This is a genomic window from Varibaculum sp. C0165D1 (genome assembly GCF_056590355.1).
In genome coordinates, this window is the sequence record NZ_JBWPVY010000002.1 from 461,372 (window position 1) to 519,042 (window position 57,671).

General features: G+C 53.8%; 50 protein-coding genes and 5 tRNA genes (1 of these 55 cut by a window edge). 25 read left to right on the top strand and 30 right to left on the bottom strand.

The genetic code is table 11. The annotated features are described in order from the left end of the window. The 8 genes from AC1EKS_RS04540 to AC1EKS_RS04575 form a co-directional block, all read left to right on the top strand. Positions 1 to 316, top strand: the 3' portion of a protein-coding gene (locus AC1EKS_RS04540; protein WP_481009454.1) for a sensor histidine kinase. It extends 773 nt beyond the left edge of the window; only the last 316 of its 1,089 coding nucleotides appear in the window; the start codon falls outside the window, past its left edge; the stop codon is at positions 314 to 316. Then, on the top strand, positions 313 to 996 hold the full coding sequence (locus tag AC1EKS_RS04545) for a response regulator (RefSeq protein ID WP_481009453.1): 684 nt from the start codon (positions 313 to 315) through the stop codon (positions 994 to 996). The genes AC1EKS_RS04540 and AC1EKS_RS04545 overlap by 4 nt, the downstream gene beginning before the upstream one ends. A gap of 383 nt (positions 997 to 1,379) precedes the next feature. Beyond that, a complete protein-coding gene (gene gyrB, locus AC1EKS_RS04550; RefSeq protein ID WP_481009452.1) occupies positions 1,380 to 3,404 on the top strand; it encodes a DNA topoisomerase (ATP-hydrolyzing) subunit B in 2,025 nt (674 codons plus the stop codon). A gap of 12 nt (positions 3,405 to 3,416) precedes the next feature. Next, a complete protein-coding gene (gyrA, locus tag AC1EKS_RS04555) occupies positions 3,417 to 6,089 on the top strand; it encodes a DNA gyrase subunit A (protein WP_481009451.1) in 2,673 nt (890 codons plus the stop codon). Between the two features lie 14 nt (positions 6,090 to 6,103). Next, complete coding sequence (locus AC1EKS_RS04560; RefSeq protein WP_481009450.1) at positions 6,104 to 6,820, top strand: DUF3566 domain-containing protein; 717 nt, start codon at positions 6,104 to 6,106, stop codon at positions 6,818 to 6,820. Between the two features lie 124 nt (positions 6,821 to 6,944). Continuing rightward, positions 6,945 to 7,018, top strand: a tRNA-Ile gene (locus AC1EKS_RS04565). A gap of 168 nt (positions 7,019 to 7,186) precedes the next feature. After that, positions 7,187 to 7,259: transfer RNA gene (locus AC1EKS_RS04570), tRNA-Ala, on the top strand. 350 nt (positions 7,260 to 7,609) lie between these two features. Next, positions 7,610 to 8,275: a nucleoside/nucleotide kinase family protein gene (locus AC1EKS_RS04575; RefSeq protein WP_481009449.1), complete on the top strand. Its 666-nt coding sequence runs from the start codon at positions 7,610 to 7,612 to the stop codon at positions 8,273 to 8,275. On the opposite strand, the gene AC1EKS_RS04580 is transcribed toward AC1EKS_RS04575, so the two are convergent. The 7 genes from AC1EKS_RS04580 to hemB all read right to left on the bottom strand — a co-directional run bounded on the left by AC1EKS_RS04580 (position 8,272) and on the right by hemB (position 16,072). Next, positions 8,272 to 9,168, bottom strand: coding sequence for a PfkB family carbohydrate kinase (locus AC1EKS_RS04580; protein WP_481009448.1), 897 nt, complete (start codon positions 9,166 to 9,168; stop codon positions 8,272 to 8,274). The genes AC1EKS_RS04575 and AC1EKS_RS04580 overlap by 4 nt on opposite strands. A 227-nt stretch (positions 9,169 to 9,395) precedes the next feature. After that, on the bottom strand, positions 9,396 to 10,028 hold the full coding sequence (locus tag AC1EKS_RS04585; protein ID WP_481009447.1) for an ABC transporter ATP-binding protein: 633 nt from the start codon (positions 10,026 to 10,028) through the stop codon (positions 9,396 to 9,398). Positions 10,029 to 10,036: 8 nt separating this feature from the next. After that, positions 10,037 to 11,251 carry an ABC transporter permease gene (locus AC1EKS_RS04590; RefSeq protein ID WP_481009446.1) on the bottom strand — a complete coding sequence of 405 codons (1,215 nt, stop codon included), beginning with the start codon at positions 11,249 to 11,251 and terminating at the stop codon, positions 10,037 to 10,039. Beyond that, positions 11,248 to 12,546 (bottom strand): ABC transporter permease, encoded by a 1,299-nt coding sequence (locus tag AC1EKS_RS04595; protein WP_481010267.1) that lies wholly within the window; start codon positions 12,544 to 12,546, stop codon positions 11,248 to 11,250. Before AC1EKS_RS04595 ends, AC1EKS_RS04590 begins: the two co-directional genes overlap by 4 nt. 276 nt (positions 12,547 to 12,822) lie before the next feature. After that, on the bottom strand, positions 12,823 to 13,347 hold the full coding sequence (locus tag AC1EKS_RS04600; RefSeq protein WP_481009445.1) for a DUF4870 domain-containing protein: 525 nt from the start codon (positions 13,345 to 13,347) through the stop codon (positions 12,823 to 12,825). A gap of 107 nt (positions 13,348 to 13,454) precedes the next feature. Beyond that, positions 13,455 to 15,068 (bottom strand): ribonuclease H-like domain-containing protein, encoded by a 1,614-nt coding sequence (locus AC1EKS_RS04605; RefSeq protein ID WP_481009444.1) that lies wholly within the window; start codon positions 15,066 to 15,068, stop codon positions 13,455 to 13,457. An 8-nt stretch (positions 15,069 to 15,076) separates the two neighbouring features. Continuing rightward, positions 15,077 to 16,072 carry a porphobilinogen synthase gene (gene hemB, locus AC1EKS_RS04610; RefSeq protein ID WP_481009443.1) on the bottom strand — a complete coding sequence of 332 codons (996 nt, stop codon included), beginning with the start codon at positions 16,070 to 16,072 and terminating at the stop codon, positions 15,077 to 15,079. A gap of 191 nt (positions 16,073 to 16,263) precedes the next feature. Between hemB and AC1EKS_RS04615 the strand changes: the two genes are divergently transcribed. Next, positions 16,264 to 17,403, top strand: a complete 1,140-nt coding sequence (locus AC1EKS_RS04615) for a sensor histidine kinase (RefSeq protein ID WP_481009442.1) — start codon at positions 16,264 to 16,266, stop codon at positions 17,401 to 17,403. 39 nt (positions 17,404 to 17,442) lie between these two features. On the opposite strand, the gene AC1EKS_RS04620 is transcribed toward AC1EKS_RS04615, so the two are convergent. After that, entirely contained in the window at positions 17,443 to 18,093 is a 651-nt protein-coding gene (locus tag AC1EKS_RS04620; RefSeq protein ID WP_481009441.1) for a response regulator transcription factor, read from the bottom strand. A gap of 233 nt (positions 18,094 to 18,326) precedes the next feature. Between AC1EKS_RS04620 and AC1EKS_RS04625 the strand changes: the two genes are divergently transcribed. From AC1EKS_RS04625 to AC1EKS_RS04635, 3 genes are read left to right on the top strand one after another with little or no spacing between them, the layout of a single operon-like run. Further along, positions 18,327 to 19,580: an amidase domain-containing protein gene (locus AC1EKS_RS04625; protein WP_481009440.1), complete on the top strand. Its 1,254-nt coding sequence runs from the start codon at positions 18,327 to 18,329 to the stop codon at positions 19,578 to 19,580. Then, a complete protein-coding gene (locus AC1EKS_RS04630; RefSeq protein ID WP_481010269.1) occupies positions 19,547 to 20,371 on the top strand; it encodes a hypothetical protein in 825 nt (274 codons plus the stop codon). The genes AC1EKS_RS04625 and AC1EKS_RS04630 overlap by 34 nt, the downstream gene beginning before the upstream one ends. Positions 20,372 to 20,410: 39 nt before the next feature. Further along, positions 20,411 to 20,614, top strand: coding sequence for a hypothetical protein (locus tag AC1EKS_RS04635; RefSeq protein WP_481009438.1), 204 nt, complete (start codon positions 20,411 to 20,413; stop codon positions 20,612 to 20,614). A gap of 102 nt (positions 20,615 to 20,716) precedes the next feature. Here the strand turns inward: AC1EKS_RS04635 and glnA are convergent, their stop codons facing one another. From glnA to hemE, 5 genes are all read right to left on the bottom strand, one after another. Next, positions 20,717 to 22,138, bottom strand: a complete 1,422-nt coding sequence (glnA, locus tag AC1EKS_RS04640; protein WP_481009437.1) for a type I glutamate--ammonia ligase — start codon at positions 22,136 to 22,138, stop codon at positions 20,717 to 20,719. 302 nt (positions 22,139 to 22,440) lie between these two features. Continuing rightward, positions 22,441 to 23,337, bottom strand: a complete 897-nt coding sequence (locus AC1EKS_RS04645; RefSeq protein ID WP_481009436.1) for a hypothetical protein — start codon at positions 23,335 to 23,337, stop codon at positions 22,441 to 22,443. Positions 23,338 to 23,469: 132 nt separating this feature from the next. After that, positions 23,470 to 24,222 (bottom strand): uroporphyrinogen-III synthase, encoded by a 753-nt coding sequence (locus tag AC1EKS_RS04650; RefSeq protein WP_481009435.1) that lies wholly within the window; start codon positions 24,220 to 24,222, stop codon positions 23,470 to 23,472. 36 nt (positions 24,223 to 24,258) lie between these two features. Next, the gene (gene hemC / locus AC1EKS_RS04655; protein ID WP_481009434.1) at positions 24,259 to 26,817 is read right to left on the bottom strand and encodes a hydroxymethylbilane synthase; all 2,559 of its coding nucleotides are present in this window, start codon (positions 26,815 to 26,817) and stop codon (positions 24,259 to 24,261) included. A gap of 71 nt (positions 26,818 to 26,888) precedes the next feature. Next, complete coding sequence (gene hemE / locus AC1EKS_RS04660) at positions 26,889 to 27,923, bottom strand: uroporphyrinogen decarboxylase (protein ID WP_481009433.1); 1,035 nt, start codon at positions 27,921 to 27,923, stop codon at positions 26,889 to 26,891. Between the two features lie 275 nt (positions 27,924 to 28,198). Between hemE and AC1EKS_RS04665 the strand changes: the two genes are divergently transcribed. The 4 genes from AC1EKS_RS04665 (at position 28,199) to AC1EKS_RS04680 (ending at position 32,263) form a co-directional block, all read left to right on the top strand. Next, positions 28,199 to 29,518, top strand: coding sequence for a glutamyl-tRNA reductase (locus AC1EKS_RS04665; RefSeq protein ID WP_481009432.1), 1,320 nt, complete (start codon positions 28,199 to 28,201; stop codon positions 29,516 to 29,518). Continuing rightward, positions 29,515 to 30,624 (top strand): ferrochelatase, encoded by a 1,110-nt coding sequence (locus tag AC1EKS_RS04670; protein WP_481009431.1) that lies wholly within the window; start codon positions 29,515 to 29,517, stop codon positions 30,622 to 30,624. The genes AC1EKS_RS04665 and AC1EKS_RS04670 overlap by 4 nt, the downstream gene beginning before the upstream one ends. A 25-nt stretch (positions 30,625 to 30,649) precedes the next feature. Then, entirely contained in the window at positions 30,650 to 31,390 is a 741-nt protein-coding gene (hemQ, locus tag AC1EKS_RS04675; RefSeq protein WP_481009430.1) for a hydrogen peroxide-dependent heme synthase, read from the top strand. A 255-nt stretch (positions 31,391 to 31,645) separates the two neighbouring features. Then, positions 31,646 to 32,263: a Crp/Fnr family transcriptional regulator gene (locus AC1EKS_RS04680; RefSeq protein WP_481009472.1), complete on the top strand. Its 618-nt coding sequence runs from the start codon at positions 31,646 to 31,648 to the stop codon at positions 32,261 to 32,263. A 212-nt stretch (positions 32,264 to 32,475) separates the two neighbouring features. Here the strand turns inward: AC1EKS_RS04680 and AC1EKS_RS04685 are convergent, their stop codons facing one another. Together AC1EKS_RS04685 and AC1EKS_RS04690 are read right to left on the bottom strand one after the other, a co-directional pair. After that, the gene (locus AC1EKS_RS04685) at positions 32,476 to 33,642 is read right to left on the bottom strand and encodes a hypothetical protein (RefSeq protein ID WP_481009429.1); all 1,167 of its coding nucleotides are present in this window, start codon (positions 33,640 to 33,642) and stop codon (positions 32,476 to 32,478) included. Between the two features lie 131 nt (positions 33,643 to 33,773). Further along, positions 33,774 to 35,060 carry an adenylosuccinate synthase gene (locus AC1EKS_RS04690; RefSeq protein WP_481009428.1) on the bottom strand — a complete coding sequence of 429 codons (1,287 nt, stop codon included), beginning with the start codon at positions 35,058 to 35,060 and terminating at the stop codon, positions 33,774 to 33,776. 215 nt (positions 35,061 to 35,275) lie between these two features. On the opposite strand from AC1EKS_RS04690, the gene cysS reads away from it, so the two are divergent. Together cysS and rlmB are read left to right on the top strand one after the other, a co-directional pair. Next, positions 35,276 to 36,721: a cysteine--tRNA ligase gene (gene cysS, locus AC1EKS_RS04695; protein WP_481009427.1), complete on the top strand. Its 1,446-nt coding sequence runs from the start codon at positions 35,276 to 35,278 to the stop codon at positions 36,719 to 36,721. 8 nt (positions 36,722 to 36,729) lie between these two features. Beyond that, positions 36,730 to 37,719, top strand: coding sequence for a 23S rRNA (guanosine(2251)-2'-O)-methyltransferase RlmB (gene rlmB / locus AC1EKS_RS04700; protein WP_481009426.1), 990 nt, complete (start codon positions 36,730 to 36,732; stop codon positions 37,717 to 37,719). 130 nt (positions 37,720 to 37,849) lie between these two features. Here the strand turns inward: rlmB and AC1EKS_RS04705 are convergent, their stop codons facing one another. Beyond that, on the bottom strand, positions 37,850 to 38,551 hold the full coding sequence (locus AC1EKS_RS04705) for a hypothetical protein (protein ID WP_481009425.1): 702 nt from the start codon (positions 38,549 to 38,551) through the stop codon (positions 37,850 to 37,852). 158 nt (positions 38,552 to 38,709) lie between these two features. Here AC1EKS_RS04705 and brnQ point away from each other — a divergent pair, with 158 nt between their 5' ends. Continuing rightward, positions 38,710 to 40,152: a branched-chain amino acid transport system II carrier protein gene (gene brnQ / locus AC1EKS_RS04710; protein WP_481009424.1), complete on the top strand. Its 1,443-nt coding sequence runs from the start codon at positions 38,710 to 38,712 to the stop codon at positions 40,150 to 40,152. Here brnQ and AC1EKS_RS04715 read toward each other — a convergent pair. The 3 genes from AC1EKS_RS04715 to AC1EKS_RS04725 are packed head-to-tail and all read right to left on the bottom strand — an operon-like array spanning position 40,149 to position 42,573. Further along, positions 40,149 to 40,676 (bottom strand): hypothetical protein, encoded by a 528-nt coding sequence (locus tag AC1EKS_RS04715; protein WP_481009423.1) that lies wholly within the window; start codon positions 40,674 to 40,676, stop codon positions 40,149 to 40,151. The two genes, brnQ and AC1EKS_RS04715, sit on opposite strands and share 4 nt — an antisense overlap. A 2-nt stretch (positions 40,677 to 40,678) precedes the next feature. Continuing rightward, the gene (locus AC1EKS_RS04720; protein ID WP_481009422.1) at positions 40,679 to 41,353 is read right to left on the bottom strand and encodes a type II secretion system F family protein; all 675 of its coding nucleotides are present in this window, start codon (positions 41,351 to 41,353) and stop codon (positions 40,679 to 40,681) included. Next, the gene (locus AC1EKS_RS04725) at positions 41,350 to 42,573 is read right to left on the bottom strand and encodes a TadA family conjugal transfer-associated ATPase (RefSeq protein WP_481009421.1); all 1,224 of its coding nucleotides are present in this window, start codon (positions 42,571 to 42,573) and stop codon (positions 41,350 to 41,352) included. The genes AC1EKS_RS04720 and AC1EKS_RS04725 overlap by 4 nt, the downstream gene beginning before the upstream one ends. Before the next feature lie 717 nt (positions 42,574 to 43,290). On the opposite strand from AC1EKS_RS04725, the gene AC1EKS_RS04730 reads away from it, so the two are divergent. Continuing rightward, positions 43,291 to 43,464, top strand: a complete 174-nt coding sequence (locus tag AC1EKS_RS04730; protein WP_481009420.1) for a hypothetical protein — start codon at positions 43,291 to 43,293, stop codon at positions 43,462 to 43,464. A gap of 412 nt (positions 43,465 to 43,876) precedes the next feature. On the opposite strand, the gene AC1EKS_RS04735 is transcribed toward AC1EKS_RS04730, so the two are convergent. Continuing rightward, entirely contained in the window at positions 43,877 to 44,641 is a 765-nt protein-coding gene (locus AC1EKS_RS04735; RefSeq protein ID WP_481009419.1) for an LppM family (lipo)protein, read from the bottom strand. A 291-nt stretch (positions 44,642 to 44,932) separates the two neighbouring features. Between AC1EKS_RS04735 and AC1EKS_RS04740 the strand changes: the two genes are divergently transcribed. After that, positions 44,933 to 46,762, top strand: coding sequence for a phosphoenolpyruvate carboxykinase (GTP) (locus AC1EKS_RS04740; protein ID WP_481009418.1), 1,830 nt, complete (start codon positions 44,933 to 44,935; stop codon positions 46,760 to 46,762). A 140-nt stretch (positions 46,763 to 46,902) separates the two neighbouring features. Here the strand turns inward: AC1EKS_RS04740 and AC1EKS_RS04745 are convergent, their stop codons facing one another. After that, on the bottom strand, positions 46,903 to 47,808 hold the full coding sequence (locus tag AC1EKS_RS04745; protein WP_481009417.1) for a cation diffusion facilitator family transporter: 906 nt from the start codon (positions 47,806 to 47,808) through the stop codon (positions 46,903 to 46,905). 127 nt (positions 47,809 to 47,935) lie between these two features. On the opposite strand from AC1EKS_RS04745, the gene AC1EKS_RS04750 reads away from it, so the two are divergent. Further along, complete coding sequence (locus AC1EKS_RS04750; protein WP_481009416.1) at positions 47,936 to 48,847, top strand: phosphoribosylaminoimidazolesuccinocarboxamide synthase; 912 nt, start codon at positions 47,936 to 47,938, stop codon at positions 48,845 to 48,847. Positions 48,848 to 49,408: 561 nt separating this feature from the next. Here AC1EKS_RS04750 and AC1EKS_RS04755 read toward each other — a convergent pair. Genes AC1EKS_RS04755 through AC1EKS_RS04775 form a run of 5 tightly spaced genes read right to left on the bottom strand, consistent with a single transcriptional unit; the run spans position 49,409 to position 53,013 of the window. Further along, positions 49,409 to 49,654: a GlsB/YeaQ/YmgE family stress response membrane protein gene (locus AC1EKS_RS04755; protein ID WP_481009415.1), complete on the bottom strand. Its 246-nt coding sequence runs from the start codon at positions 49,652 to 49,654 to the stop codon at positions 49,409 to 49,411. A gap of 23 nt (positions 49,655 to 49,677) precedes the next feature. Continuing rightward, positions 49,678 to 50,574: an EamA family transporter gene (locus AC1EKS_RS04760; protein ID WP_481009414.1), complete on the bottom strand. Its 897-nt coding sequence runs from the start codon at positions 50,572 to 50,574 to the stop codon at positions 49,678 to 49,680. A gap of 14 nt (positions 50,575 to 50,588) precedes the next feature. Continuing rightward, positions 50,589 to 51,422, bottom strand: coding sequence for an endonuclease/exonuclease/phosphatase family protein (locus tag AC1EKS_RS04765; RefSeq protein ID WP_481009413.1), 834 nt, complete (start codon positions 51,420 to 51,422; stop codon positions 50,589 to 50,591). A gap of 1 nt (position 51,423) precedes the next feature. Then, positions 51,424 to 51,825 carry a peptide-methionine (R)-S-oxide reductase MsrB gene (gene msrB, locus AC1EKS_RS04770; RefSeq protein ID WP_481009412.1) on the bottom strand — a complete coding sequence of 134 codons (402 nt, stop codon included), beginning with the start codon at positions 51,823 to 51,825 and terminating at the stop codon, positions 51,424 to 51,426. 3 nt (positions 51,826 to 51,828) lie between these two features. After that, complete coding sequence (locus AC1EKS_RS04775; protein ID WP_481009411.1) at positions 51,829 to 53,013, bottom strand: mechanosensitive ion channel family protein; 1,185 nt, start codon at positions 53,011 to 53,013, stop codon at positions 51,829 to 51,831. A 166-nt stretch (positions 53,014 to 53,179) separates the two neighbouring features. Here AC1EKS_RS04775 and AC1EKS_RS04780 point away from each other — a divergent pair. The 3 genes from AC1EKS_RS04780 to AC1EKS_RS04790 all read left to right on the top strand — a co-directional run bounded on the left by AC1EKS_RS04780 (position 53,180) and on the right by AC1EKS_RS04790 (position 53,456). Next, positions 53,180 to 53,252 (top strand) — tRNA-Glu (locus AC1EKS_RS04780). Between the two features lie 33 nt (positions 53,253 to 53,285). After that, positions 53,286 to 53,359: transfer RNA gene (locus AC1EKS_RS04785), tRNA-Asp, on the top strand. A gap of 21 nt (positions 53,360 to 53,380) precedes the next feature. Then, a tRNA-Phe gene (locus tag AC1EKS_RS04790) sits at positions 53,381 to 53,456 on the top strand. Positions 53,457 to 53,470: 14 nt separating this feature from the next. Here the strand turns inward: AC1EKS_RS04790 and thiL are convergent. The 4 genes from thiL to AC1EKS_RS04810 form a co-directional block, all read right to left on the bottom strand. After that, positions 53,471 to 54,640, bottom strand: a complete 1,170-nt coding sequence (gene thiL, locus AC1EKS_RS04795) for a thiamine-phosphate kinase (RefSeq protein WP_481009410.1) — start codon at positions 54,638 to 54,640, stop codon at positions 53,471 to 53,473. Positions 54,641 to 54,736: 96 nt separating this feature from the next. Continuing rightward, positions 54,737 to 56,326, bottom strand: a complete 1,590-nt coding sequence (locus AC1EKS_RS04800; RefSeq protein WP_481009409.1) for an ABC transporter permease — start codon at positions 56,324 to 56,326, stop codon at positions 54,737 to 54,739. A gap of 8 nt (positions 56,327 to 56,334) precedes the next feature. After that, a complete protein-coding gene (gene modA / locus AC1EKS_RS04805; protein WP_481010271.1) occupies positions 56,335 to 57,132 on the bottom strand; it encodes a molybdate ABC transporter substrate-binding protein in 798 nt (265 codons plus the stop codon). Further along, on the bottom strand, positions 57,129 to 57,533 hold the full coding sequence (locus AC1EKS_RS04810) for a TOBE domain-containing protein (protein WP_481009771.1): 405 nt from the start codon (positions 57,531 to 57,533) through the stop codon (positions 57,129 to 57,131). The genes modA and AC1EKS_RS04810 overlap by 4 nt, the downstream gene beginning before the upstream one ends. Between the last annotated feature and the right edge of the window lie 138 nt (positions 57,534 to 57,671).

Here is a 57,671-nt window from a genome sequence, read left to right on the forward strand (position 1 = left end):
AGGTCACGTGGATGTCACCTTGCGGGAAGACGATAACGTGGTGATTGAAGTTGCCGATGATGGCATCGGAATCTCCGAGGAAGACCAAGGCAGAATTTTTGAACGCTTTTACCGCGTAGACCCGGCGCGTTCCCGCTCCACTGGCGGAACCGGTTTGGGGCTCTCAATCGTCAAACATGTGGTTTCGGATCTTAACGGTTCTATCCACGTGAACTCTAAACCGGGGGAGGGTGCAACTTTCACTATCACTTTGCCCCGCCACAGCCCCCAAGATACGCAAGCTAAGAGAATAGAGCTGAAAAAGGAACCGGAATGACCACCATATTAGTAGTTGAGGACGAGGAAGCTTACCGTAAACCTCTGGAGTATTCCCTCAAACGTGAAGGTTACGAAGTCATCGGAGTAGCCGACGGTGACCAGGCGCTGTCCGTGGTTAAAACCAACCACATCGACCTGATTTTGCTGGATTTGATGCTTCCGGGTATTCCCGGCACCGAGGTTTGCCGCCAGGTGCGCGAAAGCTGCGACACCCCCATCATTATGGTGACGGCTAAAGATGACGTGGTTGACGTGGTAATCGGTTTAGAGCTGGGCGCGGATGACTACGTGACCAAGCCCTATCGTTTCCGCGAACTCTTGGCGCGGATTACCGCAGTCTTACGCCGCACCCAGGATCTTCCCGAAGTAGGAAACCTATTGGCGGTCGGACCAGTCACTATGGATGTCGACCGCCACGAAGTGCGAGTACACGGGGAACTTAAAGAGTTGCCGCTGCGCGAGTTTGAACTATTGGAATATTTTTTGCGTAACCCCGAGCGAGTGCTTACTCGCGGACAGGTCATGGATCGGGTATGGGGCGAAAACTGGTTCGGAGACCCCAAGACCTTGGACGTGCACGTCAAACGGCTGCGCTCCAAGATTGAGGACGACCCGCACTCTCCGAAGATTATCGTGACTGTGCGGGGACTGGGCTACCGGATCATGGATCCGAAATAGCGTTTGTATCTCCGAGAAGCTCCGCTGGCGTCTTTTTCTAAGAACTGCCGGTATCTTCCCGAGAATGCCGCTGGCGTCTTTCCAAAAGCCCTGCCCTCGTATTACCCCCAGGCGTTGCCTAGGTATTTTCGAGAATAGCCGCGCCTTTCCGCGCCCTATGCACGTCCTCCGAAAAAATTTGCGTCTAAGGCGCCGGAAGTAAAAAAGTGACTTTCCCCCGAAAAGCGGGGTGAAGCCGTAAAATGTGGGTTTTTGAGGCTTTCACGGTAGAATAGAGCTAGTGAGCGCCGGATTTTCGGCGTGAATGCCCCGGGGCAGATGGTGCCCAGCGGTCGGGAATATCCGGCTCGGGGCCGACGAACTAGACCAAGGAGATCCAGCAGGTGGCTGATCTGGGTGACCAACAAGTCCAGCACGAATACGGCGCGGACGACATCACAGTTTTAGAGGGACTTGAGGCAGTACGCAAACGTCCCGGCATGTATATCGGTTCTACCGGGGAGCGCGGTCTGCACCACCTGGTATACGAGGTAGTCGACAACTCCGTCGACGAGGCCCTGGCCGGCTATTGCGACCATATCGAGGTAGCTCTGCAAGCAGATGGAGGGGTGCGAGTCAGCGATAACGGCCGCGGGATCCCGGTGGATATGCACCCCACCGAAAAACGCCCCACGGTTGAAGTGGTGATGACCATCTTGCATGCGGGCGGCAAATTCGGTTCCGGAGGTTACGCGGTTTCCGGCGGTCTGCACGGGGTAGGTGTTTCGGTAGTAAACGCCCTCTCGGCTCGCATGGATACCGTGGTCAAACGGCAAGGCTACGTCTGGCGGCAGTCCTTCGGTAACGGCGGGCATCCCCTCAGCGAACTAGAACGCGGGGAAAAAACCGAAGAAACCGGTACCCAACAGACTTTTTACCCAGATCCCGAAATCTTCGAGACCACGACTTTTAGTTTCGAGATTTTGCGCCAGCGTTTCCAACAGATGGCCTTCCTAAATAAAGGGCTGCGGATCACCCTAACTGATGAACGCCCCGAGGCAACCGATGCTGGCGATTTAGTGACTGGTGATGCGCAAGGTACCGCCGACGATCCGATTCCCGGTTTCCGACAAGTGTCGTTTATGTACGAAAACGGTCTGCGTGACTATGTGGAGTTTATTAACCGCTCCAAGAAATCCGAGGTCATCAACCCGGAGATAATCGATTTTGACGCGGTTAACGAGGACGCGTCCATCAGCTTAGAAATCGCGTTGCAGTGGACCACCGCCTATTCGGAATCGGTTCATACCTACGCGAACACGATTAACACCACCGAAGGCGGCACCCACGAGGAAGGTTTCCGCTCGGCCTTGACCAGCTTGATGAATAAATATGCCCGCGATAAAGGGATCCTCAAAGACAAGGATCATAACCTGACCGGTGACGATATTCGCGAAGGGTTAACCGCCGTTATCTCGGTTAAACTCACCGAGCCGCAATTCGAGGGGCAAACCAAGACCAAACTGGGTAACACCGAGGCGCGTACCTTTGTGCAGCAGCAGGTTTATTCCAAACTGGGTGACTGGTTAGATGCTCACCCCATGGACGCGAAAGCGATCCTGTTAAAGGCACAGCAGGCAGCGAGTGCGCGGGTAGCGGCGCGTAAAGCCCGGGAAGCTACCCGGCGTAAATCCGCCCTGGAATCCGTGTCTATGCCCGGGAAGTTGCGGGATTGTTCCTCTCGCGATGCCTCCCAATGCGAAATCTATATTGTTGAGGGCGACTCGGCAGGTGGCTCGGCTGTGCAAGGGCGCGACCCGGCTCACCAGGCAATCTTGCCGATTCGTGGCAAAATCCTGAACGTAGAAAAAGCGCGCCTAGACCGCGCCCTCTCCAGTCAAGAAATCCAGTCTTTGATTACCGCATTCGGTACTGGCATTGGCGAAGACTTCGATATCTCCAAGCTGCGTTATAACGCCATTGTGATTATGGCGGACGCCGATGTAGACGGCCAGCATATCGCCACTTTGCTGCTGACTTTGCTGTTCCGCTATATGCGTCCGTTGATTGAAAAAGGGCACGTATTTATTGCCTGCCCGCCGCTTTACCGGCTGAAATGGTCGAATTCTCCGCACCAGTTCGTGTTCTCGGATCGTCAACGTGACGAATATTTAGAGGAGGGCAAAACCGATGGCAAGCGCCTGCCGAAAGAGGGCGGGGTACAGCGCTACAAAGGCCTCGGGGAAATGAATCCCCAGGAACTTTGGGAAACCACTATGAACCCGGAAGAGCGGATGCTCAAACAGGTGACCTTATCCGAGGCGGCCAGCGCGGATGAAGTTTTTTCGATGCTAATGGGCGAGGACGTGGAGTCACGACGCGCTTTCATTCAGCGCAATGCCACTGACGTGCGATTCTTGGATATTTAAGGGACGGAAAAAATGAGCGATATAGACAACCAAGATCAAAATCAGCAAGCAGACTCCCCGGAAACCCCCCAGCATTCCGGTGCGGCTTTCGGGGCAGGGGCAGGGGCTACTTCCACGCCAGACGCCCTCGAAAATAATTCCGGTCTTTTCCAGGCAAAAGGGCATATTAACCAGGTTGACCTAGAAACCGAGATGCAGCGCTCCTACTTGGATTACGCGATGAGCGTGATTGTAGGGCGCGCCCTCCCGGAGGTACGGGACGGTCTCAAGCCGGTACATCGGCGGATTCTGTATGCCATGTATGACGGCGGTTACCGCCCCAACGCTGGTTTTTCCAAATGTATGCGCGTAGTTGGCGACGTGATGGGGCATTTTCACCCCCACGGTGACGCCGCGGTTTATGATGCCTTAGCGCGCCTAGTACAGCCCTGGTCAATGCGCTACCCGATGGTGGCTGGTCAAGGTAACTTTGGTTCCCCGGGGAACTTGGGGCCGGCAGCTCCGCGTTACACGGAATGTAAAATGGCGCCTTTGTCGATGGAAATGGTGCGCGACATCGATGAAGACACTGTCGATTTCATGGACAACTATGATGGGCGCACTCAAGAACCCACAGTCTTGCCTGCGCGGCTTCCCTACCTGCTGCTTAACGGCTCGGAGGGGATCGCGGTGGGGATGGCTACCCGGATTCCTCCTCATAATATGCGGGAAGTTGCCGATGGGGTGCAGTGGGCACTTGACCACCCCGAGGCTTCGCGGGAAGAGCTAATGGAAGCTTTGATCGAGCGGATTAAGGGACCGGATTTCCCCACGGGCGCCACCATTTTGGGGCGTAAAGGGATTGAAAGTGCCTATCGCACCGGTCGCGGCTCGATTGTGCAGCGGGCAATAGTCAACGTGGAAGAAATTAACTCCCGGGTTTGTCTGGTGGTTACCGAACTTCCCTACCAGGTCAATCCGGATAATCTGGCGACAAAGATTGCCGGACTAGTTAAAGACGGACAGATCGAGGGGATTGCGGATATCCGCGATGAATCCTCGGACCGCTCGGGGCAGCGCCTGGTGATTGTGCTGAAACGAGACGCGGTTCCCAAGGTGGTTCTAAATAATCTCTATAAGCGCACCCAGTTGCAGGATTCCTTCCCTGCCAATATGTTGGCGCTGGTAGATGGGGTTCCGCGGACGCTTTCTATCGATGGATTTATCTCTAACTGGATCACTCACCAGCTGGAAGTGATTGTGCGCCGCACTAACTTCCGCCTGAAGCGAGCGCAGGATCGCCTACATATTTTGCAAGGCTACCTGATGGCGCTGGACGCCTTGGACGCGGTGATTGCGACCATCCGTAAATCACCCACGGTTGATGAAGCGCGTAGCGCCCTGATGGAACTGCTCGGGGTGGATGAAGTCCAGGCGGATGCGATTTTAGCTTTGCAGTTGCGCCGCCTCGCCGCCCTCGAGAGGCAAAAGATTCTGGATGAACACACCGAGCTCGAAGCGCGGGTGAAGGATCTACAAGATATTTTGGCTCGTCCCGAGCGGCAGCGGGGAATTATTTCCACCGAACTGGGCGAGATTGTCGATAAATACGGCGATGAGCGGCGCACCAAGATTATGCCGTTCGCCGGGGAAATGTCGATGGAAGACCTGATTGAAGAACAGGACGTGGTAGTCACCATCACCCATTCGGGTTATGTGAAACGCACCCGCCTGGATCAATACCGCAGCCAAAAGCGCGGCGGCAAGGGGATCAAGGGTGCGCAGCTGCGCGAAGATGACGTGGTGGATCACTTCTTTACCACCACCACCCATCACTGGTTGGCGTTCTTCACCAATAAAGGTCGGGTTTATCGGGCGAAAGCCTATGAACTGCCCGAGGGAGGACGCGACTCTAAGGGGCAGCATGTAGCGAACCTGTTGGCGTTCCAACCAGAGGAAAAAATTGCCCAGGTGCTGGCGTTTAGTTCCTACGATGATGCCGAATATTTGGCGCTGGCCACCCGTTCGGGTTTGGTGAAAAAGACCCGTTTTACCGAATATGATTCCAATCGTACCGGCGGTTTGATCGCGATTAACCTGCGAGAAATGCCTGATGGTAGCGCTGATGAAGTGGTATCTGCGGAACTGGTCAATAGTGATGATGAGTTGCTGTTGGTTTCCCATAAGGGACAGTCGCTGCGCTTCTTAGCTTCTGACGAGGCTTTGCGCCCTACTGGCCGTGCCACCTCCGGGGTGCGGGGAATGAAGTTCCGCGACGGGGATCATCTGTTGGCGATGACGGTTATCCGTCCCGACAGTGACCTTTTGGTGGTGACCGAGGGCGGATACGCGAAACGGACTTCGGTAGAGGAATACCGGGTACAAGGGCGCGGCGGCCTCGGAATCAAGGTTGCGAACCTGGTGGCTGAGCGCGGCGGCCTGGTAGGAGCCTTGATTGTAGACCCCGATGATGAAGTCATGGTGATTATGCATTCTGGGAAAGTGCAGCGTTCTCGGGTGGACGAAGTGCCCCGTACGGGACGCAACACGCAGGGAGTGATTTTCACTCGCCCGGCTAAGGGGGATGCGGTTTTGGCCGTGGCGTTAAATAATGAAAAGGCAGAGGATAGTGAAATCGATGAGGCTACGGACGAGGAACTCGATCAAGAAGTGGCCGCATTAGAAACCGAAACAACCGAGCTCTAGTGAGAGGCTAACCAATGACAACTGATGGTAAAGATCAAGATAAGGCTCGCTCAGAGCAAGTAGCTGATGATCTCCCCCCGGAGGGTAAATCTCACGATCTGGGCGGAGAAAAAGAAAACGGTTCCCGCCAGTCTCCGCAGGATAAGGCAGCTAAAGGTGATGACGGTAAAGGTAAGGATGGCGACAGCCTAGTGAACAAGGACGATAAATCATCCCCGGTGGCGGGAAAGAAAACCGCGCGTAAGTCGGATTCGAAGGGTGGCAGTAACTCTGCGATTCCCCAGGTGCCGGAAAAATCCGACACTGTTAAGAAGGCGGGGGAGGCAGAAACCTCCAGTGCATCCTCGACAAAGAAGATTGCCGAATATCAGCCCCGCCAAATCTCGTTGGTGGTTTCCCGGATCGATCCCTGGTCGGTTATGAAGGTCTCCTTCCTGCTCTCTGTGGCGCTCGGGATCGCGATGGTGCTGGCTGGTTTGCTGGTGTGGTTGCTTTTGAACTCGATGAACGTGTTTAGTTCAGTGGAGAATTTTATTAACGATATTGATCCCACCGGTTCGATTGCTTCAATGATTGATTATTTGCGCTTGCCGCGGGTAATGGCGATGAGCACTATCATCGCGGTTTCGAACGTAATTTTAATGACTGCGTTTTCTACGGTGGGGGCGTTTATCTATAACTTAGTAACTTCCCTAGTAGGCGGAATAAAACTGGCACTTACCGACGAGTAGGATTACCACATTCTGTACTCGGTGAGAGTGCTGGCAGAGGGCGTGACAAAACGCACCTAGGCAGGGTTTGAAAGCCGGGTTAGGAATGTTGTAGTCTGCAATGGTGTTCATCGATGGACACGATGGGCCTATAGCTCAGTTGGTTAGAGCGCAGTCCTGATAAGACTGAGGTCGCTGGTTCGAGCCCAGCTAGGCCCACTGCGAGGGAAGTTTGTTTCAGCAATCAACCAGGTAGGTAGATTTGAAAAAGATCTTAAAACTGCTGTTTATCGGGGTGATTATTGCCTGGGCGCTGAATGCGGCAAATGACTTACGCAATGATCCCGGAGTTTGGAAGTACCTGTAAATAGGCTTCTTGGCTCTTAAGGGGCTATGGCGCAGCTGGTAGCGCATCTGCTTTGCAAGCAGAGGGTCGCGGGTTCGAGTCCCGCTAGCTCCACTAAAATGGTGAAGCCCCAGGTTTATCCTGGGGTTTCACCATTTTATAAGCTGAGGGACGAGAACCCGTGAGGGCTGGCGCGGGGAGGTAGCGAACGCGGGTTGAGCGTTCGCCCGCGCCAGTGGTTTAAAAGTGCGTTGCGGGTCTGGCTCGGTAAAAGCACTCCGGGGACCCCGTGACCTGCGATGCAAAGGTTTAGGAAAGGGGGCTTTGCAGTATTTACCAAAAGGGAACGTAACCGATTCTCAAAGTAATGTTCAATAGCGTGTGCCTCTCGTATCTCATACCGGCCGTGACCCTTACGACGCCAGTAATATCAAAGAAGTAAAATTCTTTGAGGGGGATTTCGAGTGAAGATTTATGAATTTGAATGCCTGGAATATCTCGCGCGAGATCTATACCGCCAGTTGCGCCCCGGTCGCAACATTGTCGGTATTGCCGGAGCTCCTGGCGCTGGAAAATCTACGTTGGCGCAGAAACTTGTTGATTATTTAACGGAAGTGTTAAACATTCCTAGTGCATATTTGCCTATGGATGGATTTCATTTTTCAAATGAGATATTGCGGCAAAAGCAACTACTAGATCGTAAAGGCGCTCCGGAAACATTTGATGTAAATGGATATCTCAATGTGCTGCAACGGTTGCGGGAAATAGTAGACTATTCTCTTTTCGTCCCTACCTATTCGCGCACGCTGCACGAGCCGATTGCGGCTGCTATAGAAATTAAGCCAGATGTTCAGGTCGTTGTCACTGAAGGAAACTATCTGGCCGCCAATAATGGTGGTTGGGAAAATGTTCGGGAAATGCTGGATATCCTCTGGTATTTGGATACTGATGTTTCATTACTTCGAGATCGGCTCATTGCTCGGCAAATGGCTGGGGGACGCTCTGAAGAGCTCGCGGTTAAATGGGTCAATGAAGTTGATTCCCCCAATAAAAATATCGTTGAAAGAACCAAGCCCCAGGCCGATGCCCTAATCAGATTACTTTTCGAGATTAGGGCAGAGAAAAGCTAGTTTTCGGCCAGCCATTTACGAGTTCCGAAGGATTGAATCGATAAAGCTGCGATCCGGCTCGCTTTGGAAAGCGCAGCTAAGAAAGTATCAGCAGAAAGTTCTTGCCTGCCCAGAGCTTTAACGAAACCTCCATGAAAGAAGTCCCCGGCCCCGAGAGTATCGATGACCGGTGCTTGGCAGGTTTTTATGGTTCCGGTAACTCCATCCGCCGAATAGATGATCTCTTTGCTACCTCGAGTAATCGCTGAATATTTGATCCCAAATTTTGCTAGATAAGCGAAAAGTTCTACGGATCTGCTACCTGCGGCAAATGGCTCCGAAACAATGGCAACATCGATAAAAGGTAACAGTTCCTCGGTGTAGCTCTTTACGCTCCCTCCATCTAAAACGGTAGTTATTCCCGCACTTCGAGCGCGTTTGAGCACCTCAAGGGTGAGATCGGTTTCGTAACCATCGGTTTCCACAATGTCGAAATCCGCGACCTCGATAGCAAGCTCGCTAGAATCAGGGGCAATTTTTCGCTGGTCAGTAGCAGAAACTACCGCCCTATCGCCGGTCGATTGAGTTACCAAAATAGTGGCCGCGGTCGAGGGCGTGTTTCCAGGTAGCGTAGATGCCTTAACGTAGACATGATGTTTTTCGAGGTCTTCGCGAATTAGACCACCGATTCCGTCATTTGATATCCGGGTTACTAGAACCGCATCGTCGCTATTTTCTAAGCCTTGTCCTAACTTTGAATATCCGTGCACGAAGGCCACCGCGGCATTAGTGGCAGGTCCCCCCGCGGCAAACGCGAAATCGAGGGCTCTGATTTTTTCATTTTCTGCAGGGAGCTTTTCCACTAACTGGATAACATCTAAGGTTGCGAGACCTACAAATAACCCCTTCGTCACCTTTGATCACTTCCTCAAGTGCAGCGCGTTTCTTTTCGCAGTTTATCGCCCTTAATCCAACAATAAAGTCTTGCCCTTTCGTAACTTTAACAGCAATGTTTTCCCGGTTTCACTACACAGTGAGGCATCGAAACACGCGCGTCAGTGGGATTACGGGATGTAAACGCGGGTACGCGCAGTCATGGGAAAGCGAGGCTCCGGCAGGCAAACGCCCGACCATTGGCGGACTACGCCGCGACTAGCTTGCGGCGATTTAGGCGTAAAGTAACGTCGGCGCTGCGGGCGAGTTGGCGCGAATGAGTTACCACGATCACGCATTTGTCCTGTTCATGGGCGGCTCGCTGCAGAATCTCGATTACTTCGCGGGCGGTATCCTCATCTAGGTTTCCGGTAGGTTCATCCGCCAAAATAATCGGAGCCCCCGAAACCAGCGCCCTCCCGATAGCTACTCGCTGCTGCTGACCTCCCGAAAGCGCCATGACGCTGCGCCGCGCCTCCTTCTCAGACAGTCCCAACTGACTCAAAGTATCAATCCCGGCTTTCCCGTTCACCAGCCGCAGATTCTCCAGCGGAGTCAAATAATCAATCAGGTTATAGTTTTGGAAAACCAGAGAAATCTGCTTTTTGCGGTGCTGAGCCCAGCCAGTTTCCGCAATATCGGTACCATCAAAGCGCACCGCCCCGGACGTGGGCTTATCTAATCCTGCCAGCAGGTTCAACAACGTGGATTTGCCAGCTCCGGAGGCGCCAACAATCGCATAAAACTTCCCGATCTCGAAGTCGGTGCACACATCCGACAGAATCTGGGTGCTGGTTCCCGGATACACATATTCAAGGTGATCTAACTGCAAAATACTCATAATCTTTCCTAACTAATTTTTGCGAGAATAGCTCGCGGGGTTTGACGAAGCAGGGGAGCGGTCGCTAGAAGTAGCGCCGCGAAAGTAATCACATATCCGAGGACGAGGGCGGCCAGGATACTCCCGGCGCTCCCGCTCGCAGACAGGGCGGTTAAAGACGGACTGGCGGACTTGGCAAAGACCAAGGCAGATACCTTGCCTGATAGCAAGTACCCCAAAGCGGTACCGATAACGCTACCGACTAGTGCCAACAAAGCGCTCTCCAAGGCGAGTTGCCCCAAAATATTCGCCTTGGTTTTCCCTACCGCCAGTAGCACTCCGATTTCGCGGGTGCGTCCGCGAATCCAAAAGATCATTATCAGGGCGAGGGCGGCTAGCCCGGCTCCTCCCACTCCCACGGCTAGCGCAGTGAGCAGCTTATTTACCCCCGAAAGGGTAGCCAGCACTCCCGCGAATTGGGCGGCATTAGAATCGAAACTCAGTTGCGGATCTGCCTGTTTAGCCCCGCGCAAGGCCGCCGGTAGCGCGGTGGCGTCCCCGGTAAAGTACCTAGCGGTGGTCAGTTCTTTTCCTCCCAAGAGCTGACTGCTTTTTAGGTCCGTAAAAATCTGATTCTCGGAAGCCCCGGCAGGTAGCCCTCCCGGATTCTCGGTTTTTCCGCTGAAAATCCCCACTACCGGCACGGTTAGTGCGCTTCCGTCAGCGTTCAAGCGCAGTTGACTACCAACACGCAAACCATTGCGCTGGGCAAACTCTCGGTGAATCAGGGCGCCGCGCCTGTCGGCAGCTAAATGTTTGCCACTTTCTAACCGGTACAGCCTACCCATAAAGGACGGATGCAACTGACTATTAGTAGTCCCGATAATCCCGGCATCACCCGCGAACTCGCCGTCAAGTTGCACCCCGGAAGCGGTGGCCACCAGCTGCGCTCCCTCGGGCTTAGCCAAAGTTTCTTTTTCGAAAGCCGAGCGTTTCACCTGTGGCAAGCGGCCTAGCTTTTCTGCTTGCGCTAAAGAGATAGTGCCGCTATTGCTGTGAGCAGTGAATCCCGCGTTCACCCCGGAGTTAATCGCCCCCGAAATCCCGGCCACCTGCGCGCGTACTCCTGACTGCGAAATCAGGGCGGTGAACACCACCGTCATAATTAGCGTGAGCAGCAAGGCGCGGCGCGGGCGGCGGCTGAGCGAATACCAGGCTCGCCGCCAAATACTAAGCGATTTCATTTGATATCGACCAAGAGGGCGCGCGGCGGGCGACGCAGCATCGGGAAAGATGCTGCCAATACGCAAAGTACCCCTACCAGCAAAGTTAGTAAAGCGGCAGTAACCACCGAGGGCGTAGATAGCGAAACTGCCAACGCATTCAGGGTCTTGGTGGCAGCTGAAGATTCCATATCGGCGCCTGCCTGTCCGGCCTGAGCAAGTTCTTGCAACACCGAATTATTTACCGATTTCAATACGGAATCGCCTAGCCATTGTGCGATTGACCCAGAGATGAAGAACGCCAACACAAACGCAGGGATCGCGCTCATCACCAGTTCGCACAGGTACTGCGCGAAAATACTGGCCTTGGAGGTGCCCACTGATAGCAGCACCCCGGTTTCCTGCTTGCGTTCATTCATCCACAGGAACAGCACCAGTGTCAAAATCAAGAGCGAAAAACCGAACGCCGCGATCTTAGTGGTCGTCATAAGGGAATTTATCCCGCTAAGTGCCCCGGTAATCCCCGCTAAATATTGGGTGGTGGGGGATAGCTGATAGTTGCGCCAATCAATCTTGAGGGAGCCGGCTTTCTTTTCTACCTGCTCTAAATCCTTTTCGGGACCAACAAAGAAGTTAGCATCCTGATAGATCTCGTTGTCTTTACTCATCTGATAGAGAGCGCGGGTGGTATCCAAATCCGTGTAAACGGTATTGGCAAACAGTTCGCTGCGTTGCGCGGCCTGCCGAGTATTGGAGCCGCGCACCAAGCCCACGATTTCCGTTTCGGTTTCCGCAGTGGACTTCCGTAAATTATCGACGTCATAAGGATTACCTTTGAGTTTCAGCTTGCTGCCGATTTTCAGGCCATTAGCTTTCGCCAAATCTTCGTGGATGATTGCCTTATGGTGATCTCCGGGCTTTAAATGCCGTCCCGCCACCAGGGTTAAAGCTCCGGAACGAAAGTTATTGTCAATATCGGTACGGTTGACTCCCCACACGTTTACCGCATTGCCGAATTGGGCTTCCTTTTTGGCGTCATAATCATTGGTTCCCAGTTTTTGGGTTTGAGCCCCAACTAAATCAGCAGTCACATTTTGCCTAGCTACATAGGTTTTTACCTCAGGCAGTTTCGCGATCTGGGCGATATCTGCAGGTTTAACGGTTCCGGCTCCTCGCTGGGTTCCCTGATTGAACTGGGGATTATTTCCGAGGACGAAGCCGGCGCCCGCTTTTGCTTCTACCTTCGCGCCCTCGCGTGCACTCGCCCTCTCGATAGCGTCCGCCGACATTAAAACGGTGGCTACCAGGGTAAGCACCGCGAATAAAACAATAGTTTTAACTGGTTTTCTAACGACGTATCGCCAAGCTCTTCCCACGAAGGACAAGTCCAGATCCTTTCAATAAAACCCAAGCACAACTTAGGTAACCCAAATAGATAAATGTTAGCTTTTCTATCCGGGCTGAAAGAAACCTGGGTCCGGGGCCGGAGTAAACTGTGAACCTGAAAAACCGGGAGAAAATAATCCTCTTACCAGGGATAGCGTTCCGAAAGTATCTTAGGTCACAAAGATCTAGGAGCGGTTCCCAATAGGTTAGTCGAGAAGATTAATCCCGAAGGGGTAGCGGTAAAACTCTTCCTTGGAGGCTTTCACCGCGCCTTTAATCGAACACACCAGGGTCATCACGAAAGCCACGGCAAACATAATGAGGGCCAGGGGAATCAATATGATGGTGAAGCAGAGTATCCAAGCCACCACGGAAGTTATAGTCATCGCCAAGTTAAAGTTAAAGGCACCTGCCGAGGCGTTACGCACGAAAGGACTTTTATCTTTATAAATAAACCAAACGACGAGGGGGCCTACAAAGGTAAGCCAACCGGCAGAAACAACCATGGCGATTAGTGCTGCTAAATGAGCCAGAATCGCCATCGTGCGTTCATCGGTGCTGATGTTCGCGCCGCCATTATTAGAGCGCGGTGGGGTGGGCATGGGGGCAGAAGAGGACGGGAAGCCCTCTTGGGAAGCGTATTGCGGGAAAGAGGGATTGTGGGATCCGTTCTGGCTCCCGGGAAGCTGCTGATCGTCGAAGTTGCCGGGTTGGGGCTGATTATCACTCATACCTCTATTTTCCCCCGAGGATGGCGGGGACAAAAGTAGTGCTAGCAATAATTTTTCTTCAGCGAAAAGCGCAGGTTAAAGCGGAGTGAGTGGAACCAAGGCGTAATTTATTTGGCGGCGAGATCCGCGGGATCAAATTTGACCCTCAGGCGAGGGCGGCTGCATTGAGCGATTAACCAATGATGCAAAAGCGCGGTTGAACAGCAGTCATACTCGTTATAGAGGGCGAGGAGTCGCAGCTGCTCGGCAGCATCAACGCTGAGGTTAGCTCCCGGATCGAGGGCGCCTGCTCGCGAGAGCGCGTCATAGACAATAACCGAATCCGCGCCGTTATCCAGGTCCTCTGAACGCATCCAAGACCCCATATAGAACGGTTCCATCTCTTTAAGGGAATATCCGCCTTGGCCAGTGCGAATAGCTGATTGCACCACTTGCTGCAGATCCTGCATCGGTCCGTCGCTGGCAAGCAAGTCACGCACCTCACCTGCTAGTAGGCCGTGACGGGAAGACAGGCGCTGCAGGTAGAGACGTTCTTGCGGGGAATAATGGTAGATATGCATTTTCGGGAAGCGCTGGAAACGCTGGCGCAAGAAATCCAGTAAATCAATCAGCAGCTGGCGTTCCTGAGCGCGAGTATGCGCCCAAAAGCTCTGGTATTTTCCGCCGATGCGCGTTGACAGTTCCCCTACCTCCTCCGCCACGTTTAGGGTGTCTGCTGCCGATAGCGATTCTTGACCGCGAATAGGTAGCGCCGGAGTTAAAGATTTTTGCTGCCCCCAAGAATCTTCATCGCAGCAGACCAGGCCGCCCAGGTAAATCAGTCCGGTGTGATCTTTTAGGGTCCAACCCCACAGGGAGTCGTTCTCAAAATCCAAATACACATCCCCCGGGCGAGGCTCGGGAAGAGCCATTAGCGCTGGGGACAGGGGATTAGTTTCGAGCAGCAGTTCTCCTGGATGCTGCGCCACCTGCAACTGGGCTTGTCGGATTAGTTCTGGGCTATATCCATTAGGGGGATTGGCGGCGAAAGCGCTGGCAGTAGAAATATTTTCGGCTCGCAATTCTCGGCGCAGGCCTGGACCCACCCCGCTGATCAGCAGGGGGTCGTCGTAACGCTCCAGCGCCCAGGCACAGTGCGAACAGCTTCCGCACACGGTGTCGAGGGCGCGCCACGCCTCCTCGGGGGTAGCGGAAAGTAAATCCGCATCAGCTACTATTTCTCGTGCCTGGTCAGCGATGGGTTGCCACAGCTCTTCCAGTTCATCCAGAGGAAAAGCTACGGTTTTGCTATCAGCCAGTAAGATCTGGGCGTAAGGGGCAAGCTTTGCCGCTAAAGCGGGAAAATCTGTGTTTAATATCGGCTGATTAGCCTCAGCTAGATGCGCATAACCAGCCAGAAGATTCACCGAGTCTTGGCGGGCATGGGCGGAAAAGCGGGCCAATTGCAACACCCAAGAATCGTCCTCATAAACCAAGAACGGCAGGGTTCCATTCAGATCTTCGCTGGTTAAGGTGAGGTTAGTTTGAAAAACTCTCCCGGCTGCCCGATATTTCGCCGCTAGTTTTTCATCCTCGCCGCTAGTTAAATCCCCGATATAGCGATGAAAAACATCGGGGGATTCCAGCTGAGTGTTGTCGGTGAGGTAGCACCAGAGCCGCCACTGACAGTTAGCGGCGTGTGCCACCTCGGAAACTGCAAGCAGGCGGGAAGAATCAGGCATTGAGCAGCTTAGTTGTCTCGCTGTGCGTACTCTAGCGCCCAATAGGTTAGCACCGTATCGGCCCCGGCACGCACAATCGCGTGCAAGGATTCGTCAATGGCGCGCTCGCGGTCAATCCACCCATTAGCGGCTGCCGCCTCTAACATGGCATATTCCCCGCTTACCTGGTAGGCCGCGACTGGAACCGGCGACATTTCCGCCACATCGGCCAGCACATCCAGATAGTAACCGGCAGGTTTAACCATCACCATATCGGCGCCCTCGGTTAAATCTAGCTGGGTTTCAAATACGCCTTCCCGGCGGTTACGGGGATCTTGCTGGTAAGAGCGGCGATCGCCCTCTAGAGAGCAGGCAACTGCATCCCGGAAAGGACCAAAGAAAGCGGAGGCGTATTTCGCAGAGTAAGCCAAAATCACGGTGTCGGTGAATCCGGCCTTGTCAAGCACCTCGCGAATCACTGCGATCTGGCCGTCCATCATCCCGGAAGGTGCCACCATATGGGCTCCGGCGCGCGCTTGGCTGAGCGCCATTTTCGCATATAGCGGCAAGGTGGCGTCGTTATCGACTTGCCCGTCCGCGGTGACCACCCCGCAATGCCCGTGGCTGGTGAACTCATCCAGGCAAGTGTCTGCCCCCACTACCAGGTCGTTTCCTACTTCTTCGCGCACCGCGCGGATACCGCGATTCAAAATTCCGTTAGGATCCCAGGCGGGACTGCCCTGCGCATCCTTATCAGCGGTATTAGGAATCCCGAATAGCATGATCCCGCCTACCCCGGCTTGCACACACTCGGCAGCCAGTTCGCGAATCGATTCCACTGTATGCTGGAAAACCCCTGGTAGAGAGGGAATCTCTACCGCTTCCTCAATCCCGTCTCGCACAAATGCCGGCAGCATCAGCTGGGCGGGACTGACCCGGGTTTCGGCGATCAGGTTACGCATCGCGGGGAAAGCCCGCAGGCGGCGAGGACGAATAGTCGGTTTCAGCAAAAGGTCATCTGTCATTTTTTCTCCTAGGTATCTGCAATGATTTTAACCCACCTGCCTGCCGCTTTCCGAAAGAGCGCTCGCAGCGCTCGCTTCCACCTGCCGAATCTGGTTTTTAACCCCCCGGGTACTCAGCGTAAAAGCGGCGAAATATTCGGTAATAAGCCTTAATGCCTCCAGCTACCGAGGGTTATAAGTATTATTTTTCTGTGGGTGCGATATTTAAGGTTCTGGGCTCGTATTTATATTTTGATCGGCAGACTCTAGGGAAGAAGTTTACCCGTAAGGTTTTATTACTTCGAGCCATCATTATTACGGTCGCGGTTTTTAACTGCCTGTTCTTACTGTATGACGGGATATTAACCCAAGAATTTGATATCGGGTATCTGCTGGCGATCGAGGCATTAGTCATGGCCTTACTGGCGATACGTTTCCCGGTTTTCTGGGTCGGTTACGCGCTGACTTCGGTCGCATTAATTGGGGGAGATGAGATTTACTGGGCGCCGATTTTTCCCGCCTCCAATATTGCCCTCTTAGATACTTTTTCTTTTTCCCCCAAGCGTCTGGGACCCGCAGTACTCATTCCTACGCTAATCAATGTCTTTTTCTTTTTCGTCTGGGCAAACCCGGTAGATTTCGAAGCCATAGGTGCTTTTTCGGATGTGGCATGTTTCTCGGTTGCCGGAATCCTGATCAAAGTTTGGATGGATCGTTCTTTTCGGGTAGGACGTGACGAACAGGCAGCCCGGGAGGCGGAGCGGCGAAACCTGAATGTTCGCCTCCATGATAATGTTTTACGGCACTGCACGCATATTGCGTTGGCGGCGGAACAAAGCCAGCGGGACTTGTTATCTCTAGACCAGTTTAGGGACACTGCCGCGCACGAAGCCGCGGAAATATCGCAGGCTATCCGCGCCCTCATCAATTCGGAAAAAAGCATGCCAGAAAAGGCAGAGGTGGTGACCCAGAGTTTAGCGGAGGTGCTTTCCAGCTCAGTCACCCGGCTTAAAGAGCAGGGGTTCCAGGTTTTCTATCAGTGTGAAAAAACCGGAGAAACTGAGTGTTCCCGGCAGCAACAGAGCACAGTTACACAGGTAGTGGCAGAACTTTTTGAAAATATTTTCCGCTACGGCGATCCCAAGCATCCAGTAAGTGTCAATGCGCGGATTTCTGAAAATAGCTTCCGCTTAGAAACCAAAAATCAGATCCGGGGCAGGACAGTGGATTCTTCGAAGATGGGGTTAGGGCTGGCCAGTAAACGGATGCTGGAGATCGGCGGCCTGCTCACCTATGGTAAACGCACTGACCAGTGGCAGAACCTATTACAGCTTGAGGTTAGTGGCGACTAGGTAGACTTCAGCTATTGTCGCGTCCTCGTTACCCCAACCTTAGGGAAGGTTATTTGGGTAGCTGACTGCTCCGTCTTGCACCAGGACAGCCACTGCCGCTGTTCGCGAGGAAGTGTGGGTTTTTTCCAGTAGCGCAGTTACAGTTTCTTTCACCGTGGATAGGGAGTAACTCATTTTCTCTGCGATCTCGCGGTTAGACATTCCCTGCAAAATTAGCTCTGAAACTGCTTGTTCGCGCTGGCTAAGAGCAATTTGCGAGGGGGCAGGGATACTTTGGAACAATCCTTGTACTACCGCGTGGGAGACCACCACGGAGTCTTGCATGATTACCGAAAGGAAACTGGGCAAGTCTTTTAAAACATCGGCTTTATTTAGGAATCCCCGCGCACCGGCAAGCAGGGCGGTGCGGGCTACATCTGCCCCTTCCAGGCTAGAAATAATTACCACTTTTTGCTGCGGGTTTTGCTGGGTGATCTGCTTGCAGATTACGTCCCCGGTGGTTTCTCCTAAAAGGTAATCCAATAGCACCAGGTCTACGGGGTCGCGGTGACTGGATTCGCAGGCTTGTTCAGGATTGGAGGTTGCCCAGGAGACCGCACATTTGGGGGTGGAATTTAGAATCGCTGCCAGTGCTTGCAGCGCAAAGGGATCGTCATCAACCAGCCCGATAGTGATTTCTTGTTCGCTCACGGCCACCTCCTCGTTGTTTTTTAGGATATACGTTTCGACGCCACTATAGCTGCAAACCAGCCGGCAGCAGGCACCCCGGTGAAAAATGTAACCACCGAGTAGCCACCCGGATATTAATCCTGGCCACCTGGCGCTAATATCCAGCCACTTGACCATTGAATTACCGCGATCACCTTTGGAAACATGAAAGTGTCACATCAAAGATTGGCTGAATTCAAGAAAGGAAATCTGAAATGAACAAGTTTTTTCGACGTTCAGTTTTAGTGCTTCTAGGGATTGCTTTTCCTTTGGGGATGAGTTCTTTATCGTATGCCTCCCCGGCAAATCCCCCGGAGGGGTCTGAAAGTGAAACTGCAAGCAGCGTTGAGGCCTCGGATCCTAATGGTTCCAGTGATCAATTGTTAGATCCCTCAGCTGATTTGCCTAAGTCAGCAAATAATGATTTGAGCACTAATGCGGAAGAGTCTAAGCAAGGAAACGCTAATAGCTCAGCCTCCCCGTATGCACTGGAACCCGTCACTACAGAGCCAGGGATTCATGGAAAATCAGAGATTAATAAAGTGTCAGTCAAGTTTAGGGCGCCTGAAAAGATCTATAACCTTTCCCTTTATGAAGAGTTTGTAGATGAAGCAGCCGCGTGGAATCTGATGCTGCGGGATTATCAGCCGGAGATTACCTGGCTGCAAAAAGATGCGAAACTTCCTCCTTTGTCCAAATCTACGGTTAGTGAATGGGTTGACGCTTCTAATGCATCGTTAGTAAGTGCAGATCCCAGTCTGAAGATGAGTGAACTAAATTGGTATCTTTTTGGGTTTAAAGCCCGTAGCTGTAACCAGGAAATTGTTACAAATCTAGAAAAGGCAGTATCAGGATTAAATCAAGGCATCCCCCGTGAGGAGATTTCGGCGCTTGCTGAGGCAAATGGTTTGTTAAGCCTGGAGGGCGATAATAATCTTTTTGATGCCGCATATGGAATGCATGCTCCTGAACTTGAAACCCGGGCAGCTTTTAATGTAAAGGCGGCAAACTCATACGCATGGAAATGGCGAAACCAGGCAAATCCTGGTTACAAGGAATTTCAGTACGACTGCGCAAATTTTGCCTCTCAAATAATGCGCGCGGGAGGTAGAGCTATGACTAAAGGTTGGTTCTACCACTCCAGAAATAACTATCGGAAGAATATTAGTAAGTCTTGGCGAATCGCAAATGATTTCGCCAAGTATTGGGGATTGACTAAAAGAACCACAAGTTTAGCCACGTTCGCTTCCAGACTTCACCCAGGGAGTTTTATTGGAATATCAAATACTAGAGGAGATGTTTCTCATATAGGTTATGTGCATATAGTGTCTAATCGGAGAAGCAAGTATAACCATGTTACCTACAGGGTATTTGGAGTTACACAGCATACCCAGAATTATGCCGGTTGGGCGGAACCCGGTAAAAAAGCACAAAGGTGGCTCCAGCAGAAAGGGTGGGTTACGCAGTGAAATTAACCAAGAAGGCGGGGGCGGTTGTTTTAGCTTGCGTTTTGACGTGCATAACTTCAGTTGGGGTGGGGTATCTGTGGGGGAGCCACGCCCAGGAACATGCCGCCGTGAAAGATGTAGCGGATCTGCCCATGTATAGCTGGTGTTCCCTTTCTACCTTGCGAGATGCTACCGATGCCGGCTATGGGGTAGAGGGAAGTGAAAACCAGTGTTATCAACCAGTAGTTGGCACTATGGAGTTTCAGAAAAAACACTATAAAGTCTTGCTGTATCCGGAATATCTCAACAAAGATAAGGCTTTCGAGGCTTTCAGTACCATGTATAAACCCTGGATTGATAACATCCAGAAAAAGTTACGTTTACCTGCCTTCAAACCGGAAAATTTCTCCGCCTGGAGGAATTCCGGCAATAAACAAGACAGATACCTGAACTCGCTCGATGACCTATCAGCCATGCGGTTTTCAAAAGAACTCAACATTATTCGAGAGTTCCTCGAAGGCTATCAGGCAGCGGAAACCAATGCGCAACTGCGTAAAAGTCTAGACGAGTTCGATAAACTTGCCATTCCATTTATGAAAGAGGGCGCGCCAGCGCAACTTGCCAGCGAGGAGGAAGAAGCATCTGGTGATGACTCCGAGGTCGAGATGATAAAAAGAAATAGATACGAAGAAAAAGCAGGTGAGCTTTGTAGTGCATTAGCCAGAACCAGGGAAAGTTATCGGCCAGAAATATCCCGGCAGTACGATAATAAATCTCTAGAAAAACTACTTATGGCCGACGGCGTTTGCTAGGGTAAGCAAAGCTGTGGGCAGCATGAAAGGAACAGTTGGATGCTGAAAGTTTTTGCTTGGATATTCACTATTTTATGTGCAGTGTTGCTGGCTGTAGGGACGCTGATTATTTATGTGATCGACACTGACAGCAGTTTCCCCTTTGGCGCCGGATTCATGGTGATGGCCGCCCCAGTTTTCGGGGTGATCGCGTGCGTATTGTGGGGAGTGGAAATCACTAAAACTAATCGCGACGAAAAGTAAAGGTTGTAATAGTAATAATCCGCCCCCGCGGCCTCGGAAATCCTTTGGGTAAAACCAATCTTTTTCCGAGACCGCGGGGGCGGGATTTATCTGGGAACAGACCTAAATATCGTAGTAAAGCTGGAATTCATAAGGATGTACCACCTGCCGCAGCGGAGCCACCTCATTTTGTTCCTTGTAGTTAATCCAAGTCTCCAGCAAATCCGGGGTAAATACCTCGCCTTCAGTCAAGAAGTCCTGGTCAGCGCGGAGTGCCTCTAGAGCTGCATCCAGGGAGCAAGGCAGTTTCGGAATGTCATGATATTCGGCTGGCGGCAGCTCATAGAGATCCTTATCGATGGGAGCTGGCGGCTCTAGCCGGTTTTGAATCCCATCAATCCCCGCCATCAGGCAAGCCGCGAAAGACAGATAAGGATTCGCGCTGGGGTCAGGAACCCGGTACTCCACCCGTTTAGCTTTCGGGGAAGTACCGGTCACCGGAATCCGGATACAGGCAGAACGGTTACGTGCCGAATACACCAGGTTGATTGGAGCCTCAAAACCAGGAACCAGACGCCGATAAGAGTTAACCGAAGGATTAGTGAACGCCAGCAGTGCCGGTGCGTGCTGCAGCAAGCCGCCAATAAAGTAACGCGCCAGGTCAGAGAGGGAACCGTAACCGGTTTCGTCATAGAACAGCGGCTCGCCCTCTTTCCAAAGCGAAAAATGGGAGTGCATCCCGGAACCGTTATCGCCCGCCATCGGTTTGGGCATAAAGGTGGCGGTAACTCCGAATTCCTGCGCGGCGTTCTTAATCAGGTACTTGAACTTCATCATGTCGTCACCCGCCGCCATCAGCGAGTTGAAACGATAGTTAATCTCGTGTTGCCCCCCGGAGCCGACCTCGTGGTGGGAGCGCTCTACCTTTAACCCGGAGTCACTGAGCAGTTTCACCATGTAATCGCGCAGGTCACAGAACTTATCGGAAGGCGCTACCGGGAAGTAGCCGCCCTTCAAAGGAGTCTTATAGGCGAGGTTTCCGCCCTCTTCATCTCGGCCGGTGTTCCAGTAGCCTTCAACAGAATCCAGTTTCACAAAGGTGTCATAAGGCTGGGTTTGGTAACGCACCGAATCGAAAAGATAAAACTCGGCTTCAGCACCAATAAAACAGGTATCGGCGATTCCAGTAGAGCGCAGATAGGCTTCCGCTTTAGAGGCGACCTGACGAGGATCGCGCGGAAAAGGCGCATCGGTGAAAGGATCCACGATGGAACAGTTCACCGCCAAAGTGGGGCAGGCGCGGAAGGGATCCACATAGGCGTCAGACACATCGGTTATCAGCTTCATATCTGACTTGTCTATCGAGGTGAAACCGCGAATAGAAGAACCATCGAACATCAACCCGTTTTCCAGGGCGTCCGCGAACTGGTCGGCGGGGATCGTGAAATGCTGACTGGTACCAATCAGATCGCAAAAACGGATATCAATCAGTTCGATACCCTGGTCGGCAACAAATTTTAGGGCTTCTTCGTGGGAGTTAAACAATTGTTCCTCCTTGGCTTAGCCGTGCGGCTTGCGGATAAGAAAACTAAAAAAAGCATACCGCGCCGGGACGCTGCAGCGAGATTCCCGCCCAAAACCGTGAACAGTTTCGCAAATATTTCCCGAGGGCGCGGTGCGGTTTCTCTAAAGTTGTTGCCGCTTTCCCTAGTTGCGATGTCCAAGATATGGGCGGGGTAGCGCGGAAGAGAAATCACTCATGCCATCATCGGGGGCTGGTGCTCACATTTTTATGCAAGGCACCCGCCGAGACGGTAGCTACAGGTACCTACGGAAAACACCAGCCGTTACCTGCCGACCCGGTACTTGCCGATATCTTTCAGTTTGACGTTCTTAAATTCAAAATCGTACTTAATGTCTTTACCTGAAAAATCTATATTTTTCAAGGTCGTGCCCTTTGCAAAATCTATGGGAGTTTCTTCGTCGCCTTCAATGCCCAGTTCAGCGGGAGTTAACTTTTGCCCCATGAACTCTTCGCTACCGTTAATCGTAATCTTGTCCACAGTCTGGGAAATTTTCGCAGATTCCCCGCTCTTACCGGGTTTGAAGTGCAGAGTCATAATCACCTGGAATTTTAATCCTTCTTCTTCACCCGCGACGGTAATTTTATTCCCTTGGCGATTTACGGTCATACCCGCATCTTTAGCTTCTTTCAGCATACCTTTATCGAAGTCTTCACCCGGAATAGCATAACTCGCGGTGCCTTTTTCAATGACGGGGTTATCTCCCCCCTTGAAGCCGTAAACATCAATCTTTATGTCTTTTACTCTACGAAGATCTGGGGCATCTTTTTTAGCCGATTTGTCCTCCGTAAGCTTCCCCTCTGAGGCGGTGATGGTGGCATGCCGGTAATAGTCTTTAAAATAGCTGACCAGCATGGGGCTAGAGTCAATCTCTGCCTTAACATTCGAGAATCCCTCTTTGCTGAACTGCTCTTTGAGCCAGTTCTCCTGGGCTCTGCCTACTACCGCATTAGCGATAAATAACCCGACCAAAGTGACAACCAGCACCGCCACAATCACGATGGTGACAATCAAACCAGTCTTGCTCTTCTTGGGAGGGATAGCCGGCGGCATGGGTGAGGCGGACATTTGCGGGTTTACCGGCGAAAACTGGGGACTTTGGGGTGCCGGAAAACCTTGGGGAACGGGATTTCCACTATTAGGCTGGGGTGAATAACTCATATCTTATTTTAACACATGTGGTCTAGGTAACACCGAGGAATAGATATATTTTATACAAATGTTACATAACGGATTATTAACGTTAACCAAATTTTTCAAATCGGAACTGCTAGTGGCTTTGCCGACCCGCGATTAGGGTGCCAGGCAGGAACGTAGCGCCTCAGCCAGCCCGCCCGCATCCGGAGTCTTAGCTACCGCGGCAACTGTTAACCCTAACTCTCTCGCCACCTGGGCAGAAGGCTCCCCGATACAAACCAGGCGGGGGAGGGCGCGGGCAGGGGCAGCGGGATCCGAACTAAACACCCCAAAATCAACGAGGGCACGCAGATTAGAACCAGCGGTAACCGCCACCGCATCGGCGTGGAAATATTCTTCCGGACAGGTAGAAACCGGGCTCATCGTGTAGAGGGGGCAAGTATCGACCTGGTAACCCAGGTCGCTTAAAGCTGCCGCGAGGTCGGGTTTACTGAGCGCCGATCCCGGCAAGAACACCCGACCCGGGGAGGAGCCGCTGGGAGTTAATTCCGCAAAGCGGCCTGCTAAATCTGTGGCATTACCGCCCGCCTGCAAGGCGACATTCCAACCAGCCCTACTCGCCGCTTGGGCGCTAGCCTTACCTACTGCCGCCACCTGCGGAAACGTAGCTAAAGGCGGCTCTGCAGCTAACAGCTGCTGTAAATACTTGACGGTGCGGGCAGAAGTAATAATCACCCAGCTATATTCCATGCGCTGTAAGCGCTGCTGGCAGACGGGAAGTTGCGGAGGTGAAACCGGGCGCGAACGGGTGACCGGCGCGCCAACTACCCGGCACTCGGGCAATTCCGCCTGCAGCTTTTTCGTAAGCGGACGAGTTGCTGCGGCAGTCAGTGCCACCGTAAACGCCATCGTCGCCCTCCGAAAATAGTTTCCCGTTGCCCGTTTCTAGCCGCGCACCTTAGCAGCACCCAGGTCAGCGAGCTCGCCGCCGCCTGCCTCCAAGAGGGCGCGAGCCACGCTTTCACCGAGTTCGCGCGCCTGATCAAGCATCTCGGCAAAAGTTTTCTCCGGATCAGCCTGCAAAGAGTCACTGATGCGCACCTCGCGGGTACCATCCAAGGAAATAATCGCGGCAGTCAGCGTGAGTATCCCCCGTTCCATCTGCGCAAACGCCCCCACCGGCGCGGCGCACCCGGCGTTTAGTTCCGCTAAAACTGCCCGTTCCGCAGTAGAGGTAAGCGCAGTTGCCAGGTCATTAATCTCTTCCAGAGCAGCCGCTAAATCGGGGTGGGCTTTAACTGCCGTCTCCGATGCCTCCACCGCGAGCGCCCCTTGTGCCGGAGCCGGCAGTACCTGTTCGGGATCGAAACGCTCGCTGGCGTAAGCGCCCAGCCCGATCCGATCCAAACCTGCCGCCGCCAAAATCACCGCATCCAAGTCATGGGCGCCCTGCGAGATTTTTTCGCGCGTCTCCCGGCCATCAGTAAAGTCGGCCTGCGGAGCACTAATACCTTTCACTCTGCCCAGGCGGGTAGGAACGTTTCCGCGAATATCCACGATCTTGAGGTCGGGACGTAAAGCCAGGATTTGGGCGGCGCGGCGCGGAGAGCCCGTCCCCACGGTGGCGCCTGGCGGCAAAGTTTCCAAAGTTAAACCGGGAGCTGCGCACAGGGCGTCCCGGGCATCCGCGCGGCTCGGAATCGCGGCCACTTTTAGCCCCGAAACCGGCTGGGTAGGTAAATCTTTGAAAGAATGCACTGCTAAATGGCAGTTTCCTTCCAAGAGTGCCAGGCGTAGTTGCGCGGCAAATACGCCCACTCCTCCTAGTTTTTGTAAAGAGGCGCGGGAAATATCGCCGGCCGTGCGCACTTGCCGCAGCTGCACTTTTAGCCCATGTTCACGCAAAGCGCTAGCTACGGTTTCCGATTGGGTAACTGCCAGGCGAGAGGCGCGAGTTCCCAAAACCAAGGCATCGTCCTTCGCCTCGCTAATCCAGCCGGTACCGCGCAATTTAATGGTTTGCGCCTGGCGCACTACTGCGGCAATCCCCGAACCGGCAACCCAGGAGCCCGCCAGCTCCAGACCGGGATAAGTCTGCACCTCTTCCAGCAGCTTGGCGGTCATTTCCCGATGCTTGGGAGTGAAGGGCGGCAGGGAGCCATCCCAGTGAATAATCATCGATCCCAGCAGCTGATCCGGCGAAATCTCCACCCCCAGCAGCCGGGAAGCATCCTGCAATGCGCCCTCGACCGATACCGGAATCTCCGGTCCATTCGCCCAACCATAAGACACTCGGAGCAGATGGCGGCCTTTACCGGCAGCTTTTTCCGCCCAGGGCCATTTAGAAGTGTAGTGGGTGATGGCTTTTGCCGCCACGCAGCCATTTTCAATATCTTCACTGCTCGGTCGCTGTACCAACATCCCCGAACCACGCGGATGGGTATCTAAGGCCGGGCAGTCCACAAATAGAGTCACGTGCGCAATCGGTCCGCCCTGCGGAAGTTCCCCTACTTCAATACCCGGTACTTTGCTAAGCATTGGCGCGGCTAAATAGCCTGGTAAAGCCACTACTACCTGCGGCACGGTGACCGTGACGGTCTCGCCAATATTAATCGGGCTGGCTCCCGGGGTGGGTCCCGATTTGGTGTTAGAAACCGTCACCTTCCAGCGCATTGATCCGGGCTGATTCGAGCCTGTGGCAGGGGAACCGTCAGCGGCGTCAGGTTCATTTGCAACCGGTGCCAGGTCGAGGGCGCGCACATGGGACAAAATCAGCCCCCCGCCCTCTTCAATGCGCTGCGCTAAGGTTTCCACCAGGCGGAACATTCCTCCCTCAGGAGCAAGCACTGCCGGTTTACCCGGCTTCAGTCCCCGCAAACTGGCAACTGCCTTCACCAGGGAGCCGTGTTCTTTTAGTGCCGGGCGCAAACCGCGCAAAGTAGTGTCGGCGTTTAAGCGGTCGGTGCTGGCGGAGTGGATACCGCCGGCAACGGGGGCAACTACTTTCTCTAAAACTGCTTTTCCGAGGCGGGCAGTTACCAAATCGGTGACAGTGGCTTCTTCTGCCCCCACTTCCGGCCCCATAGTTAAGTCCTGGCGGGCGCGCTCCATTTCTGCTTCACTGAGTGCCTGCACTATCCCGGGGTCATCCAGGCTGGCGGGAATCCCCAACATTCCGTGGGGAATCGGGAGGGCGCCCTCGGGAATACCTGCACGTTCATGGTGGAAAATCCAAGATTTACCGCGGGGAGCAACCACCGGTAAACCTAGTTCCTGGCACAAATCTTTAACTTCGGTAGCTCCGGCCGCGAAAGCCTCAGCGCCAATATCGAAAGTGAAGTCCCCGAAACGTCCCGAGCAGATTAGGCCGCCGGGGCGTCCTCGTTCCTCGATCACCGCCACCCGCGCGCCCTGTTTTTGCAGAGTATAGGCGTTGGTTAATCCGGCCAGCCCCCCTCCGATAACCAGAACATCATAATCGGCTAGTCCAGCTAGGTCGTGCATTGCGTCTCCTTGCCCCAAGCGGTTTTCGAGGCGCTGCGCCCCGGGTAATCCTTCAGCATAGTCGTTGGTGATTAGTTTGATTCATGTACCTGGTCGACGATTTCTTGTAAAACCGCCGGGTCGGCATTCGGGGGTACCCCGTGTCCCAGGTTGACGATATGGGCGGAGGCTTTCTTGCCTTCCGCTAAAACCTGATCGACGTGATCACGGCGCACCTGGCTAGAGGCGAACAAAATCGCAGGATCTATATTTCCTTGCACCGCAAAGCGGTCACCAGGCCCATGTTCGATTTTCTGAACGGCTTCACCGAGGGGTAGTCGCCAGTCCACCCCAATACATTCGGCGCCCGCATCGCGCATTAAATCCAGCAAGGAAGCGGCCCCCACCCCGAAATGAATCACCGGTACCCCGCGGGCATGGGCGGAATCAATCACTACCCGGGAATGCTCCCAGCAGTAGGTTTGATAGTCAGCGCGTGAGAGGTCGCCTACCCAGGAATCGAAAACTTGGGCAGTACGCGCCCCACCCGCAATTTGGGCCGCAAGGAAAGCCGCCGACATATCCGCGCACCAGCTGGCCAGCCGGTTCCAGGCATCCGGATAAGAATGCATAAACGCCCGCGCCTCCAGGTGATTCTTCGAGCGGGTTTTCCCAATTAGATAGGACGCCAAGGTGAAAGGGGCGGCCGCAAAAGCAATCAGGGGGGTCTCTCCCAGCTCAGTGCAGGCAATCTGGGCGGCTTCGGTAATACAGTCCGGGTCAAAACTCTTATAGCTGGTGAGGCGATCTACATCCTTGGGGTCCAGGACGGGGTCGGCGAAAACCGGGCCTTTACCGGGGACTATCTGTACGTCTAAGCCGGCCAGATACAGGGGGGTGACAATATCGGAAAAGAAAATTGCGGCGTCTACCCCGTAACGGCGCACCGGCTGTAGGGTGATTTCGGCGGCCAGGTCGGGGGTGGTGCAGGCGGTGAGCATATCGTTATCGGCCCGCAGGCGGCGATACTCGGGGAGGGAACGCCCGGCTTGGCGCATAAACCAAACTGGAGTTTTATCGGGGCGTAGGCCGCGAACTGCTTTTAGAAAAGAATTTTGCTCAGACATATTTCCATCATCGCCGGCATTTTCGGCCAGCGCAAGCAAGTGCGACCAAGAGTGGGGGCAGGCTATTCTCCCTGAGCGCGAAACCGATAGGAATGGTTTTCTGACACATTTTCCGCATCTGTCCGTTGTTTAATATCTTGATTCTTAGTGACACGCTGGCAGATTATTTTTCTTAGATAACGGTTAGAACTGCACAAATAGAAAACATAAGAAATTTGAGGCAGCAGAAATCGCCGCGTACTTTTTGAAAAATAAAAAAATGGTCTAATGAGCCCGTGGGTCTTTCTTCCTATTCGGTACATCATCTCCGGCACGGGCTGAGCGCCGTGGCGGCAGCTTCCAGTACCACCGAGGGGCTCCCGCAAGATCTTTTGCAACGCCTGCCCGAAGTACGGGGAGTGCTACCGCTTTCTACCTGCAATCGGGTAGAAATCATTATCGAAACCGCGCCTGCGCTCTCCGGAGAGCAACAGGTAGGGGTAGATCGCTATATTCAATCCCGGTTAGGCACGGATTGCGAAACCCGCCGCGACCGCGAAGTGCTGGATCATCTTTTCCAGGTAGCCTGTGGACTGGACTCCATGGTGGTGGGGGAGCGAGAAATCTCCGGACAGCTGCGCCGGGCTCTACGGGTCGCCACCCAGCAGCGAATATCCTCCGCCACCATTACCCGCGCCTGCCAAGGAGCGCTAACCACTTCCCGCCGGGTCGCGCAGCTGACCGGAATCGCCTCCCAGGGGCGTTCGGTAGTGGCTTGCGGCCTCGAAATCGTAAGTGAACGGATAAATCCCCTGGCGGGAACCCCCACGCTCTTGATTGGCACCGGCTCTTATGCGGGAGCGGCAGTCGCGGCGCTACGCGCCAAGGGGGTGCAAGATATCTCGGTATATTCCACTTCCGGGCGGGCAGAACGTTTTGCTTTCGGACACGACTTGCAGCCGGTAGCCAAAGATCAGCTAGTCGCGGCTTTGGAAGCAGCTACTTTAATCGTTTCCTGCCGCGGCATGGGCTCTCCGGTACTAACTAAAGAGGAAGTCCAGCGGGCTTTAGCGCTATCTAACGGCGAAAAAACGATTCTGGATTTGGCCTTACAAACCGATATTGAGGACGGGGTCGCCGCTCTAGAGCGGGTACGAGTAATCAACTTAGAAGAAATCAGTGACCGGGTACCGGAGGCGGGGAAAGCCCAGGTAAAGCGGGCAGAAGAAATCGTGGCCGAGGGTGTAGAGGAAGCCGAAGCGCTGCTCGCAGACCGGCAGATGGACTCGGTAGTGGTAGCGTTGCGCGACAGCTTCCGACAGGTGCTGGCTGATGAAGTTGCGCGTCTACCGAAGGGGGATAGCATCCCTCGCGAAGACGTGGAATACGCGCTGCGGCATCTGGCGGCGCGCCTAGCCCATATTCCCACTATCAATGCCCACCGCGCCGGACGCGAGGGGATGGGGCGTGAATACGTAAACGCCCTCCAGCAAGTGTGGGGATTAGATCTGGATATTCCGGCGGAACCAGGAGATGTAGAACCCGCCTGTCCGGTAACGGGCTTGAAAGTTGCTGATTTAAAACAGGACTCTGCCGGCGAAAAGGAGGTTCGGTGAGTAAGATTTCCGCCCAATACGATGCGGTGATGTTGGTCAGCTATGGGGGGCCGCGGCAAATGGAAGACGTGTTGCCCTTTATGCGCAACGCGACTTCCGGGCGGGGAGTTCCCGATGAGAGGCTAAAACAGGTTTCCACTCACTATGGACGTTTCCACGGAATCAGCCCCATAAATGCCCGCAACCTCGAAATTCGCCGCGCTCTAGAATTGGAACTGAGCCACCGCGGAGATGAAATCGAAGTAGTGATCGGCAACCGCAATTGGCATCCCTTTATTCACGACACGCTTTGTGACCTGGCGATGCGGGGACTTACCCGGGTGCTGTGCGTCTTTACCTCCGCCTACGTGTGTTACTCCGGGTGTCGGCAGTATCGAGAAGACTTAGCGGCGGCGCGCGCCCAGCTTGAAGCGCAGGGGCTAACCCTGGAGCTGGATAAAGTGCGCGCCTACTACACAACCGAGGGCTTCGTGAGCTCCTATACGAAACGCCTGGTAGAAGCGGTGCGCACTATGGAGGAACGTAGCGGACGCCTGCCCTATATCGCATTCGTGACCCACTCGATTCCTCGCGCCATGCAGGAATGCTCCGGCCCTGCCGATCATTCTCGCCCTGATTATCACCGTCAACACCAGCAGGTATGTGCCGAGGTAGCGACGCGAGCCAGTAAAGAACTAGGGCGAGAGCTACCTTGGGATTTGTCCTTTTGTTCCCGCTCCGGACCGCCGCAAATGCCCTGGTTAGAGCCGGATATTAATGATCGGCTGGCGCAGCTGAAAACAGAGGGGATAACCGATGTAGCCTGCGTACCTATCGGGTTTATCTGTGACCATATGGAAGTGGTATATGACCTGGATACCGAAGCCCAAGAAACTGCAGAGCAGCTAGGGCTTAACTATTTGCGGGTGCCTACAGTGGGTACAGATCCCGACTTTATCGGGGCGCTCGCAGACTTGGTGAGCGAACGCGCCCAGGAAAAAGCGGGTGGCCAGGTCACCTACGCCCAGGATGCCTTGGGACCTCGATGGCCAGCGTGGGCACCCCCAGAAGATTCCCGGGTCAGCAAGCACGGTGCTGACCTGCCAGTAGAGTTTGAAACAAAGTAAAATTAGAAAGCCAAAGGAGAAAATTATGGCTCATCCGATGCCCAATGACGTGTCCCCCGATCCTCGTGATCACAAGGTGGATCCTGACGAAGTAAATGCGCGCAATAACTTCTCTTTGCACGCAGTTTTCGAGCTGGCCTTGCCGCTGCCTGCCGAGGAGGCCGAACGGGCAGCTATGGTGCGAGAACTCGAGGAAAAAATCGCTGAGTTGGGAGTGACCGTGCGCGGCTGGTATGACGTTGCCGGTTACCGCTCCGACGCGGACCTGATGTTCTGGTTCCTGGATGAATCCAATGACAAGCTGCAAGATGCCTATCACGCGGTGTTGAATTCCCGCCTAGGCGCCCACTTGGTGCCGGTGTGGTCCATTATGAGCGCTCATATGACTGCCGAGTTTAATAAGCCGCACCTGCCGGCTTGTTTCGGGGGTTGGGCGCCGCGTGCCTATGCCGCCGTTTACCCCTTCGTACGTTCCCTCGAATGGTATTACCTGCCGAAGGCTAAGCGCAGCGCTATGCTCGCGGAACATGGCCGCAACGGTGCTGGTTACCTAGATGTAGCGGTTTCTACCCTGGCGACTTTCGCCCTCAACGATTACGAATGGTCAGTGACCCTAGAGTCCGATGATATTAACCGGGTGATGGGCGTGCTACGTCAACAGCGTGATTGTGAAGCCCGCCTGCATGTACGTCAGGACACCCCGTTCTACACTGGCAAGCGGATGGAACTATCCGAGTGGGTTGAGCGCCAGACCACTGAAAAATAGTTATTCCTCCCTTGCCTAAAACCTGGGATATTTCGGGATTGAAGTCCCAGGCGTAGGCTAGTTTTCCAATAACGGCGTAGTATATCTAAGGCGCGCCCCTTATTGGGTGGCATAAGTCACAACAAACGAGTACTGTTAAGACGGTATGTATCGTTCGATGGTTTTCGAGAATTTTTGTGTCAAGGAGTGATTGGTTTGGATTCGTCCTTTTTAGCTAGGGTTCCTCTCTTTGAGGGACTGGATCAGGAAGCGCAGATGCGGCTGTTTTCAATGATGGGGCAAACTACGTTGCGCCGGGGGGAAAACTTATTTGAAGAGGGCGATGATGGCGACCGCTTGTATATCGTAGCCGAGGGGAAGATAAAACTTTCGCATCAGTCCCTTGATGGCCGCGAGAACCTACTGGCAGTGCTCGGTCCAGGGGAGATCCTGGGTGAACTCACCCTCTTTGATCCCGGGCAGCGTTCCACTACCGCTACTGCAGTTTCGCCTGCCCGCTTGGTGTTTTTGAACCATGGTGACCTAATGATGTTCTTAGAGGATAATCCGGCTTTAGCGAAGCATATGCTCAAAGCCTTGGCGAAGCGTTTGCGGCGCACTAATGAGTCTCTTGCTGACCTGGTGTTCTCGGATGTGCCGGGGCGGGTGGCCAAGGCGCTACTGGATTTGGCTGATCGCTTCGGGATTCGCACCGAGGACGGAATCCATGTGCCCCACGATTTGACTCAAGAAGAGTTGGCCCAGCTGGTAGGGGCCTCGCGGGAAACCGTGAATAAATCTTTAGCCGAGTTCGTAAACCGCAACTGGATTCGCCTGGAAGGGCGAGCAGTGACCTTGATTGACATTGACCGCTTGGCGCGGCGCGCTCGCTAAAATCTGTCGATAAAGATAGCTGGGGGAGGCAACCGCACGGTTGCCTCCCCCAGCTTTCTTAAAGCACCAAGGCCACCAAGGCTAACCTCCCGGCCAGAAATCAATTTTTATCGCTGGCTTATGGAGGGGCGTGCAAGGGTTTGCGCAGTTGACGCTGGTTAAAGAGAACACCAAATTGGCGCCCGGCTAGTAACCTAGCAAAGCTAGTGTTTCTAGTCTTTCTGGTCTTTGTGCTCTTTCTTCGGGCTGTTATCGGTAGCGGCCTTGACCTTCCGTTCGATCAAATAATCCTTGCGACCGGCGCGGCGCGCGCTATGTGCCAAAAAGGCCACAGCTAGCAGGGAAAGACCAGCTAATAGCAACATCCCAGAACCGCCCGACCAAGCCAAATGATGAGCAATATTGGAAGGTAATGCCTGATAGAAGTGGCCTTGCTGGCCGGCATTATCGAGGGCAGTTAGCAGCGGCTTCAAAGCGTTAGCAGTTTGTTCTGGAACCACCAGGAAGAAACCGCCCCCCACGCTCAGCGCTAGGCCGCTAATGAAAGCACCCAAAGAAGAGAACCTAGCTATCAGGGCCAGTAAGAAGACCATGACTACCGCCACCACAATTTCTATCCACTGACTAGCGCTCAAGGTGGAAGCGGGGAGTAACACATCCCCGCCGCGAGTGCGTAAACGGGTGGCGACATCCAGAACCAGGTACCAGGTGATCGGGACCATCACTAAATAGAGCAACAGCGACCAGACATGAGCTGCTGCCCGCGAAGGTATCGTCGGTTTAACCGTGGCTCCCTCGAAAATAGTTTCTTCAAAACTCTTTTGCCGCTCGGCGGTAGTCAGCACTTCCTCGGGCTCGGTTTCCTCTACCGAATCCCAGTGGGGGGCCTCCTCCGCGACTGGTTCCGCCTGCTCTTCGGAGCCGTTAATCAAGGAATAACGGCGGTCAGCGGTACTTTCTACCTCGCTGGCGGGAGCGGAAAGAGAATCATCTGCATCGACCTCCTGATTACGCTCGATGAGTGATTTACGCTCCGGTGCCGAGGAAGTATTGCTAGCAGAGGATTCGTCCTCAGCTAGCGGCTCGTTAGCGGTGGCTGGTTCTTCCTCGTCCGCGGGGATCGCATTGGCATCTTCCGCACTGCCTGCGATCGCACTGTCGGTATGATCTAGTTGCCCTGCGGGAGCCTGCTCTTCGCTGGTAACAGCCGACTCAGATTTGAGGCCATCCCCCGCGATTAGCGAGTCATTACCAGAGCTGGCAGCGGCGTGATGCTCGCCGGGGATCAAAGTATCTTCGGGAGCCTGTTTCTCTTCGTCTTCTTCTCCCACGAACCAGGTGCGGGTAGTGAAGTCGTTATCCGGCTCGTTCTTACTCATCTGACCTCCAACGAAATCGCGTAGTCTATACAACAGCCACGATAGGTTATGAGATCAGCTTTCGAGGGAGAGCGCGCCGCGCAACTAAAAAATAGTCGCGTCAAATAGCCAGTTCAGTAAGCGAGAAAATTCTAGTCCAGTAGCTGATGACGCACGATGGTGGCGTCCCGGTCAGCTCCCACCCCGACTACACTAATCCGACATCCGGAAAGCTCCTCTAGGCGCTGGATATATTCCTGTGCTTTGACGGGCAAGTCCGCAAAAGTTCTGCAGCTACTAATATCTTCATTCCACCCGGGCAGCATCTCGTAAATCGGCTGGGCATGATGGAAAGCAGTCTGGTCGGCGGGCAGATCATCATAACGTTTCCCGTCAACGTCATAGGCCACGCAAACCGGAATCTCGTCATATTTTGACAAAACATCCAGCTTGGTAATTACCAAGTCGGTTAGCCCATTTACCCGGGAGGCATAGCGAGAAACTACAGAATCGAACCAGCCGGTACGACGGGGACGACCGGTAGTTACCCCGAACTCTCCGCCAGCTTGCCGCAGGTCCTCGCCCTCTTTACCAAACAATTCCGTGGGGAAAGGCCCTTCCCCGACGCGAGTGGTGTAGGCCTTAGCGATCCCAATAACCCGGTCGATGCGAGTCGGTCCGATTCCCGATCCGGAACAGGCTCCGCCGGCAGTACAAGACGAAGAGGTTACGAAGGGATAGGTGCCGTGGTCAATGTCGAGCATGGTGGCCTGACCGCCCTCAAGCAGGATAGTTTCCCCGCGATCTAAGGCCAGGTTCAGTTCTTTAGCACAGTCAAAAACCATAGGCCGTACTTTTTCTACATAAGAAAGCAGCTGGTCAGAAATAGCTTCTGGATCGATAGGCTCTTCAGCGAACTGTTTCTCAATCACAAAGTTCTTACCGGCAAGCGCGGAGCGGACTTTTTGCCGCAAAATTGATTCATCAAATAAATCCTGGATCCGCAGCCCAATCCGATTCATCTTATCCGCATAGGTCGGCCCAATCCCGCGGCCAGTGGTACCAATCTTGCGCTCGCCTAAGGAGCGTTCTGCCAGCCCATCCATCACCTTGTTATAGGGGGGAATGATGTGGGCGTTGAGAGAAACCTTTAGTCGGGAACAATCAACCCCGGCTTCCTGAAGCATTTTGATTTCCGCGAACATCACTTCCAGGTCAACTACCACCCCGTTACCGATTACTGGGGTGACCGTGGGGGAGAGGATGCCGGCGGGAATCAGGTGTAAACCAAACTTTTGATCCCCAACTACAATAGTGTGACCAGCGTTATTGCCGCCGTTGAACTTCACTACCCAGTCTACGCTTTGGCCAACTAGGTCGGTGACTTTACCCTTTCCTTCGTCTCCCCATTGGGCTCCGACAACAATCAGTGCGGGCATGAACTATTCCTCTCGAATAAGGATTTTGGCAAGGCTGCTGGCGAGATTTTCCCGGCAGCTTTTGCACGCTTACTATCTGAGTTTATCCGCCTTGGGCTCTCGGCGGTAGCTGCGCAGCTTTTCCTGAAAAATTCCACTGTCCTCAAAAAGCAGATGGGGGAGCCTAAAACTGCGGAAACTTCGGGCAAAAGGGTGCTTGCCGATACCATGGGAACATGAGCCTTCGCATTTATGATTCTGCCCGTCACCGCATCGTGGACTTTGAGCCGGTGAAAGCCGGACACGTAGGGATTTACCTGTGTGGAGCTACCGTGCAAGGGTCTCCCCATATTGGGCACGTGCGTTCGGCAATTGCTTTTGACGTGCTGATTCGTTGGTTGCGCCGCAGCGGTTATCAGGTTACCTATGTGCGTAACGTGACCGATATTGACGACAAAATCTTGAATAAATCCGCGGAGGCCGGATGGGATTGGTGGGCATGGGCCTATCGTTTCGAGCAAGAGTTCGCCGCCGCCTATCGCGCCCTGGGGGTGCTGCCTCCCACCTATGAACCGCGCGCCACCGGGCAGATTCCCGAACAAATCGCCCTCACCCAGCGGCTAATAGATGCTGGTCACGCCTATAGTGACGGCAACGGTAACGTCTATTTCGATGTTAAATCTCTCAAGGATTATGGCTCGCTGACCCGGCAAAAACTTTCTGATATGCGCACGACCGAGGACGAAAGCCAAATCGATAGCCAGATTGAGGCGGGCAAACGCGACCCGCGCGACTTCGCTCTCTGGAAAGCGGCAAAAGAAAGCGAACCGGAAACCGCCAAGTGGGATTCGCCCTGGGGCAAAGGACGTCCCGGCTGGCATCTAGAGTGTTCGGCGATGTCCCGGCGCTACCTGGGCGAGGCTTTTGATATTCACGGTGGCGGAATTGATCTGCGATTCCCGCATCATGAAAACGAACAGGCGCAATCCCATGGTGCCGGTTGGCCCTTCGCTAAATACTGGATGCATAACGCCTGGGTAACCATTAAGGGTGAAAAAATGTCGAAATCGCTGGGCAACTCGCTGGTGGTTTCCGAAATCTTGAAAACTACCCCGGCAGCGGTGTTACGGCTGGCTTTGGGAACTACTCACTACCGTTCCACCGTGGAATATTCCCCGGAAACCCTGGAGCAGGCCGGCGAAACCTGGAATAAGTTTGCTACTTCCCTGGCACGTTTTGCCCAGGCGGCTCCCGAAGTCGCTACCGCCAGCTCCCAGGAGCTAGCAGGCGCCATCCTCCCAGAGGCTTTTTGCGAAGCTATGGACGACGATCTTAATATCGCGGCCGCCCAAGCGGTGATACACGAAAAAATCAAGCAAGCTAATAACGCTTTTGAATCTGGGAAATCTGACGAGGGCGCGCAGGTAGCGATCCAGATTCGCGCCATGCTAGAGATATTGGGGCTCGATCCTCTCTCGGCGCAATGGCGGGAAGCCGACAGTGGTAACGATTCTGCCGCCGCCGCTGCCTTGGAAAAGCTGGTTGCTGACCAGCTGGAACAGCGAGTTCAGGCTCGTAAAGAAAAAGATTGGGCGCGCGCGGACGGGATACGCGACCGCTTAAGCGCGGCCGGGATAGTTATTGAGGACGGAGCCAGCGGCTCCACTTGGCATTTAGGTTAGGGGTTGGCATGGCAGTTCGCGGAGATCACCACGGCAGAATGAAGCGTACCGATAAGAAGGGCGCACCTAAAGGTAGCGGGGGCAATAAACGCGGCTTGCGGGCGAAAGGACCGACCCCGAAAGCAGAGAATCGCCCGTATCACGCAGCTTATCGCGCTCGTATCCAAAAAGAGCGGCGGGAAGAAACCCAAGCAGCCCAACGCAAAGCGCGTGCCAAACGTTCCTTAATCCAGGTGCGGCGCGGACACCAACTAATTGCGGGACGCAATCCGGTATTGGAGGCCTTACAATCGGATATCCCGGTGACCCGGGTATTTGTGGCAGGCAATCTGGCCGCTAATAAGAAACTCTCCCTGCTGCTTAGCAAAGCCAGTGCCCAAGGGGCGCCTATCGTGGAAGTACCGCGCTCCGACCTGGATTTAGCTACCGAGGGCGCAGTCCACCAAGGCGTCGCCCTGGAGGTGCCTGAGTTTGATTACACCGATCTCGCTGAGCTATTTGAAAATGCCGAAAAAAATCACACCAAGCCTCTGATTGTGCTGCTAGATGGGGTAACCGACCCGCATAACCTAGGAGCGATTGTGCGCAGCGCGGCGGCTTTTGGCGCCAGCGGCGTAGTGATTCCCGGTCGGCGTAGCGCCTCGATGAATGTGACTGCCTGGAAAGCCTCTGCCGGGGCGGCGGCGCGCCTCCCGATAGCCCGGGTATCTAACCTGGTAAACGCGATTCGGCAGTGTAAAGAGCAGGGCTGTTTCGTGTTGGGGCTAGATGGTGGCGGAACTTCCTCAGTGCGAGAATCAGATCTGGCAGATGGTCCTTTAGCGCTAGTAACCGGAGCCGAAGGTGACGGGATTTCCCGCTTGGTGAAGGAAAACTGCGATCTGCTCACCCGGATCGAGATTTCCTCCGAAGTGGAATCTTTAAACGCCGCAGTTGCCACCGGGATTGCCCTATTCGAAGTGGCGGCAGTGCGCCGGGAAAAGGCCGCAGAAAACTAGGAAGACTAGCGGCGCCCTGCCACCCAAAATCCCGTGCGAATAGGGTTTGTTTCCGGCGCATCCTCAAAAATGAAACTGTAGCTTTTGCCCGAGATCACCCCAGACTGACTGCGGACAGAAACTGGTGATCCTAGGAGTTGTAACCCAGCAAACGGAGGGTGGCGACCACGGTACAGACAATCGCAAACAGGGTAGCCAAGGCACAGAAGACGCTAGGCCATCGGGGAGAAATTTGTTTGTGCCAAAGGTAAAACAGCAGCACCAAAGCGAAGATCCCCAAAAAGAACCCGAGGGGAACCAGGAGTGCGGTGGAGGCGCAGGCTACGCCAAAGGCAATGGGCAGGAAATAGGCGAAGAAGTTGTGGCGGACGCGTTCCGAATTGACCAGCGAATCAATTTTGCTGTCCAGTAAATCCGGTTGTACGGGTGCTGCCGGCACGGTTTCTCCCCAACCTACCAGTTGACCATATTTGCGCAGTCGCCGTGCGTCCTCGGAGCGCACCTTGGCGGCGGCCTTTCCCCAAGGCACTTCGGCGAAGTTAGCATTCTCTGCCGCTTGGATAACTTGGGTGCCGTTCCCAGCCTTAATCACGGTTAGATCCGCATCCGCTATGGCCACCACTTGTTCGGGATTACCTAGATAGGCATAAAGTTGCTCCCGGGAATAGGGAGCAGGCAGGGCGGAATCTTCTTCCATTTCCATCACTGCGAGACGTACAGCACGAATTATTTGGTTACGGCGCAGGATCGGGGCAAGTGATAGCAGAGCTGATAGTTGCTGGAAATACTCATCAAGTGGGGGAAGCTGCTCTTCGGTCTGCAAGCATCTCACCTCACCTGGACATTTGTAAATATGGCCACATTTAAAAGAACGAACACACTGCTTAACACATATTAACCCAGTATCTAATAGAGAAAGAATATTTTGAATCGGGGCCAGGTTTTGCGACACTAGAACGGTTGAAAAAATAGAGTGGAGATTAGTAAGCCATGAATAGCAAGACACGTGTTCGCAATGTGGTGGTAACTGGGCTGGCGTTGTTCGCCATGTTCTTTGGTGCCGGCAACCTGATTTTTCCGGTAATGATCGGAGTGAACTCAGGAACGCAACAGGTACCCGCCACTATTGGTTTTATGCTCACCGGGGTGCTGCTGCCGATGGCCGGTATGATCGCGGCCGCTACCTCCTCCTCGGGGGTGCTGGGGATTATTGAACGGATTGCTCACTATCCCGGCCTGGTCTTTTGCTGGCTGATCTTCCTGTCTACCGGGATGCTGTATGCGATTCCGCGTACGGGAGCTGCCTCCTATGCGATGTCGTTCCAGGCGACTGCAGGTGACTCCCACCTGTGGTTATTCGTCTACACTCTGGTTTTCTTCGGGATTGCTGGTTATCTGTGTCTGAATCCGCGCAACGTACTGGATCGTATCGGAGGTCTTTTGACCCCGGCGCTGTTGATTCTGCTGGCAGTAATGATTATTACTGCGGTGGCCACCATGTTGCCTTCGGCGGCTGCTCCGATGGAAGATTATGCTTCCACCCCCACTTTGAAGGGAATTTTTGACGGCTACGGCACTTTGGACGCCATCGCTTCCTTCGTATTCGGGGTAGTAATTATTAGGGCGCTGCGGCAGAAAGGTTTCCAACCTGGCAAACAACTTTTCGGAGTTACTGCCCTGTCTGGTGTAATCGCGGCTTTCTTCCTGGGGCTGGTTTATTTCGGCCTGTCGATGGTGGGATCACGCGTGGGGCGGCTTAACCCCGACGTTAAAGACGGCGGGGAAGGCCTGGCCTTTGCGGCGCATCACCTGTTTGGAGCGACTGGCGCGGTAATATTGGGCGCCATCGCTATCTTGGCCTGCCTAACTACCGCCATTGGGCTAGTCGAGGCCTCAACCCAGTTCTTTAGGGGATTGTTCCCGAATGTTTCGCGTCCAGTATGGGTGATTCTGCACGTTGTAGTATCTTTAGCGATCGCCAACTTGGGCCTAGACTTGTTGATAAAAGTCATCATTCCGGTGATGATGTTCTGCTATCCCGTAACCATCATGCTGGTAGTTACCTGCATCCTGGACATCTTTATTCCCGGCCATATGTTCTGGGCTTATCGTTTATCGGTGTGGGTAGCCGGATTCTTCGGCCTTTTCGATGGTTTGAAAGCTGCCGGGATATTGGAGAATTGGATTGATAACACCATTCCGTTGGCTTCGCTAGGGCTGGGGTGGCTAATCCCCTCCTTCGTTATGCTGCTGCTCGGTCTGGTTATCGATTTCGCGCAGGGCCGGATGAAGCGAGCATACGACTATGATGCGGTGGCGCGGGAACGCAACCAGTCTCTAGTTAGCGCCGGCCTGGCGTTCAATGAAGAGGAATTAGATCAAGTCGCCGCGCCGCAGGAAAACGCGGCAGAAAAATCCGATTCGGACAACTAAAGATTTTCTAGGCCTGCCAGGATTACCGGCACTATCCCTAACAGGATAAATGCTGGTAACTGGCAGATCCCTAGGGGAATAACTAGGCGTACCGAGAGTTTTTGCGCAGCCTGGCGGGCGCGCTGATCCTTACTGGCGCGCACCCGCATCCCGGTACCTTTTAGCAAAGCCTCGGGCGCAACTCCATCCTTCCAGGCTGGCTCGAGTGCCGCAGATAGATACTTTGCCCATTCGGGGTTATTGCCGCCGTGCCTAAGTAGGCTCCAGGCGCTCTCCCAGGCAACCCCGAAAATCAACGCGCGTGAAACCCCTGCTAAGCGCGGTTCCCGGCAGGCAGTAGCCAGGGCGGAAAGTACTCGGGGGATCGAGGCGCCACCGGCTAGTCCCGCACTGGCCAAATCGAGGATCACTGCCGGATCAATAGTGCGGTGCTGATCATTTTTAGTATTAGGCTTGGGCGGCAGATCCGCTGGTAAGAACCAGGGAAGGACACCAAGAAAAACCCAGGTACCGAGGATAAACATATTCAGGCCTGTTCAGCGCGAGCAACTAGCCGAAACATCCAAAACATTCCCGCTAATAGGGCAATAAGACCGGCAAGAGCACTGATAGTGCCGAGGCCACCAGAAAAAATGGCCTGCAGGGGATTGGCTCCTAAAACTGAGCCCAGGGCGATTCCTCCTAACGGTAAAAGCCCCAAAATAGTGGCCGAAGCTTTCGGGGCAGTAAGCGCGAGTTTGCGCGCACGAGCGGCATTTGACGCTTCGGTGAGAGAGTCGGCACAACCGGTTAATACCTCGGCTAAGGGGGCGCCGACCGCCTCGGAAAAACTCACCGCTGCTAACAGTCCGGTCAAAGATGCTTGTTCCCAAGTCGTTAAATACGGTTTGATAGCGCCCCGCAGATCTGCGGGGCTTGCGGTTTTGGGAGGGGAAAATCCGTGCCGCGGCAAACTTTTTATCCAGGCCGAAGTGGGATCGGCCCCGGCGTTTAAACGACTGGCGACCTCAATGACTGCCGCCGCTAGCTGAGGCCGGGGGCGGAAACGACGCCTTAGGAAAGCTGGTAAAGGATAACTGGTGACAGCTACTTTCGGCAGGAGTAAGCGCCGGTTTCCCGGAGGGAGAGCATCAGGTAAATGCCAAGGTATTCCCGCAGCCATCAGCAGCAATCCCAGTAAAATAACAGTTTTCCAGCTCACGACACTTCCTTAAGAGGTTCGAAATCCATATCTAAAAGCTGCGATAGTTTTTGCTGGCCCGCACCGCGTAGCAACTGCCCAGCAGGAGTAACTTTCAGCGCCAGCTGCGCCACCAGGTGGGATTGGTCCCAAACCGGTACTCCTACTTCGGAAACATAACGCCGAGTTCTTCCTCGCTCGGTTAAGCGACGAATCTGCAAAAAAGCATCGACCCCGGCGACGACCTGTGCTGCGACGGTAGATTCTGGCATTAACGCCAATGCTCCTAGCGCCACTAGGCGGGCAGGGACCTCCGTAACCGCATTGGCATGCACCGTTGCCCAGGTACCTTCGTGACCGGTGTTCATTGCAGAGAGGACCTCGCGTACCTCTGCCCCTCGGCATTCACCCAGTACAATGCGATCCGGGCGCATCCGCATAGCTGCGCGTACCAAAGACGACATGGGAACCGCTCCTGCCCCCTGTACATTGGCGCTGCGTTCTTGCAAATGAACCAGGTGGGGGTGGGCGGGGAAAAGTTCGGATACTTCCTCGATACATACAATCCGTTGATTAGCGGGCACCAGTTCCAGCAATGCAGAAAGAAGCGTTGTTTTCCCGGACCCGGTCGCCCCGGAAATAAAACAAGAAGCTTTCCGGGCGATTAATCCTGTCACCACCGGTGCTAAGGGGGCGGGTACAGTTCCAGATTCCACCAATTGGGCAAAGTTGAGGCCTTTGGCTCGCGGGCAACGCAAGGAGATCGCCGGATAGGGAACCGCTAGGGGAGGCAGGACTGCATGCAGACGAATTCCGCCAGGAAGAGTCCCGTCGGCAATCGGAGCCGCATCATCTAGGCGTTTTCCGGCGGCGCCTGCCAGTCTGACCGCCAGGGCTCGCAGGTTGGCAGAGGAACCAAAATCCAGTTTTGTTTTACAAAGACCGCCGCCACTGTCGACCCAAACTTGTTGCGGGCCGTTAATTAATACGTCGGTAACCAGGGGGTCTTGCAATAGCGGAGCAAGTTGCGGGCCAAAACCGGCCAGTTCCGCATTTATAGTTGCCAAGTCACCTAGCAGATGCGCCGTTCCCGACGCAGGCGGGCTGGTCCCCCGAACTACTTCTGCTGGAGATGCTCCCGCTGCGACTTGTAAGCGCGGATCAAGTTCGGTCAAGGAGAGCGGGGGCTGCGAGTGTAATCCTGGTACCAGTTTTAATAGCCGGGTTATTGCGGTTTTCATGATTGATCCGTCAGGAGGCTTCGCAGTATGTGTGCCAGCCTTGCTTGAAAATGTTTTGGTAAGTAAGCACCCAAGCCCTGATTTTGCAACCGTTTTAGCTCGCGGCAATGGGGCACTAGGAATTCCCAATTTCTAGTGCTGCCGAGGAACAGCCTATTGGGGACGCGATTAATAACTATCGGTATTCCTTGGTGACGGAGCTGCGAGATTAGCTGCCGATTGCTAGGCGATTGGGTAAAATCGCTGACGACTAAGGTTTGCCCGGGCAAATATTTGAAAACTTGCGGAGAGCTAACCGGCCCCCAATCCACTACTACCAGTGAAAACGCTCGCATAAGGAGGGAGAATATGCGGGAAATATGATTGGGGTTAGTGCTGTGGAGCTGAAGAAAACGCGTATTTTGCACTGACGGCAGGATCTCACGTAACCGAGAAGCCAATAGGTCCGTTTCCAGGTCACAGGAAGAAAAGTTGGTAATTGCGGTAAAACCTAGCTTGCGCATCCCCGGCGCATAGGGGGAGAGATTTTGGTCTTGAGGGGGACAGGTCGCATCTACAAAAACTGAGTTCTTGGCATTGTTCGCCAGTCCGAAAGCAATGGTGGAGGCGCCACTTTTCGTGCCTAATCCGAAGATGTTGAGGATACGCCCTCGCGGGGGATAGCAGTACTGGTCGACTTGAGCCAAGAATGCTCCTACCTGGGAGGGAAGCCAAAAAATGGAGGGTGTTTGCGAACTAGTTGGTGGTAGGGTGCAGTTACCTTTAGATTCAGGCCTAGGACTCCCCGAAAAAGTAACCCGGATGATCGGAAGCGTAGGGCACGACCAGCTCAAATCAGCCGTCGCTGGCCCGATAACCGTTCGTAAGTTAGCGGCCGAAGTTGGCGGGTGAGTGAGGAAATGAATGCCTGAAATCCCCAACATCTGGGAGAGGAACTTCAGCTGTCCGGGGAGAAATCTCCACAGCAGGCAGGTGGGATCGATAGACGCAGATAGTTGCGAACCATGGGCTTGGGATTGTAATACTTTCGACACCGCCGACTCCTGGAGGTTTAATAGCGAGGTTTATCCCAGGTTTAGAGGTCTGCAGACAGCGGCGACAAATATTAATCTTTGTCCCCTAGGACGCAGCGGGAATATCTACCCCTGGGGACAAACTGGTAAACAGTCTCAGACTTTCTGACGCTGGCAAGTTTTAAGGAAGGCCCCAGAAATCTTGATAGAGAAGAGATATGGGCGCCAGAAAAAATTTTATTCCGGCATGAGGAAGATGAGTGCACAGCTATAGGGAGTGCTGGTAAAAACTATTTTCCTTTACGCTTACGCGAATGTTTGGAACGGCGCCCGGTAGAGCCCCCTCCCAAATCCAGATAGCTCAAGGTCCGGAGGAATAGATTGCGGCAGGTACTAGCTATTGCCTTCCATGCCTGCATTAACTTGCTCCAAATAGGTGCGATCCGCGGATGCTTGCGGAACACTACTAAGGCCACTACCAGTGCTATTAGAATCACCAGGAACCCGATTACCCATTTCTGGTTCATAGTGATACCCGGGTGGTCTTGTCCGCGCACTTCAAAGCCTTTTACCAGAGCTTGCGGAGTGGTCCAGGTGACGGTGTTGCCTTCTGCTTTCGCCCCGGAATAGCTATCGGTTTTCAGAACTGGGCCGGGGAAAGTAATTGCTAGGCGGAACTGGTCGGTTTGGGCATCCAAAAAATCTAGGCTTTGCACCGGGGAAAGCTTGACCACGTAGCTGTCGCCAATATGTTTAATGGTCACAAAAGGTTTCTTGGCCTGCGAAATATGCTGCGCCTTCACCGTGATTGTACAGTCAGAAACCTGGTCTGTAGATTTGTCCTTAATCGCGACTTGTGCAGTTTTTATGTAATCTTCGATCCCGGGAATCTGGTCTTTACATTTAATATCTTGAGCGGTTCGCGGTTGAGTTAAATGGGTACTGAACGAATAGGTGTCGTTTTCATAAATCTGCATTTGCGTGTCAGCTTGACACCCTGAGAGTAGCAGCGCCAAAGGCAGCAGCATTAAAGCTAAAAGTCGCTTGCCTTTCACTCTAACTACCCCCTTTGAGTTCCGATTCCTATCCCGGCTGTCTCGTTATCTTTAGCTTTAATCATACTGTAAAGCTCCCGTGATGCCGGCGCTAAAAAAATCCGTCCTCGTAAAAAATCGCTTAGAAAGGTGTCCTATGGCCTAAAGTTACCTCAATTATGAGCCAGGTCATAGTAATTTTCGGAAAGTTTTAGATGCTCGCGGTAGAGAATGCGGCAGGGATGAAGGACAATGGAAGAGCAAGAGCAACTAGGTGTTGCCGTGTCGAGTGCCGCAGGAGGCAAAAGATAAATGACAGTGACCGAGAAAGATGTGCTAGCTGCCGCCCCGAAGAACGCGCCGAAAGAGGTCGTTGATTGGGTAATTAAAGTTGCAGAGCTGGCCAAACCGAAAGCGATTGAATTTTGTGACGGTTCCGAAGAGGAATGGACTCGTCTAACCGATCTTATGGTCGAGACCGGGATGTTTACCCGTTTGAACCCGGAAAAGCGCCCGAACTCCTTCCTGGCTCGCTCGCTGCCCTCCGATGTGGCGCGGGTAGAATCGCGTACTTTCATCTGCTGTGAAAAAGAAGAGGATGCTGGCCCCACCAATAACTGGGCAGATCCCAAGCAGATGCGCGAAACTCTGCACGAAAAGTTTGACGGCGCGATGGCTGGTCGCACCATGTATGTAATCCCCTTCTCCATGGGCCCGCTGGGGGGACCGATTTCTCAGCTGGGTATCGAGCTGAGCGACTCGCCCTACGTGGTCTGCAATATGCGGATCATGACCCGGATGGGTGCCAAGGCGATGGATCTCATCAACGAGGGACGTCCTTGGGTGCCTGCGGTTCACTCCGTAGGCAAGCCGCTGGCTGAGGGCGAGACTGACGAAGCCTGGCCCTGCAATGATGACAAGTACATTACCCACTTCCCCGAAACCAACGAGATTTGGTCCTTCGGTTCCGGTTACGGCGGGAACGCCCTACTGGGCAAGAAGTGCTACGCCCTGCGTATCGCCTCCACTATGGCTCGCCGCGATGGCTGGATGGCAGAGCACATGCTGATTCTGCGTCTGACCGACGAAAAGTCCGGCGAACAGTACCACGTGACTGCGGCCTTCCCGTCAGCCTGCGGTAAGACCAACTTGGCCATGTTGCAGCCGACCATCCCGGGCTACAAAGTCGAGACCGTTGGTGACGACATTGCCTGGATGCGCCCGGGTGAGGACGGCACCCTGCGCGCCATTAACCCCGAAGCTGGATTCTTCGGAGTTGCCCCGGGTACTTCTTACCAGACCAACCCGATGGCGATGGAGACCATGAAGGAAAACTCCATCTTCACCAACGTTGCCCTGACTGATGATGGCGATGTCTGGTGGGAAGGAATTGATGGGGACACCCCCGATCACCTGATCGATTGGCATGGAAACGACTGGACTCCGGAATCTGGCGAAAAGGCCGCTCACCCGAACTCCCGTTTCACCACTCCGGCTGCGCAGTGCCCGATTGTTTGCCCCGATTGGGAAGCTCCTGAGGGCGTTCCGGTCACCGCGATCCTGTTTGGTGGACGTCGCGCAACCAACGTTCCCTTGGTAGCCGAGCAGTACTCCCCGGCACACGGGGTGTTCATTGGTGCTTCGGTAGCCTCCGAGCAGACCGCTGCCGCTGAAGGTGCGGTGGGCTCCCTGCGTCACGATCCCTTCGCTATGCTGCCCTTCTGTGGCTACAACATGGCCGACTACTGGGGTCACTGGCTAGAAATGCAAGAAAAGGTAGGCGAGAAGTTCCCGCGGATTTACCAGGTTAACTGGTTCCGTAAGGACGAGAACGGCAGCTTCATTTGGCCGGGCTACGGCGACAACGCTCGGGTTCTGGACTGGATCGTGCGCCGCGCCTCTGGCAAGGTGGATGCGATTGAAGGCCCGACTGGCTACTACCCCAAGTTCGAGGACTTCAATCTGGAAGGCACCGGTTTGGGCAAGGAAGAATGGGACAAGATGTTCGCCATCGATCCCGATGCCTGGTTGGCCGAGACCGAGGATACCGAGAAGTACTTCTCGCAGTTCGGTGACAAACTGCCCCAGGCGATCGCCGACGAACTCACTAAGCTGCGTGAGCGTCTGCACGCGCTGAAGTAATCTCCAAGAGAGGAGTTACCTCTTTCCTTTGTAAACCTAAGAGGAAGGTGGCCGGAAACGAAAGTTTCCGGCCACCTTTTTTGTGCTTCTTTGGTTTTTAAACTTTAGCGTCCCGCCTGCGCCTGTCCGCTATCCCTTAGCTAGTGCTTTAAGATTTCGTGAGCGGCGTGACCTTCGGGTTCAATTTGCAGGGTGCAATGCTCAATCCTGCGCGGGAAATGGCTCTTCATGCACTCTTCTACCTGGTGTAATACTTCCAGGGCGTGCCCGTCACGGTAGCATTCCTTGGCGATAACAATATGGGCTGATAGCAGCACAGTATGGGAGTTTAGCGGCCACACGTGCAGGTCATGAACCCCAGTTACGTGTTCTACCTCCAGGATGTGCTCGCGGATGTGGTCGGCGTTCAGTTCACCAGGGACACGGTCTAGTAAAATTGATCCCGCTTCTTTTAACAGTTTGTAGCCACGGGGCAACATTGCGCCCGCGATCAGCAAGGAAATCACGGCGTCAACCCGGGTAACACCCGTAAGGCGGGTGATAATCCCGCCCACGATAACCCCAACCGAAGAAATCGCGTCGACGGACACTTCTAAAAACGCAGCGCGAATATTTAGGTTATCGCGGTGCTGCCCCAGCATCACCAGCATAGATGCCAAGTTGCCGATTAGCCCGGCCAAAGCCCAGGCCGCCATTTGGGTACCGTCAACTGGGGCAGGGGTGATTAAGCGTAGGATTCCCTGGTAGCCAATTACCGTGCAGACAATAATAATCATCCCTGCTTGCAGACCGCCAGCGATTGCTTCTAGGCGCGCGTAACCATAGGTCATGGAGTCAGTGGCGGGGCGGGTTAACAAAGTGGCGGTGAATGCAGCTACGAATAGCCCTATGGAATCTATCGCTACGTGACCGGTGTCGGCAGCTAGGGCTAGGGAACCGGACAAGATAGAGCCGATAAGTTGGGCAACCAGGATCGCTAAAGTTATCCCGGCAGCAATCAGCAGCCGATTGCGAGTGGATTCGTTGGTAGAAACATGTTGATGCAAAGCGTGGACACCTCAAACTTAGCTAGACCTAATTTTCTCGGATGCTCCCCATTTTAACCACATAAATTTTTATAAATTTTGTCGGTAGGTCTCCCCAATTTAAAGAAAAAGTGTAAGAATGATAAATATGTCGTCAAGTGATACTCCGGCGCTGCGTGGATGGCGCCATTTATTTTCCGGTAAAGAACGCGAAATTTATTATCCGGCGGGACAGTCGGCTCATGATTCAGACACAGTTCTGATTGTAGCTACTGACCGTTTCAGTGCCTATGGCCAGGTATTTCCTACAGAAATCCCCGGTAAAGGTATTGCGCTGACCCAGTTGACTACCTGGTGGCTAGAACAGTTGGGGGATTCTATTCCCAACCACTTCCTATCTACTTCTTCGGTACCCGAGATGGTAGCGGGTCGTGCCATGATTTGCCGCCGCCTCGATATGTATCCCCTGGAGTGCCATGTTTCCGGTTATCTAGCCGGCGCCGCCTGGCGTGAGTACCAGGCCAAAGGCACTATCGGGGGAGCGCGGATGCCCGAAGGTTTGCAGCAGGATCAAAAACTGGAGGAACCAGTTTTTAATCCGGTGGCAAAAACCCAGATGGGACGGCACGACAACAACGTTTCCTGGGAGGCGCTGCAGTCACTGGTCGGCAGCGGCCGGGTAGATAAGATTATCGAGTATTCTCTGGATCTCTACGACCGTGCGGCCAAGATTGCTCTCGATAACGGAGTGATTTTAGGATCCACCAAGTTCGAGTTCGGCTCGGCTCTACCCTACGGGGGCGAGGCCGTGGTCTTGGGTGATGAAGTACTGACCCCGGACTCCTCCCGCTTTTGGAGCGCTGATAACTATCAGCCAGGCAAGCATAATCCCCGGATGGACACCCAAATTCTGCGCGACTGGGTGGACTCGGATGCCTGCGATTGGCGGCCCTACAAGTTGCAGGATCCGCCAGAGATTCCCGCAGATGTGGTGAAGCAGACATCCGATCGTTATAAGGAAATCTACGAAACCCTGACCGGACGTACTCTTAACGAGTAAGTTAGGAAAGTTTCCACAGATAATATCCACAGGTTTTACTGCGGTTTCGACCCCGTTAACAACCCTGTGGATATTATCTGTGGATATCTATTTTCTAGAAACCTACTAGCCGTAAAATGTCAAATTTTTCCTGGTTAACCTCAGGTAAACCTTGAGGGTAACGGGGGTTTCAGCTGGCAGCGTTACTGTTTCAGCTTCTATCTGCTCGAATAGCATGTAGGTGCTGTTGGCTGGGGATAACCCGAGAAAAATATCTGCGAAAACCAGCAAAGTTTAGATTCGGTGTAAAGGTTTTCAACAGGAAATCAGAGCATCTCCAGAGGATAACACCTGACAATCCCACGGTGAACAGCAATTTAACAAACCCTCAAGTAGTTACTTGAGGGTTTACATATCTTTCAGGTTGTAGAGCTGTTGTCGTTATGGGTAGCACCCCAGCTGTAGGTACGAAGCAGATAATAAAACTGCTGCTCAGCAAATTGCTTTGCCGAGCAGCAGCATTAAGTAAATAAATCTTAGAAGTCTAAACCACTAAAACATCTAAGTAGCTGGCAGCTAGTTTTATTTCTTATTAGTGATTCCCAGGTAGGCGCTAATCAAACCAACTGCAATCACGATCGCCACAATGAAGCTAATGAAACCGTGACCTTCACCAATAACTTTGGCCAGAATCCAGTCAGCCAGGCCAGCAGAAACCATACCGATGATAATGGTGATAATCATCCCCATGTTTTGCTTGCCCTTCATAAAGAAGCGCGCTAAAGCTCCAATGATGCCGCCGCCAATAATTGAACCGATCAAACCCATTTTTCTTCTCCGTTATTTCTTCTCTAGTTATCTTCCGTACTCTTCCTGTGTAGCATTCCAGGACGGTATTGTGCAAAAGCGACCGCCAGCGAAATGCAGACCAACCCCACGATTTCTCCCACATTTGGCAGGTGGCGGAGGGCTGCCATGGTCACCAGCTCACTAATCGCCGGCATCAGACAAGCTAATAGCGAAAATATATCGGGACCTAGACGCCGCAGCGCCACCTGCTCCAGAGGAAACGGTAACGCCGTAGAAAGCACTCCCACCGCAATACAGCAAAACAAGATCCAGCCACTTTGCCACCCCTTAGCGATCTCCATCGGTCCTACTATCGGCACAGTGAGGATAGCGGCGATAAATAAACCCATCGCTAAAGAATCTTGGCCATGACCGGCAGCAGCGAGTTTTTGCCCCACTACGATATAGCCCGCCCAACAAAAACCAGCAGCAATCGAAAATGCCAACCCGATCCGTGCCGCGGCAGTGGAAATATCCAGGCCAATCCCGGAAATGGAGGCTACTCCCACCCCCGCAAGAATCGCCGCGATTCGAGTACTCCAGCCGCGTCCTCTAAAAAGTGCCACCACCACTGGCCCCACAAACTCAATCGAGACACAAGTACCCAGGGGAATTCGCGAAATAGCCTGGTAAAAAGTCATATTCATGGTGGTGATGAACAACCCCAGAACCGTTGCTGCTGCCAGCGCGCGTGGGGTAAGACCGCGGCGGAACGGACGGCGAATCAGCACCAGGATAACGGCTGCTATCGCTACTCGCCACCAGGCCACCGTAGTGGGGTTCATCAGAGCAAATAACCAGATAGTGGCAACTGCTGCGCCCGAGTACTGGGACAAACCAGAGCCCACAAAAATTAAGGGCGCCGGAATCCGATCAGAAAATTTGCGCGTGTTACCCATCGTCACCCCTATGGTTACGACTGTAATTCCACAAACAATGCGCGGTGATCAGAGATCGGCATCTCGATAGTGTCCACCGCTTTGACCTGGCAAGTGGGGGGAGCAAATAACTGGTCGATCTCAAAACGGGGTTCGGCGGCTGGAAAAGTGAGCGCGCTAGCCAAAGTTAGATAGGGGTATACCTGGTGAGCATCTTCTCGGCTCAAGTTCATATCTCCCACTAGCAGCGGTGTTGCCTTCCCCGCCAAGGAAGCTAAGCCCTGCCAAGAGCGTATGAGCTGCCGCTTGGCGGTGGCGGTTCCTAATTCGAGGTGGGTGCTGCCCAGTAAAAATCGTTCATTTGCAGTTACTATTTCTGCCCCCAACAGGCTGCGGGTTTGCCCGCCATAGAATTTCCAGGTGCGCGGATCCCAACCAGGAATTTTGATGCGTGGGGGAGCCGCCCCTAGTTTGGCGCTGACCCAGCGGCGCACCGGATGGGGGGTAAGCACCGCGACTCCGTACCCGCCAAACAGGGGGCGATCTGCGCGAAGGGGATGCCGGGTGTCACTGAGATTCTCGCGGGGAAGCACTACTGGTAACCGTATCCCTAAAGCGAGTTGACCAGTGAAAAAGCTTAAGAATCGGTGCTGCCATACCTGCCCGGTTTCCTTATTCAAGGAAGTGGCGAGGGCGCGGGTCTGGTCTTGGAACCCGGAGCGTAATTGGTAATAGTCAACCTCTTGCAAGCAGATCGCATCGGGGCGGAAAGCGGCAAACAGTCGCGCCAGCTCCTGCCAGCAATTCCCAGGTAAAGTTTGCCCTTCAGCTGGGGCACCATGTTCGAGGTTTGCACTGATAATCCGCATATTATTCCGCCTGAAAATCTAGGCAGATAGAGTTAATGCAATAGCGTTGCCCGGTCGGCATATCGGGTGCATCTTCGAAAACATGTCCCAGATGGCTCTGGCAGTTAGCGCAGCGTACTTCGGTTCTAACCATCCCATGGGAGGAGTCGTGGTGGTAGCTGACCGCCGCGTCCTCGGGCTTAAAGAATGCAGGCCAACCGCAGTGAGAATCAAACTTGGTATCGGAGCGGAACAGCTCGGCCCCGCAGGCGCGGCAACGATAAATCCCCTGTCGATTTTCATTTAGATATTGGCCGGTGCCGGGGCGCTCGGTACCTGCCTCCCGCAAAACATAGTATTCGTTGGCATCCAGGCGGTTTCGCCAATCAGTCTCGCTGGCGCTGCGGGGGTCGAAATTACTCATCGCTCAACCTTTCTGGGAGTCATTTTCGCCTACCAACTTGCGTGCCAAGCGATGCACTTCCTCATCAGAGCGATCGCGACTCAGGTAACGCACTTGTTGCGGTTGAATGCGGCGCGAAACCAACGCCCAAGGAACTTCTTTTACCAGCCATTGAATTAGTTGTTCTCGCAGGTAACAACGCAGTACCCATAAATCACTGCTATCGGCTGCTGAAACAGAAATCCGCACAGTTTGGCTATCCGCACTCATGTCGGAGACATCTACACTGGCGTGACGTCCGTCCCACAGTTCGCAGCCAGACAACAGCAAGTCCACTTGCGCACGGATGGAATCGATAGGGGCGGAATAATCGAGATAAAGTTCGACCATTCCCTCCTGTTGAGTGTGTTTGCGGGTCCAATTTTCAAAGTTCTCTTGGGTGAAATGGGTGGAGGGCACAATCATGCGGCGTTCATCGAAGAGGTTAAGCACCACATAGGTGAGGGTGATTTCCTCTACTGTACCCAGTTCTTTTTTCCCGTCTAAACCAGGTACCTGCACTTTATCGCCCACGCGCAGTGCATCAGAAAGCGCAATCTGTAGCCCGGCAAACACATTTGCCAAAGTCGATTGAGCAGCCAAAGTTGCCACGATCGAGGCAACCCCCGCTGAAGCCAGCATAGAACCCATTGCCACCTGGGCAGAAGGGAAAGTCAAAATCGCGCTGGCGATACCTACCACTACCACTACCGCTTGTAGGACGCGCCGAATCACCTGCGCCTGAGTCAACATTTTTGACCGACTCCGGGTAGGTTTTCCGCGGTTAGCTTTTACCGCCACATCTTCGATGAGGTAGCAAATGCGGGTAATCAGGAAAGTGAAAGCCAAAATGACCGCTATCAGCAACCCTTGGCTAAACCGACCAATCCCGGTAGAGCTGGAAATTTCCAGCCCGGAAGTGGTGTATTTCCAACCCAGATAGGCGCCCAGAATCGCCATAGTAAAGAAGAAGGCGCGGGTGGCGCGGTTTAGAATTAGCTTTGTGAGCGGCTCGCGCTTAGAGACCAGCTTCAAAATCGCAGTAGCGATTGAGGCTAGGATGATCCCGGCCACCGCCCCAATACCCGTGCCGGCCAGGCTGGTTAACCAATCGAATACTTGCTCGACGGTTTGATCTGATGAAGACGTGCTCGATAATAGCCACTGCATATTCCTAGACTACGTTTCACCGACGAAAAATGCAGTTATTGAACCGGAAAAAGATGCGGTGAACGTGAGTTGTGAGAGGCTTCATAGATGATTACTTTGCCTTTAGTTGCCTAGTGCCGGTAACATTATTCAAGTCTGAGCCGAGGCCTATAGGCCAGGCCGCAAGGCCCCCATCGTCTAGAGGCCTAGGACACCGCCCTTTCACGGCGACGGCACGGGTTCGAATCCCGTTGGGGGTACGATCTGCCGAAAGGTGGAACACAAATGAATATGGCCCAGTGGCGCAGTTGGTTAGCGCGCCGCCCTGTCACGGCGGAGGTCGCGGGTTCGAGTCCCGTCTGGGTCGCAGGTCTTTTTTGGACCCTTAGGCTCTGTAGCTCAGTTGGGAGAGCGTTCGACTGAAAATCGAAAGGTCACCGGATCGATGCCGGTCGGAGCCACCATTTTATAGTTACCGCTATTCTTGATACTCTTTGGTGGCATCTGCGCCAGGGGAAGCAAAATGATCCCAACCTTGCTGGCAGTGCGGTTTTCCATCTACTAATAGGAACGTCCCAGGGCTGGTCTCCGCAGGCACGCTGGCAATGTCTTCGCCCTCGTTGCAGTCCCTACGTCCAGGCGAGTTCCCTGGTAGTACCCGTCCAATGGGGGTAAATCCGGGAACCGCAAATCCCGCGGGAGCGGTACACAGTAAACCATGGTCTTCGCCGCCTCCTAGAACCCAATCCCAGCTATTTACACCCAAGAAACTAGCCAGGCCAGCTAGGCGTTGCGCATATTTTTCTAAGCGGGAACTACTCAAGTCAAGTACTACTCCGGAAGCGGCTGCTATTTTTGCCCCGTCCCGGCTCAGCCCATCAGACACATCCATCAGGGCATGGGCTCCAGCGTCTGCTAACTGGGGCGCAAGGTCGGCGGGAACCTGGGGGACCTGGTAGCGGCTTATAACCTCTTTAGCGAGGCCGCGCAAAGCTTCCGGTAGGGCAGAATCGTCTAGGGTCGCTTGCGGGCTTTGGAAGTGTTCTAGCAGGGCTAACCCGGCAGCGGAATCACCGAGATTGCCCGCAAAATAGACGAAGTCACCCACTTGCGCCCCGCAGCGTAATAGCGGGGGCCGTCCTTGCAAATCCCCAATCACCGTCACTGCCATCTGCAGGCAGGGTCCGGAAGATAAATCTCCACCCACCAGGGCGTACCCGTAGCTTTCTAAGCCTTTTGCTAGCCCGGTAGCGAGGGCGTTAATTTCGGTGTTACTCATACCTTTGGGAATGGTTACCGCCGCGACTGCGCTATGAGCGCTTGCCCCCATGGCCGCAATATCGGCGGCGTTTTGCGCGGCGGCGCGCCTGCCGATCTGTTCTAGGCTCATCCAGTCGCGACGAAAATGCACTCTTTCTACCAGCACATCGGTGGAAATCACGGAGCGAGAATCAGGATGAGCCAAAACCGCACAATCATCTCCCGACCCCACCAGTACTCGCTTGTGCGCATGTAGCCCGGAAGTAAAATCGGCGATCAAGCGATCTTCGGCCGTAATGGGGGTAGGTACCGCCCCCTGAAAAGACGGTAAAGAATGCGGAGAAGAGGGTTCTACCTGGGCGGACTCGCCAGGAGGAGAAGTAGTCATAGTAGCTAGCCTACCTACTTACTGCTATCAGTTCACTAAAGCCGGTTTCGGCGTCGCATTTGCGTAACCGCTAGCCTTCCAGTGGCGAACGCGATCCTATTTTATGGCGTTATCTAGCTGGGCTTTGCGGGTTAGCTGCTGCAAGAAACGATCCTGGGTTTCTCCGAAGAGGTCGCGCCAATAGCCACGCTGCGTAACTTTCCCGTGTTTTAGCACTACTACCTGGCAATCTAGGGCAATCACATCGATTAGGTCGTGGGTGACCTGGATAGTGGTAGCGCCCCCGATTCGTTCCCGCAGCAGCACTCGCAGCTGGTCGGCTACCTCTACATCCAGGGAGGCCATTGGTTCATCTAGTAACACCACATCCGGTTCTATCGCCATCGCGCGGGCAATAGCGGCGCGTTGCTTTTGACCGCCGGAAAGCTGATTGGGACGGCGTCGCTCTAGGTTTTGCATTCCCACCGCGGCTAGTTGGGTGCGCGCCAACTGGCGGGCGCGCTCTTTATCAATCCCTAGGCAACGCAAGCCAAACACCGCGTTACGCAGCACGGACATATGTGGAAATAGCGCTGGATCTTGGGCGAGAAGTACGATTCGAGGCTGATCTATGCTCCACTTAATAGAGCCGGAATCCGGTATCAGGGTGCCTGCCAGCAGGGAAATGATCGTAGATTTTCCCGCCCCATTCGGACCCAGTAGGGCAGTGGCGGAGCCGGGGGTAAAATCTAAATCCACGTCTAAGTTACGTACCGCTATTTTCGCGTCCAGATGTACCCCGGGACCGGTCTGTTTTTCTCGTGGCACTTTCTTGGAAAGGCCGCTAATCGCACCGGCTGTGCCCGGGGCGCCGCTGAGCTTTTGCCTTCCCATCAGACGCGAATACCAGAAGTCTGAAAGTACCTGGGTGCCACCTACTATCAAAATTGCCAGCGCAATAATCACTAAAGATAGAGAAAGTGCCAGGTCAGTATCGGTTTCTCGTTGCAGATATACCTCGAGGGGAAGGGTGCGGGAAATACCTTGCAGAGATCCGGCAAAAGTAATCGTGGCCCCAAACTCTCCCAGGCAACGCGAAAACGCCAAGGCGGTCGCGGACACAATCGCCGGTGCTGATAACGGTAACGTTACCTGTAACAAGGTGCGGGTGCGGGTAGCTCCTAGCCCCCTGGCGGCGGCCTCGTATTGGAAACCCCGAGTACGTAGCGCGCCCTCTAGAGAAGTAATCAGGAAGGGCATAGCGACGAAAGTTTGGGCAATAATTACCGCCAAGGTAGTGAACCCAATCTGAATCCCCAATAAATCCAGCTTTGCCCCGATAATCCCCATGCGTCCCCAGGTGATCAGCAGTACTAAACCGGCAACTACCGGGGGTAACACCATCGGTAGGGTAACGAAGGTGCGTACTAGGCGGGGAAATAAATTGTTTCGCGCCTGGGCGAGCCACAGTGCCAGGGGTACCCCGCAGACAATACACAGCGCAGTAGAAATCAGGCAGGTTTTTAAAGACAGCCAAAGAGCGTCCTGGCTTTGGGCAGTGGCCAGCAGCTGCGGGATTTGCCCCCAATGTACCCGCAGCACCAAGGCGGCAAAAGGGATCAGTAAAAAAAGTAGCGCTAAGGCGGCGGGGCCCCACAGCCAAGCTGGGGACCCCGCCGCTTGATTAGCTCCGAAAGATTTACGCAAGGGGAGTGCTAGCTCTTATCTGTTGACAGGGGAGCAGAGAAACCATAGTTTTCCAGGATCTTTAGCCCCGCCTCAGAAAGGACAGCCGCGATAAACTTCCTGGCTGCCTCTTGGTTCTTCGAATTCTTTACTAAAGAAATCGGGTAGGCGTTGACGACCTGCTCGATCCCCTTAACTGCAATAATCTCGACCTTATCTCCAGCGGCCTTGGCGTCGGTCTGGTAAACCAGTCCCGCATCGGCCTCCCCACTTTCCACCTTGCCGCGTACATCGGTAACTTTTTGTTCCTCAGATACCGGCTTCAGGGTTACCCCTAGTTTTTCTTGCAGTTCTTTGGTGGCATTACCGCAAGGGACGCCCTCGGCACAAACCACTAGTTTCTTGCCGTCCAAAGAGGCATCTAGCCCGGTAATCTTGGCGGGGTTCCCTTTGGGGACAATTAGTGCCAGGGTGTTGGAGGCGAAGGGTTTGACCTCGCTAACCAGATCCGCGTCAGTTGCTTTTTTCATGTTCTTCTCGTCAGCAGAAGCAAACACGTCCGCCGCCGCACCGTTCTTTAACTGATCTACCAGGGTAGATGAACCCTCGAAAGAGAACTTTACTTCGATATTAGGATCGGACTTTTTCAGTACTTTCTCTACAATTTCCGGGAAAGCCTTATTTAACGAGGCGGCAGCGAACACTGTAAGCTGGGTTTTTTCTGCCGGTGTTTTGCTTTCTGCGCTCTTAGTACCCCCCGATGCCGAGCAGGCGCCTAGTGCCAGGGCAAGCCCGGCTGCTAAAGCAACAAGGCGAAATTTTTTCACAGTTTTTCTCCTTCTGGCAGTTGCACCGACACGTTAGTGGCTTTGACCTGTGCGGTAGCTACCGAACCAACCTCTAAATTAAGTTCTTCTACCGCTTCGGTAGAGACCAGGGAAACCACCCGATAGGGCCCGCACTGCAGATCTACTTGGCTCATTACCTGGCCTTTTTTCAGGGCGATCACCAGGCCTTGAAAGTGGTTACGAATCGACTGGTTAGGTTCTTCCCCCAGACGTATGGCAGTAGGTCGTTCCTGCAAGAACCGGGCTACCGAGGCTCCGTCCACTCGTTTGGGACCAGATCCAGTAACTGCTTTGATTAGGTTTTCATCAAGCCAACGGCGAATGGTGTCATCACTGACTCCGAGCAAGTTGGCGATAGTAGATATCCGATAATTTGGCATGAAGTTAGGCTATCGTAAAAACAAAGAAAATACCTAGAAAATAGGTTTTCTGCGGAAATAGTTATAAGAAAAGTTCTAAAAATAAAAAATATGCTTAGTTATCAAAGCCCGGGTAAAACTAGCTGGGGTACCGGGAAA

Coding starts and splice junctions, on each gene's coding strand:
- AC1EKS_RS04545 (WP_481009453.1), top strand. CDS start 313: ATGACCACCATATTAGTAGTTGAGGACGAGGAAGCTTACCGTAAACCT.
- gyrA (WP_481009451.1), top strand. CDS start 3,417: ATGAGCGATATAGACAACCAAGATCAAAATCAGCAAGCAGACTCCCCG.
- AC1EKS_RS04560 (WP_481009450.1), top strand. CDS start 6,104: ATGACAACTGATGGTAAAGATCAAGATAAGGCTCGCTCAGAGCAAGTA.
- AC1EKS_RS04585 (WP_481009447.1), bottom strand. CDS start 10,028: ATGAGTATTTTGCAGTTAGATCACCTTGAATATGTGTATCCGGGAACC.
- AC1EKS_RS04590 (WP_481009446.1), bottom strand. CDS start 11,251: ATGAAATCGCTTAGTATTTGGCGGCGAGCCTGGTATTCGCTCAGCCGC.
- AC1EKS_RS04600 (WP_481009445.1), bottom strand. CDS start 13,347: ATGAGTGATAATCAGCCCCAACCCGGCAACTTCGACGATCAGCAGCTT.
- AC1EKS_RS04605 (WP_481009444.1), bottom strand. CDS start 15,068: ATGCCTGATTCTTCCCGCCTGCTTGCAGTTTCCGAGGTGGCACACGCC.
- hemB (WP_481009443.1), bottom strand. CDS start 16,072: ATGACAGATGACCTTTTGCTGAAACCGACTATTCGTCCTCGCCGCCTG.
- AC1EKS_RS04625 (WP_481009440.1), top strand. CDS start 18,327: ATGAACAAGTTTTTTCGACGTTCAGTTTTAGTGCTTCTAGGGATTGCT.
- AC1EKS_RS04635 (WP_481009438.1), top strand. CDS start 20,411: ATGCTGAAAGTTTTTGCTTGGATATTCACTATTTTATGTGCAGTGTTG.
- AC1EKS_RS04645 (WP_481009436.1), bottom strand. CDS start 23,337: ATGAGTTATTCACCCCAGCCTAATAGTGGAAATCCCGTTCCCCAAGGT.
- AC1EKS_RS04650 (WP_481009435.1), bottom strand. CDS start 24,222: ATGGCGTTTACGGTGGCACTGACTGCCGCAGCAACTCGTCCGCTTACG.
- hemC (WP_481009434.1), bottom strand. CDS start 26,817: ATGCACGACCTAGCTGGACTAGCCGATTATGATGTTCTGGTTATCGGA.
- hemE (WP_481009433.1), bottom strand. CDS start 27,923: ATGTCTGAGCAAAATTCTTTTCTAAAAGCAGTTCGCGGCCTACGCCCC.
- hemQ (WP_481009430.1), top strand. CDS start 30,650: ATGGCTCATCCGATGCCCAATGACGTGTCCCCCGATCCTCGTGATCAC.
- AC1EKS_RS04680 (WP_481009472.1), top strand. CDS start 31,646: ATGCGGCTGTTTTCAATGATGGGGCAAACTACGTTGCGCCGGGGGGAA.
- AC1EKS_RS04685 (WP_481009429.1), bottom strand. CDS start 33,642: ATGAGTAAGAACGAGCCGGATAACGACTTCACTACCCGCACCTGGTTC.
- AC1EKS_RS04690 (WP_481009428.1), bottom strand. CDS start 35,060: ATGCCCGCACTGATTGTTGTCGGAGCCCAATGGGGAGACGAAGGAAAG.
- cysS (WP_481009427.1), top strand. CDS start 35,276: ATGAGCCTTCGCATTTATGATTCTGCCCGTCACCGCATCGTGGACTTT.
- rlmB (WP_481009426.1), top strand. CDS start 36,730: ATGGCAGTTCGCGGAGATCACCACGGCAGAATGAAGCGTACCGATAAG.
- brnQ (WP_481009424.1), top strand. CDS start 38,710: ATGAATAGCAAGACACGTGTTCGCAATGTGGTGGTAACTGGGCTGGCG.
- AC1EKS_RS04715 (WP_481009423.1), bottom strand. CDS start 40,676: ATGTTTATCCTCGGTACCTGGGTTTTTCTTGGTGTCCTTCCCTGGTTC.
- AC1EKS_RS04725 (WP_481009421.1), bottom strand. CDS start 42,573: ATGAAAACCGCAATAACCCGGCTATTAAAACTGGTACCAGGATTACAC.
- AC1EKS_RS04730 (WP_481009420.1), top strand. CDS start 43,291: ATGGAGGGTGTTTGCGAACTAGTTGGTGGTAGGGTGCAGTTACCTTTA.
- AC1EKS_RS04740 (WP_481009418.1), top strand. CDS start 44,933: ATGACAGTGACCGAGAAAGATGTGCTAGCTGCCGCCCCGAAGAACGCG.
- AC1EKS_RS04750 (WP_481009416.1), top strand. CDS start 47,936: ATGTCGTCAAGTGATACTCCGGCGCTGCGTGGATGGCGCCATTTATTT.
- AC1EKS_RS04755 (WP_481009415.1), bottom strand. CDS start 49,654: ATGGGTTTGATCGGTTCAATTATTGGCGGCGGCATCATTGGAGCTTTA.
- AC1EKS_RS04760 (WP_481009414.1), bottom strand. CDS start 50,574: ATGGGTAACACGCGCAAATTTTCTGATCGGATTCCGGCGCCCTTAATT.
- AC1EKS_RS04765 (WP_481009413.1), bottom strand. CDS start 51,422: ATGCGGATTATCAGTGCAAACCTCGAACATGGTGCCCCAGCTGAAGGG.
- msrB (WP_481009412.1), bottom strand. CDS start 51,825: ATGAGTAATTTCGACCCCCGCAGCGCCAGCGAGACTGATTGGCGAAAC.
- AC1EKS_RS04775 (WP_481009411.1), bottom strand. CDS start 53,013: ATGCAGTGGCTATTATCGAGCACGTCTTCATCAGATCAAACCGTCGAG.
- thiL (WP_481009410.1), bottom strand. CDS start 54,640: ATGACTACTTCTCCTCCTGGCGAGTCCGCCCAGGTAGAACCCTCTTCT.
- AC1EKS_RS04810 (WP_481009771.1), bottom strand. CDS start 57,533: ATGCCAAATTATCGGATATCTACTATCGCCAACTTGCTCGGAGTCAGT.